Annotated in this window: 48 protein-coding genes and 1 tRNA gene (1 of these 49 cut by a window edge); 23 read left to right on the top strand and 26 right to left on the bottom strand. The window is 43.8% G+C overall.

What is annotated here, in order from left to right:
• The 3 genes in view from mnmC2 to A3EU_RS34450 are tightly spaced (at most 37 nt apart) and all read right to left on the bottom strand, a layout consistent with a single transcriptional unit that may run on beyond the window.
• Positions 1 to 256 carry the 5' portion of a tRNA (5-methylaminomethyl-2-thiouridine)(34)-methyltransferase MnmC2 gene (gene mnmC2 / locus A3EU_RS0127835; RefSeq protein ID WP_020539469.1) on the bottom strand. The gene continues 419 nt to the left of window position 1, outside the view, so the window shows 256 of its 675 coding nt (coding positions 1-256); its start codon is at positions 254 to 256; its stop codon lies beyond the left edge, outside the window.
• A gap of 10 nt (positions 257 to 266) precedes the next feature.
• Positions 267 to 611 (bottom strand): bacillithiol system redox-active protein YtxJ, encoded by a 345-nt coding sequence (gene ytxJ / locus A3EU_RS0127830; RefSeq protein ID WP_020539468.1) that lies wholly within the window; start codon positions 609 to 611, stop codon positions 267 to 269.
• A 37-nt stretch (positions 612 to 648) separates the two neighbouring features.
• Complete coding sequence (locus tag A3EU_RS34450; RefSeq protein WP_020539467.1) at positions 649 to 807, bottom strand: hypothetical protein; 159 nt, start codon at positions 805 to 807, stop codon at positions 649 to 651.
• Between the two features lie 380 nt (positions 808 to 1,187).
• Here A3EU_RS34450 and A3EU_RS0127820 point away from each other — a divergent pair, with 380 nt between their 5' ends.
• On the top strand, positions 1,188 to 2,171 hold the full coding sequence (locus tag A3EU_RS0127820; RefSeq protein WP_020539466.1) for a pyruvate dehydrogenase complex E1 component subunit beta: 984 nt from the start codon (positions 1,188 to 1,190) through the stop codon (positions 2,169 to 2,171).
• 234 nt (positions 2,172 to 2,405) lie between these two features.
• On the opposite strand, the gene A3EU_RS0127815 is transcribed toward A3EU_RS0127820, so the two are convergent.
• The gene (locus A3EU_RS0127815; protein ID WP_020539465.1) at positions 2,406 to 5,792 is read right to left on the bottom strand and encodes a caspase family protein; all 3,387 of its coding nucleotides are present in this window, start codon (positions 5,790 to 5,792) and stop codon (positions 2,406 to 2,408) included.
• Positions 5,793 to 6,006: 214 nt separating this feature from the next.
• Here A3EU_RS0127815 and A3EU_RS32175 point away from each other — a divergent pair, with 214 nt between their 5' ends.
• The 4 genes from A3EU_RS32175 to galK all read left to right on the top strand — a co-directional run bounded on the left by A3EU_RS32175 (position 6,007) and on the right by galK (position 9,456).
• Positions 6,007 to 6,672, top strand: a complete 666-nt coding sequence (locus A3EU_RS32175) for a DUF2306 domain-containing protein (protein ID WP_020539464.1) — start codon at positions 6,007 to 6,009, stop codon at positions 6,670 to 6,672.
• 8 nt (positions 6,673 to 6,680) lie between these two features.
• Positions 6,681 to 7,487, top strand: coding sequence for a YARHG domain-containing protein (locus tag A3EU_RS0127805; RefSeq protein WP_020539463.1), 807 nt, complete (start codon positions 6,681 to 6,683; stop codon positions 7,485 to 7,487).
• Positions 7,488 to 7,579: 92 nt separating this feature from the next.
• A complete protein-coding gene (locus A3EU_RS0127800; protein WP_020539462.1) occupies positions 7,580 to 8,299 on the top strand; it encodes a YebC/PmpR family DNA-binding transcriptional regulator in 720 nt (239 codons plus the stop codon).
• A complete protein-coding gene (gene galK / locus A3EU_RS0127795; protein ID WP_020539461.1) occupies positions 8,299 to 9,456 on the top strand; it encodes a galactokinase in 1,158 nt (385 codons plus the stop codon). The genes A3EU_RS0127800 and galK overlap by 1 nt, the downstream gene beginning before the upstream one ends.
• 233 nt (positions 9,457 to 9,689) lie before the next feature.
• Here galK and A3EU_RS32170 read toward each other — a convergent pair whose 3' ends face one another.
• On the bottom strand, positions 9,690 to 10,472 hold the full coding sequence (locus A3EU_RS32170) for a tryptophan-rich sensory protein (protein WP_020539460.1): 783 nt from the start codon (positions 10,470 to 10,472) through the stop codon (positions 9,690 to 9,692).
• A gap of 143 nt (positions 10,473 to 10,615) precedes the next feature.
• A complete protein-coding gene (locus tag A3EU_RS0127785) occupies positions 10,616 to 11,740 on the bottom strand; it encodes a DUF819 family protein (RefSeq protein ID WP_020539459.1) in 1,125 nt (374 codons plus the stop codon).
• A 61-nt stretch (positions 11,741 to 11,801) separates the two neighbouring features.
• On the opposite strand from A3EU_RS0127785, the gene A3EU_RS0127780 reads away from it, so the two are divergent.
• The gene (locus tag A3EU_RS0127780; RefSeq protein ID WP_020539458.1) at positions 11,802 to 12,308 is read left to right on the top strand and encodes a GNAT family N-acetyltransferase; all 507 of its coding nucleotides are present in this window, start codon (positions 11,802 to 11,804) and stop codon (positions 12,306 to 12,308) included.
• A gap of 204 nt (positions 12,309 to 12,512) precedes the next feature.
• Positions 12,513 to 13,439, top strand: a complete 927-nt coding sequence (gene ctlX, locus A3EU_RS0127775) for a citrulline utilization hydrolase CtlX (RefSeq protein ID WP_020539457.1) — start codon at positions 12,513 to 12,515, stop codon at positions 13,437 to 13,439.
• A 183-nt stretch (positions 13,440 to 13,622) separates the two neighbouring features.
• Here ctlX and A3EU_RS0127770 read toward each other — a convergent pair whose 3' ends face one another.
• Entirely contained in the window at positions 13,623 to 15,107 is a 1,485-nt protein-coding gene (locus A3EU_RS0127770; protein WP_020539456.1) for a P-loop NTPase family protein, read from the bottom strand.
• Between the two features lie 267 nt (positions 15,108 to 15,374).
• On the opposite strand from A3EU_RS0127770, the gene A3EU_RS0127765 reads away from it, so the two are divergent.
• From A3EU_RS0127765 to lptE, 3 genes are all read left to right on the top strand, one after another.
• Positions 15,375 to 16,133, top strand: a complete 759-nt coding sequence (locus A3EU_RS0127765) for a hypothetical protein (protein ID WP_020539455.1) — start codon at positions 15,375 to 15,377, stop codon at positions 16,131 to 16,133.
• A 14-nt stretch (positions 16,134 to 16,147) separates the two neighbouring features.
• Positions 16,148 to 16,573 (top strand): hypothetical protein, encoded by a 426-nt coding sequence (locus A3EU_RS0127760; RefSeq protein ID WP_020539454.1) that lies wholly within the window; start codon positions 16,148 to 16,150, stop codon positions 16,571 to 16,573.
• A gap of 174 nt (positions 16,574 to 16,747) precedes the next feature.
• The gene (lptE, locus tag A3EU_RS0127755; protein WP_020539453.1) at positions 16,748 to 17,257 is read left to right on the top strand and encodes an LPS assembly lipoprotein LptE; all 510 of its coding nucleotides are present in this window, start codon (positions 16,748 to 16,750) and stop codon (positions 17,255 to 17,257) included.
• 41 nt (positions 17,258 to 17,298) lie between these two features.
• Here lptE and A3EU_RS0127750 read toward each other — a convergent pair.
• Positions 17,299 to 17,372 (bottom strand) — tRNA-His (locus A3EU_RS0127750).
• A 125-nt stretch (positions 17,373 to 17,497) separates the two neighbouring features.
• Between A3EU_RS0127750 and A3EU_RS0127745 the strand changes: the two genes are divergently transcribed.
• Positions 17,498 to 18,256 carry a hypothetical protein gene (locus tag A3EU_RS0127745; protein ID WP_156825929.1) on the top strand — a complete coding sequence of 253 codons (759 nt, stop codon included), beginning with the start codon at positions 17,498 to 17,500 and terminating at the stop codon, positions 18,254 to 18,256.
• A 70-nt stretch (positions 18,257 to 18,326) separates the two neighbouring features.
• Here A3EU_RS0127745 and A3EU_RS0127740 read toward each other — a convergent pair whose 3' ends face one another.
• The 4 genes from A3EU_RS0127740 to A3EU_RS0127725 all read right to left on the bottom strand — a co-directional run bounded on the left by A3EU_RS0127740 (position 18,327) and on the right by A3EU_RS0127725 (position 24,188).
• A complete protein-coding gene (locus tag A3EU_RS0127740; RefSeq protein WP_020539451.1) occupies positions 18,327 to 19,118 on the bottom strand; it encodes a Rossmann-like and DUF2520 domain-containing protein in 792 nt (263 codons plus the stop codon).
• 22 nt (positions 19,119 to 19,140) lie between these two features.
• Positions 19,141 to 22,002, bottom strand: a complete 2,862-nt coding sequence (ccsA, locus tag A3EU_RS32165) for a cytochrome c biogenesis protein CcsA (RefSeq protein WP_245569409.1) — start codon at positions 22,000 to 22,002, stop codon at positions 19,141 to 19,143.
• 42 nt (positions 22,003 to 22,044) lie between these two features.
• Positions 22,045 to 22,440 (bottom strand): cytochrome c maturation protein CcmE domain-containing protein, encoded by a 396-nt coding sequence (locus A3EU_RS0127730; protein WP_020539449.1) that lies wholly within the window; start codon positions 22,438 to 22,440, stop codon positions 22,045 to 22,047.
• Positions 22,441 to 22,646: 206 nt separating this feature from the next.
• A complete protein-coding gene (locus A3EU_RS0127725; RefSeq protein ID WP_020539448.1) occupies positions 22,647 to 24,188 on the bottom strand; it encodes a cryptochrome/photolyase family protein in 1,542 nt (513 codons plus the stop codon).
• A gap of 432 nt (positions 24,189 to 24,620) precedes the next feature.
• On the opposite strand from A3EU_RS0127725, the gene A3EU_RS0127720 reads away from it, so the two are divergent.
• A complete protein-coding gene (locus tag A3EU_RS0127720) occupies positions 24,621 to 27,569 on the top strand; it encodes an ATP-binding protein (protein WP_044087246.1) in 2,949 nt (982 codons plus the stop codon).
• A gap of 12 nt (positions 27,570 to 27,581) precedes the next feature.
• On the opposite strand, the gene A3EU_RS0127715 is transcribed toward A3EU_RS0127720, so the two are convergent.
• Positions 27,582 to 28,829, bottom strand: a complete 1,248-nt coding sequence (locus tag A3EU_RS0127715; RefSeq protein WP_020539446.1) for an ABC transporter permease — start codon at positions 28,827 to 28,829, stop codon at positions 27,582 to 27,584.
• A gap of 395 nt (positions 28,830 to 29,224) precedes the next feature.
• Here A3EU_RS0127715 and queA point away from each other — a divergent pair, with 395 nt between their 5' ends.
• The 5 genes from queA (at position 29,225) to cmk (ending at position 34,419) form a co-directional block, all read left to right on the top strand.
• A complete protein-coding gene (gene queA, locus A3EU_RS0127710; protein WP_020539445.1) occupies positions 29,225 to 30,292 on the top strand; it encodes a tRNA preQ1(34) S-adenosylmethionine ribosyltransferase-isomerase QueA in 1,068 nt (355 codons plus the stop codon).
• Between the two features lie 60 nt (positions 30,293 to 30,352).
• Positions 30,353 to 31,549, top strand: a complete 1,197-nt coding sequence (locus tag A3EU_RS0127705; protein WP_020539444.1) for a hypothetical protein — start codon at positions 30,353 to 30,355, stop codon at positions 31,547 to 31,549.
• Between the two features lie 179 nt (positions 31,550 to 31,728).
• Complete coding sequence (locus tag A3EU_RS0127700) at positions 31,729 to 31,950, top strand: DUF2795 domain-containing protein (RefSeq protein ID WP_020539443.1); 222 nt, start codon at positions 31,729 to 31,731, stop codon at positions 31,948 to 31,950.
• Between the two features lie 232 nt (positions 31,951 to 32,182).
• A complete protein-coding gene (locus A3EU_RS32160; RefSeq protein WP_020539442.1) occupies positions 32,183 to 33,694 on the top strand; it encodes a hypothetical protein in 1,512 nt (503 codons plus the stop codon).
• Positions 33,695 to 33,738: 44 nt separating this feature from the next.
• Positions 33,739 to 34,419, top strand: coding sequence for a (d)CMP kinase (cmk, locus tag A3EU_RS0127690; protein WP_020539441.1), 681 nt, complete (start codon positions 33,739 to 33,741; stop codon positions 34,417 to 34,419).
• A 77-nt stretch (positions 34,420 to 34,496) separates the two neighbouring features.
• On the opposite strand, the gene A3EU_RS0127685 is transcribed toward cmk, so the two are convergent.
• From A3EU_RS0127685 to A3EU_RS0127645, 10 genes are all read right to left on the bottom strand, one after another.
• Entirely contained in the window at positions 34,497 to 34,901 is a 405-nt protein-coding gene (locus A3EU_RS0127685) for a hypothetical protein (RefSeq protein WP_020539440.1), read from the bottom strand.
• Between the two features lie 102 nt (positions 34,902 to 35,003).
• A complete protein-coding gene (locus A3EU_RS0127680; protein ID WP_020539439.1) occupies positions 35,004 to 35,678 on the bottom strand; it encodes a hypothetical protein in 675 nt (224 codons plus the stop codon).
• 61 nt (positions 35,679 to 35,739) lie between these two features.
• Positions 35,740 to 36,855 carry a hypothetical protein gene (locus A3EU_RS0127675; RefSeq protein ID WP_020539438.1) on the bottom strand — a complete coding sequence of 372 codons (1,116 nt, stop codon included), beginning with the start codon at positions 36,853 to 36,855 and terminating at the stop codon, positions 35,740 to 35,742.
• A 13-nt stretch (positions 36,856 to 36,868) separates the two neighbouring features.
• Positions 36,869 to 37,507, bottom strand: coding sequence for a cytochrome c oxidase subunit 3 (locus A3EU_RS0127670; RefSeq protein ID WP_020539437.1), 639 nt, complete (start codon positions 37,505 to 37,507; stop codon positions 36,869 to 36,871).
• Positions 37,482 to 37,661, bottom strand: coding sequence for a DUF2256 domain-containing protein (locus A3EU_RS33755; protein ID WP_071596876.1), 180 nt, complete (start codon positions 37,659 to 37,661; stop codon positions 37,482 to 37,484). Before A3EU_RS33755 ends, A3EU_RS0127670 begins: the two co-directional genes overlap by 26 nt.
• Positions 37,662 to 37,699: 38 nt before the next feature.
• Positions 37,700 to 39,421, bottom strand: a complete 1,722-nt coding sequence (locus tag A3EU_RS0127665) for a dynamin family protein (protein ID WP_020539436.1) — start codon at positions 39,419 to 39,421, stop codon at positions 37,700 to 37,702.
• Between the two features lie 35 nt (positions 39,422 to 39,456).
• Positions 39,457 to 40,095 carry a WbqC family protein gene (locus A3EU_RS0127660; RefSeq protein WP_020539435.1) on the bottom strand — a complete coding sequence of 213 codons (639 nt, stop codon included), beginning with the start codon at positions 40,093 to 40,095 and terminating at the stop codon, positions 39,457 to 39,459.
• 196 nt (positions 40,096 to 40,291) lie between these two features.
• On the bottom strand, positions 40,292 to 41,950 hold the full coding sequence (locus A3EU_RS0127655; RefSeq protein ID WP_020539434.1) for a S8 family peptidase: 1,659 nt from the start codon (positions 41,948 to 41,950) through the stop codon (positions 40,292 to 40,294).
• A gap of 255 nt (positions 41,951 to 42,205) precedes the next feature.
• On the bottom strand, positions 42,206 to 43,009 hold the full coding sequence (locus A3EU_RS0127650; protein ID WP_020539433.1) for an ABC transporter ATP-binding protein: 804 nt from the start codon (positions 43,007 to 43,009) through the stop codon (positions 42,206 to 42,208).
• Between the two features lie 3 nt (positions 43,010 to 43,012).
• On the bottom strand, positions 43,013 to 44,131 hold the full coding sequence (locus tag A3EU_RS0127645) for an ABC transporter permease (RefSeq protein ID WP_020539432.1): 1,119 nt from the start codon (positions 44,129 to 44,131) through the stop codon (positions 43,013 to 43,015).
• 237 nt (positions 44,132 to 44,368) lie between these two features.
• On the opposite strand from A3EU_RS0127645, the gene A3EU_RS0127640 reads away from it, so the two are divergent.
• Positions 44,369 to 45,211 carry an O-methyltransferase gene (locus tag A3EU_RS0127640; protein WP_020539431.1) on the top strand — a complete coding sequence of 281 codons (843 nt, stop codon included), beginning with the start codon at positions 44,369 to 44,371 and terminating at the stop codon, positions 45,209 to 45,211.
• Positions 45,212 to 45,324: 113 nt separating this feature from the next.
• Here A3EU_RS0127640 and A3EU_RS0127635 read toward each other — a convergent pair whose 3' ends face one another.
• Positions 45,325 to 48,513 carry a TonB-dependent receptor gene (locus A3EU_RS0127635; protein ID WP_026211617.1) on the bottom strand — a complete coding sequence of 1,063 codons (3,189 nt, stop codon included), beginning with the start codon at positions 48,511 to 48,513 and terminating at the stop codon, positions 45,325 to 45,327.
• A 306-nt stretch (positions 48,514 to 48,819) separates the two neighbouring features.
• Between A3EU_RS0127635 and A3EU_RS0127630 the strand changes: the two genes are divergently transcribed.
• Together A3EU_RS0127630 and A3EU_RS32155 are read left to right on the top strand one after the other, a co-directional pair.
• Positions 48,820 to 51,108 carry a lamin tail domain-containing protein gene (locus A3EU_RS0127630; protein WP_020539428.1) on the top strand — a complete coding sequence of 763 codons (2,289 nt, stop codon included), beginning with the start codon at positions 48,820 to 48,822 and terminating at the stop codon, positions 51,106 to 51,108.
• Between the two features lie 94 nt (positions 51,109 to 51,202).
• Positions 51,203 to 52,009, top strand: a complete 807-nt coding sequence (locus A3EU_RS32155) for a patatin-like phospholipase family protein (protein ID WP_020539427.1) — start codon at positions 51,203 to 51,205, stop codon at positions 52,007 to 52,009.
• Positions 52,010 to 52,012: 3 nt separating this feature from the next.
• On the opposite strand, the gene A3EU_RS0127620 is transcribed toward A3EU_RS32155, so the two are convergent.
• Complete coding sequence (locus A3EU_RS0127620; protein WP_020539426.1) at positions 52,013 to 52,531, bottom strand: phosphoribosyltransferase family protein; 519 nt, start codon at positions 52,529 to 52,531, stop codon at positions 52,013 to 52,015.
• A 141-nt stretch (positions 52,532 to 52,672) separates the two neighbouring features.
• On the opposite strand from A3EU_RS0127620, the gene A3EU_RS0127615 reads away from it, so the two are divergent.
• The 3 genes from A3EU_RS0127615 (at position 52,673) to A3EU_RS0127600 (ending at position 56,107) form a co-directional block, all read left to right on the top strand.
• Complete coding sequence (locus A3EU_RS0127615) at positions 52,673 to 54,016, top strand: 4Fe-4S dicluster domain-containing protein (RefSeq protein WP_020539425.1); 1,344 nt, start codon at positions 52,673 to 52,675, stop codon at positions 54,014 to 54,016.
• Between the two features lie 103 nt (positions 54,017 to 54,119).
• Positions 54,120 to 54,902, top strand: coding sequence for a heterodisulfide reductase-related iron-sulfur binding cluster (locus A3EU_RS0127610; RefSeq protein WP_020539424.1), 783 nt, complete (start codon positions 54,120 to 54,122; stop codon positions 54,900 to 54,902).
• A 740-nt stretch (positions 54,903 to 55,642) separates the two neighbouring features.
• Complete coding sequence (locus A3EU_RS0127600; protein ID WP_020539422.1) at positions 55,643 to 56,107, top strand: sporulation protein; 465 nt, start codon at positions 55,643 to 55,645, stop codon at positions 56,105 to 56,107.
• Between the two features lie 88 nt (positions 56,108 to 56,195).
• Here A3EU_RS0127600 and ffh read toward each other — a convergent pair whose 3' ends face one another.
• Positions 56,196 to 57,557, bottom strand: coding sequence for a signal recognition particle protein (ffh, locus tag A3EU_RS0127595; protein ID WP_020539421.1), 1,362 nt, complete (start codon positions 57,555 to 57,557; stop codon positions 56,196 to 56,198).
• Between the last annotated feature and the right edge of the window lie 114 nt (positions 57,558 to 57,671).

Here is a 57,671-nt window from a genome sequence, read left to right as displayed (position 1 = left end):
ATTCAAAAAAGATGGCCTTTTCCTGCTCTTTTGCAAATAACAAACTCAAATAGGCATTAAGACCAGAACCAAAGCCCATCTCTAGAATTCGAACAGATGATTTGACTGCCATCGCTGGCACTAGGCCTGCCTGAATAAAAACATGTTCAGATTCCTGAATAGCGCCGTACTTGGAATGGTAAGCTACGTCAAATTGCTCGCTAAACAAGCTGTGTGACCCATCTTCTGTTTCAATAACTCGGGCAATGTTTTCCATTCCTCCTCATTTAAGCTGCCGCTAATTTTTCCTGGATACCGTTTACGGAAATATCGAGATGAGAAGTGTCATAAACGCAAATCCCATTTTTTATCAGAAGCACTTGGGGTGATTCGTGGTCAATACCAAAATGATCAGCAACGTAGTTAGAAATAGCACGGTTGTCGATCAAGTCGAGATAAAACGGTTGGATATCTTTATCGGAAAGATTCCAATCATTTTCCAGCCGACTTTTTGCAAAACTGCTAATGCTACATCGGGTACTGTGCTTGAAAATAAGACAAGCTTGCTGATGAGATTGCATTACAAGGTCATTGACCTCGACGACACTCGTCAAAGCATTCCACTTAATCATAGTTCTAATTGAAGGTTGTTAGTACTGAAAAGTCAGCCTAAAACAAGAAAGTAACAAGTGTGTTTGCAGCTTCGATAACTGTTTCACCTAAGTCAAAGTTAGAAGGGCAGCCATAACCACGATTGCAAGAAGAAAGCAATACGGTAGCAAAGAAAAACAAAGAAGCTTGGCTGATACGCTGGCGTGAAATTTTCATGGAGGTTTAGTTTAGTGCTCTGCCGTTATTTTTAGGCAAAGCCTTGTTAGAAACAGCACAAAAATAAATTGAGCCGACGTTTTTCAAAAAGCAGACTAAGCGGTTCATTTCAAGCGTGTCAGCTTTTTGGAAAACCTAAAAGAAGGCTCAATTTATTTTTTGCGCAATAATTGTGTTCAAGGGATAAATATCCTACTCATGCAAACCAACGAGCCCACTGAATAGTTTATTTTTAAATCGCGCCGCAAAAATACGCTAAATTGCGCTTTAGAGCAATATTATGACCTTCTTTTAGAAACCTTGGGTCTGTTTGGCTTGCAACAAAGCATTGATTTATTATTTTTGTGCCACTAAATAGAAAAAAACAAACATTTTAAAATATGTCCAGAAAGTTAGCCTTACGGGATGCCCTACGGGAAGCCATGATTGAAGAGATGCGCCGTGATGAGAATGTATTCCTCATGGGAGAAGAAGTTGCCGAGTACAATGGTGCTTACAAGGTAAGTAAAGGCATGCTGGATGAGTTTGGCCCTAAAAGGGTTATCGATACGCCAATTGCAGAACTAGGTTTTGCTGGTATTGGAGTAGGAGCTGCTATGAACGGCTTACGTCCTATTATTGAATTCATGACTTGGAACTTCGCTGTTCTGGCTTTCGATCAGATTGTGAACAATGCGGCTAAGACATTGTCACAGTCAGCTGGGCAGTTTAATTGCCCGATTGTATTCAGAGGCCCGTCTGGTTCTGCCGGACAGTTGGCACAGCAACACTCACAGACTTTCGAAAGCTGGATGGCCAATACGCCAGGTTTAAAGGTCATTTCTTGTGTTGATCCTGCCGATGCTAAAGGTTTGTTGAAATCCGCCATTCGAGACAATGATCCTGTTTGTGTGATGGAATCAGAGATGCTTTATGGTTTCGAAGGAGAAGTACCAGAAGGAGAGTACCTCGTACCTATTGGTAAAGCCGCTGTACGCCGCGAAGGTACCGACGTCACTTTGGTATCTTACAATAAGATGATGCTCCCAACGCTGGAAGCAGCCGAAGAATTAGCGAAAGAAGGCATCAGTGCCGAGGTTATCGACCTACGTACCATTCGCCCGCTGGATTATCATACCATCGTAGCATCGGTTAAGAAAACCAATCGCCTCATCGTCGTAGACGAAGCTTGGCCATTTGCTGGTGTTTCTAGCGAGGTGGCTTACGAAGTACAGAAATTCGCCTTCGACTATCTGGATGCGCCAGTTATTCGCGTAAACTCTGCGGATGTGTCCCTTCCCTATGCTGCTCCTTTTGTTGAAGCTTACCTGCCAAATGCAGAAAAGATTATCAAGGCAGTAAAAGAAGTATCTTACGTGAAGTAAGGCAAATTACGCTGGATACTTCTTGACGAGGAAGGGGATAAGAAACACAATGTTGACGGTGTTAAAAGCCGCCAAGACGAATGCATCGACAAAGTCTCTATTGTTGAGGCTTGTTGTCTTAAATAGAAAAGGGCAGACACTTGTAAAGTGTCTGCCCTTTTTATTAAAAAAAATCTATGTGGCTATGTAAAAAGCCTATGTGTCTATGTGATGAAAAATCCACATATCACTTTCTTAATCCTCACCCAGCATCAGCTGCGCCATGCTGTCTATTCCAGCCGGATTGCCAAAATAGCTGATATGATCACAGGCGCACTCCAAAACTACTGGTGGAAACTGCCGTTCGGTACCTCCAGGGATCACCTTGATTTTCTCCGTGCTCACCGCAATGTCATTGGGAGACTTGAATAGAAGTAAATCTAGCGCATCATAGTGCCCACGGCTCTTGAAGCGGGCCATTACTTTTTGTAATAACTTCGCCTGTGGCCCGGCAACAGCAGGTGGAATCAACTGTGTGTTACCCGCAATAATGGTATACGGAATACCAGGATCACTGCCATCATTGAGCGCCTTGAGGAAGTCACTATCAGAATTCATCTGCTTGAGGGTGAAGAATAGTTTATCCAAAAATTTGCCCACCACCCGCAATGGAATAACATAAGGCTGCACAAAGGCTGCTCCGTTAACAGCATTCGCCAGTAGCGGCGTCGCCATTTCATACAGTGACCCGTAAGGCGAACCTTGGTTAGGAGTACCCAGCTGGTAAAGATGATTGACAACCTGGTTGCCCTCTAGTTTTTCAATGAACCAACGACTCACGAGGCCACCCATAGAGTGTGCTACAATATGGAACGTTTTACCGTGATCTGCAACGAGGCCAGCGGCCGTTAATCTGTCCTTCAATGCTTGGGCGGTATCCTCAATTGGTGTATTGAGGTTTTCGTAATCAAAGGTAAGGACTAGGTCATACTCGTCTTCCAGCGTATGGCCAGCAGCATCTTTGACCAGTCGAATGCTCTTCGGCATCTCCAGCGTATCGCCAATAATGCCGTGAATGTACATCACAATACGGTCAGCTCCAGCTACGGCTGCTTTTACAGCAGCAGCATCGGTGTTATAATCAATTTTTATTCCAACAGCTGCTTTCTCTTGCGGATCAGCGTCTACAAAAGTGCCTATAGCTAACTGTGGGTGCTGGTATACGAAAGGCAGGTATTTGCCCACCGTTTTCTGGAAGAAAATCTTGATGGAACCTCCCAGGCTACGCGTGCCACTAGGGGTCGGGTCGGGCAAGTCTTCTATCAGTACCATACCGTCTTCATCCATCATTCCTATCGGGTAGTACAGCCCCGTTTCGGGGTCAAAACCGACGGGAACGACAAACTCATCTTCGGTGGGCATCAGGTTGAGTTTCACCTTGATGGGGTTATCTGCATTCACCTTGTCGGCACCCTCCGAGTTGTAAAACTCCAGGACATTTACTGGTGGCTTTTGGCTCAGACCTTCAGCCAAATCATGGTTCGACCAGCCAGCGGGGAAATCGGGTAGGGGAGTGCTACCTGATAAATTACGAGCGGCCTCCGGTTGGCAATTTAACGTCGCTAAGCTACTTACGCCAGCTGGCATTTCTATGGTGATGGCGTTGGCTACTTCTTTCTGTTCGCCGCCACCAACTTGCACTTCACGGGTTGGCCGGACTGTTTTTAAAATAATATCTTCTACCGTCCAATCGTGCTTAGGAGACTGGTTGGCTGGGTTGCGACCTGCTTTCAAGGTAACATGGGTAGGATTATCCATTTCCAGGGCTTCCTGGTTGAAGCCATCAGTAGAGAGTTCCAAAGTGCTCACAAATACCTTCATGTACTCGGTGAGTTCGTTGACACCGTGGGCCAGAAATGCATCATCTACCCCTAGTGCGATACACTTGTAAGTATCTCCATTGTCCATGCGATCCAATAGCCAAGCTTCTTCGCCTTCTTCTAGTACTTCCAGTGCCATGAATTTGTTTTTCACAGCATAATCGGCTTGCATATTTACGACACTAAAGTAAAGTTTCCTTTTGCTTGTGTTCTTTACTCTCAGCCTAAAGGCAGGTTGTAGCCATTTCTCATCCCCTTCTTTAGAGGCATCGTAGTCATAGTTGAAAACGACTTCCTCTTGCCAATTTACAGCTGTTGCAGGACAATCGTCATCCTCCAGCCATGCACCGGGTTGGTCTACTCTTAAAAGCTCAATCTGGTAATCGTCGCGTTTAAGCGTAGTGCGAGGATTGTTGATGTTTTTGACGTGGTGCCAATGGGCAACACTCTCTGTATCATCCAGAAAAATCATTGCATTGTCAGAGGTGTAGCCCTTTAAACGGCGGAATACCGGACGATCTTCCCCTGGAAAGGTCAGGCGTAGGGTGTTATCAATGGCTCTTGCCCAATAATCTGCCTGATCTGGATCTTTGGTGAATTCGAAATAAATGGGTGTAGCCCGATCTTTGAGTGCTTGCTTGATGATTTTATTGCCTTCGGCTTCATTATCCTTGGCTAAGGCAATCTTGATTTGTCGAGCGGGCAGTTGTTCGAGTTTGGCGAGGTAGGATTTTGATTTGTCAAGCTTGGAACTGTCGGCCAACTCCGAGTGCATCATGTCAACCTTGGTGACCTTCATTTGGATATTGTCGACACTTAGTTGTATCTCTCCGGCACGGTCAGCGGGCCAGTTGTGGATAGCACCAGCGTTTACTACCCAGCTATCTGCTTTTTTATCAAAATTGACAGTATAGCTCGGTGCTTTTGTCTTAGGCAACTGGCCTAAGAAATAACGCTTTTTATCCTCTTCGACGGAAGCATCAATCTGAGGCGATTGTTTCTCAACGTAGTTAGATACGAGTACTTTTAAATTACTAATTAACTGGCTGTAAGTGAGCTGCCCGTTGTACTGTTCCAGTAAAGAAATAAGGTTGTACGTAAATGCACCTCTGGTCGTTTCGCCAATGCGTAGTTCTTTGGCTGTCTCACTGGCACTAGCTGCCGCAAGTGCTACATGACGGCCTCGGGGAGGTGTTAAATCAATACGCCCGGCAGTAGCTGCGCCTTTTTGGTAGCGCTCCTTGCCACAAAAGTCATTAACAGTTGGAATATTACGAGCCGTCTCTGCCATACGTGAAGTCACCCGTACATCGCGGGTGTTGGTACCAGAATGGCAACAGTCAAAAATGGCAACAAAGTGTTGATTATGCTGGTGAGTTGCCTCCCAAATTAGGTAAGACAATTCTTTGTCCATCAAGTCGTAGCCACCGGATGCAATACGGCTATCCCAGCAGACGAGTGTCTCAAGCTTGCCATCGGGGTCAATGTGATGGAATTCAGTGGGTGAGACGACTTGTGATCCGTGTCCACTATAATAAAGTAAGCAAGTATCTTCGGCTTTAGCCGCCTGGAAATGCTTGAAACCAGCGACAATGTTCGCTTTGGTAGCATCCTTGTCAAAAATGGTTTTGATCGATATTTCTTCACAGTCGTAGTTACCTTCCAGGTAAGCAACCAGTGATTTTGCATCATTGACACATCCGTTCAAGCGATGGTGTGCAATGGGATACTGGTCGATGGCAACGACTAGGGCGTAAATCATAATGGGTCAGGTTTGAGTTTTAGAACAAAAAAGAACAGCACAAAACTGATTTGAGCTTTCGTTTTTCAAAAATAGGAAAAACATTTTAATCTATTAGGTCTACAGGGTATCGTGTTCATTTTATACCCGGCACTAAGTAACGGGTATATAGCAAGGGAACGTTATTTTTGCTTTTAACACAGAAGAACGTTCGCAGAATAAACAATAGAGAAGCATGCCTTCAATTTGGCGTTTCGTAAAATATATGGCGGGTATAATTATCCTTTATTATGGTTACTTCCTGGTGATCAAAACTTGGTCTTATTCGGACTTTGCTCCAACAACGGGACTGCTCATTGCTAAGCAAAGTGTTATCCAGCAGTCACATTACCTCCTTGCATTTTATACGCATGTTTTTTCTAGCATTTTCGTGCTGCTGATAGGGGGCTTACAGTTTTCAAGCTCATTTTTTCGTTATTCGCCTCGATGGCATCAACTATTGGGGAAATTCTATGTAAGTATCGTTTTGCTCTTAAGTGCACCTTCCGGCTTTATTATTGCTTTATATGCTAATGGAGGCTTGCCTGCCAAGGTCGCTTTTGTTTTTCAAAGTGTATTATGGTGGTTGATGACAGTGCTTGCGCTAAAGTACGCCAGGGAAGGCAATTGGATGGAACACAGTAAATTTATGATACGCAGCTATGCGCTTGCCCTTGCAGCAATCAGCTTACGAATATACGCCTATGTATTGCCTGCTTTTTTTGGGACGTACCCTATTGAAACCTACATTACGAATGCTTGGGTGAGTTGGGTTGGTAACTTGTTACTGGCAGAATTATTCATTTATTTAGGCTTCTGCCAATATCTAATAAATACCTTTGGGGCTTCACAAGTAAAATGATGACGATAATGAATTTGAAGTTCTATTGGCTGGGAGGCTTAATGTTTTTCCTGTTTTCGTGTACCAATGATCAAGTGCAAGAAGAAGAGCAAACGGTAGACCAGCAAGCGCAGGCAGCAGAAACAGATATGGAGGAGGAAAAACTACCTGCTTATCGCTTTGATCACAAACAGCAGTTAGAGCTATCTGAGTTGGAAGACAAGACCAAAGAGGAATTGGCTATGTTACGCAACGAAATATATGCTTACCACGGGTATCGCTTCAAAAACGAGGAACTCAATGCTACTTTTGCAGCCCAAGGCTACGCTGTTAATAATGACAATGTTAGTGGTAAACTCACTAGTGTAGATGCTCATAACCTTGCCTTAATTCAATCGCTAGAAAGAGCACACGCTACGCAGAAAGCCGCCATTCAATTGGAGGATATTGAATTTTCAGGAGAAATAGCGAAAGAGTTTAAGGTGTTTTTGCAAAAATTACTTGTAGCAGCTAACCAAGGGGATACAGCCTTTGTCCGTAGTATCATTCATCCTGAATATTCTACCAGCCCTGGGTTTGTTGTGAATATGATTGGGCAGCGCGAGTACAGCAGCGAAAAAGAAAAGGTAATCTATGCAGCACATTTGTGTGAGGAGGAATATTGTCGGGGATGTAATGAAAAAGTAATCGCTGAACCAAATATGGAGTTCTATGTATTTGGTGTAACTTACGAATACGATGCAGCAGAAGCGGATCGAGATAGTAGCGCACTCTATTATTTTTTTGTAGAAACCCCGGACGGCTACCGTTTGTATTGTGAATTTGCAGCAGGTTAAATTATTGTTTTTTTTGCTGCTCATTTTATATTTTTGCAGAAGTATAAAAGCTTAAAATCAATAGAACAGTATTTTACTGATCAAATAAAACCATGGGAAGAGCATTTGAATATCGGAAAGCGAGGAAAATGAAGCGCTGGGCCTCTATGGCTAAAGTCTTCACTAAGATTGGCAGAGAGATCGCAATGGCGGTCAAGGACGGTGGCGGAGAGCCCGATTACAATCCACGCTTAAGGATTGCAGTCCAGAATGCCAAGACGGCCAACATGCCTAAGGCCAATGTAGACGCTGCCATTAAGCGGGCTCTGTCTAAAGATTCAGAAAACTACGATGAAGTTATTTACGAAGGTTATGGCCCCAACGGCATTGCCGTAATGGTGGAAACAGCTACGGATAACACCAATCGTACGGTCGCTAGTATGCGCCTGCAATTCTCTAAAGGAGGAGGTAGCCTTGGCAACTCTGGTGAAGTCGAGTATATGTTTACGCGCCGTGGGGTGTTCAAAGTGAAAGCAGAAGGCCTTGATCAGGAAGAGCTTGAACTAGAACTGATCGATCATGGACTGGAGGAACTAGGTACAGAAGATGACCTTTTTGTCCTCTATACCGCTTTCGAAGATTTCGGCGCGATGCAGCAGGCACTTGAAGAGCGTAAAATTGAAGTGGATACTGCAGAGCTAATCCGAGTGCCTTCGCATACCAAAAAATTGGACGATGATGGCGTTGAGGCGATGATCAAGCTTATCGAAAGATTAGAAGATGATGATGACGTCGTCAATGTCTTCCATAACATGGACATGGAGGACGAGTAATGATGCATAACAAGGAATCAATAAGTCGCCAATTTCAGGCGCTTACTACTTACGCCCCGGCACTACTTTTACGCGCGCCGGGGCGTATTAATATCATAGGAGAGCATACCGATTATAATCAGGGCTTGGTGCTGCCAGGAGCAATTGACCGGGCTTTGTATTTCGCCGTCAGACCCAATGGCACCCAACAATTGCGTTTTTGGGCTTTAGATATTGAAGAATCAGCGGTTGTTGATTTACTTGAGATTAAGCCGGGTAAGTCGCTGTGGCTTAATTATTTACTAGGTATTGCTCAGCAGTTTTCACAACGCAGCCACAAGTTGATCGGCCTGGACGTTGTTTTTGGTGGCAACCTTCCCGTTGGGGCAGGCGTAAGTTCTTCTGCTGCTTTGGAATGTGGAATGGCCATGAGCTGGAATCTATTACTCAAAGCAGGTTACAGTGGCCCGGAATTGGCACAATTGGCAAAGCAATCCTCTCACGAATTTGTAGGGATCCCCTGCGGCATCATGGATCAGTTTGCCAGTCTCAATGGCGTAAAAGACCATGCAATTATGCTGGACTGCCGAGACCTGTCGTTTCGCAAAGTACCAGTAGCTATCGAAGGTTGCGAGTGGGTGCTGCTCAACTCTAAAGTGAGCCACAACCTAGCCGAATCTGCCTATGTCAAGAGAGTGGAAGAATGTGCACAAGGCGTAGCGGTTTTGCAACAACATTTTCCTGAGATCAAATCCTTGCGCGATGCTACCCCTCCACAGGTCGAGCAGCTCAAAGAAGAGTTTCCGGGTAAGGTTTACCAGCGATGTCGCTATATCGTAGGCGAGCATTATCGAACCCTCGCCATGATTGATGCCCTGGCTGCAGGAGATGCTAAAAAAGTGGGGCAATTACTGAATCTTACCCAGTTGGGCCTGGCAATGGATTATGAAGTCAGTTGCCCTGAAATTGATTTTCTTTTCACACAAGCATTTCGCCACCCAGGCGTATATGGCGCTCGTATCATGGGCGGTGGCTTTGGTGGCTGCACCCTCAATTTGGTTCGTAAAGACGCCCGCGCGGCCTTCGTAAGCGAAGCTTTAGCGGCCTATGAAGCTGAGTTTGGAAAACAAGGAGAAGAACTGGTTGTCCGTCTGGTAGATGGAGTAGGGGAGGTTTAGCCATTCAATGCTTTGGGGCCATGCCTGCGTTCCTGGGCACCGGGCTGTCTGCTTCTCCGTAGGGTCGGGTTTTAAACCCGACCCTACGGAGAAGCTGCCCATCCCTTGTCCTGCTCCTCCCGTGCGCCGTGCTTCAGGCCTTGCCTTACGCACTGGCCCATGTATCCCGCTGGCGGGATCGGTTCGCATAACCGAGGGTGGTTGCTCCCGCCTAATGGCAGGGCTAAAATTCACTACACCGTCAACCATTTTTTGAACCTACTGGCCGCAGCTACAGCGAGTAAAGCCATTACTACTTTGGCCGCCAAAAGGATACTGTCAACATCAGCGGTCGTATTTCCAGATTGCTTGGCGTAGATACCATAGAAGGCCCAAATTAAGACCAACACAAAACCAATGTCGGCCCTTTTGACAAGAATAAGAATTCCGATTAATCCAGCAATAACGATCATTACAGCAGCCCAGCTGATGGGGCCAATCGCTCCACCTTGCCAGCCGTTATCGACAAGAAGGGTAGTGACATTGGCAATCGTCGCCACCGTAATCCAACCGAGATAAATACTGAAAGGAAGCCGTACTGTCCATTTGTTGGTAGGCGGAGTCGGTGATGATTCACCAATACCCAGCCTGAGGTAGATGATGATGAGACTGCCCAGTATAATCAGCATAATCAGTAAGCTAAGGGTAATCTGTAGATAATGCCAGGCAAGGATCCAACTGGCGTTGGCCAGACAAGAAATAAAAAACCACGGCCCGATCTTTTGTACGAAACTCAGATCTACATCTTGTTTTTTCCACCAGCTACGCAGTTGATAAATAATAAAAATGATCAGCAGTAAGTAGATAACTCCCCAGATGCTAAAGGTGAATCCAGCAGGTACAAAAAAGTTGGGGTATCGATCTGATAACTCGCCAGTATTGTAGCCGTTAAGCGGGAGCGCATTGGCCAGTGTGTTGAGTAACAACACCAGCAAAAAGCCAATCAGATTGAGGGTTTGTAAGGTTTTGGTACGCATAGCAAAGGTTTATTCGATAAAGTAGTGAAACGTATTTATAATTTCATTGTTCAGCTTAAAATTGGGTTGCTCACGAGCCACGGCTCGTCCATGTATCCCGCTGGCGGGATCGGTTCGCATAACCGAGGGTGGTTGCTCCATCGCTAAAACTGCGCCAACAACCACTTCGCCAGATAAGCAACCCCAATACCAAGGTAATTTCCAACGGCTAGCCCAAGTAAAGACAAGGCAATACCCGGTGCGAGTAAGCGGCGATTATTGATAGCGGTAGTTACCTGCGCTATGAATACAGGGCCGTATAGTGCTGCCGTCGAGCTAATCATCACGGTGTCTCGGTCGATTTTAAAGATTTTAGCCAACAACCAGTGGATCAGAATGGTGCTGATCAATGCTACTAGGGAAAAGGCAAGTAAAGGCAATCCTTCTCCCAGCAGTTTTTGGAAATTGGCCATCAGTCCTAGTGCCACACAAAAAACGAGAAGGAAGTATTCTCCTTGAAGATAAGCACCACGCAAGTTGCTGATCTTGGGAGAGAAAGAAAGCCCCAGGCTGAAAGTAGTAAGTAAGAGTATGAGCAAAGTCGTATTCTTGCCTATATCTCCAGTAAATAAATAAGTAAGCCCTGCCGCGGCAACACCCACACCTAAACTGATTATGGTAGGCAGGAAGCGAAAACCCTTACCTGTTTCTTCAACAAAATCTTCCTCTTGTTCGTCCGGCTGATTAGTGGAAAAGCTTGGTAGAAATCGCCCCAGAAAAGGGTGTATGAAAGTCATCAGCATCAATAAGTAAACACCACCACCCACGATATCTGCGGCCTGCAACAGCACGACATAATCCCCCGGGGCATCCACCGCAATACCAATCGCCTGCATATTAGGCGTACCGCCGGTATACAGCCCCGTCAGCATGCCTGCTACTTTCCAACCATCAGTTTGGCTTTCCTGAAAATAGTAAGCGGCCAGTGCAGTGCCTATAAGTCCAGCAACGGCACAAAGTCCATAAGCTGCTAAGCCAGGCCCCGCCAAACGCCAGTTTTCTTTGATGTTAGCCCCAAAAAGGAGCATAGGCAAGGCAATGATCATACCCGCCGCCGCGAGTTGCTCTGCTGTTGATTCATGGACAAGGTGAGGAACGATATTGCCGATGATGATGCCAAAAGCATAGCATAAAACCACGGCACTAAAGAAAGAGGGTAAACGGTCACTTTTTTCGAGGCGCAGCGCTAAAAAAGGGAAACCTACTGCTAGTATTATCGTCAGTACCATCTGTGTTTATTTGTTGGTCTTGTGTTTTGTATCCTATTTTGTAACCCACAATCTAGTGATTATGTCCGAATTCAAAATAACAACAGATCGACTCTTACTGCGAAAGTTCCAAAAGGAAGATGCTTTGGGCTTCTTCCGGATGAACAATGATCCCCTTGTTTTGCAATATACAGGCGATGTACCTTTTACGGATATGGCAGCTGCTGAAGCCTTTCTAACAAGCTACCAGCATTACCAAAAATGCGGCTATGGAAGATGGACGGTCTTGGATCGAACAACCGAAGAATATCTGGGGTTTTGCGGACTTAAGTATCACCCAAAATCCGGTGATGTGGACCTGGGGTTTCGTTTTCATAGAAAATTCTGGGGCCGTGGATATGCTACGGAAGCTGCAACCGCCTGTCTTCAGTATGGTTTTACAACACTAAATATCCCCTGTGTCATTGGCCGAGCTCAAACCGAAAATGTAGCTTCTATTCGCGTGCTGGAAAAAATAGGGATGCAATTCGTGGAAACCTTTGATTTTGAAGGTAAACCAGGGGTGTTATACAAAACATGTAGAGATTAATCAACTACGTTTTTGAACCATCAAAGATATCCAAAGAGAGGCTTTGGGTGGGTTTTTAAACGCTGATTTCAACCTTTACACTTTTACACTTGCCCAACTTTTACACCTTTTTTAAAACTTCCGATTTCCGACCTCCCACTTCCGACTTTTTTCACCCTGGTTACATAAATTCTCCCTTTCTTTGTCGCACCAAATTATTAGCCAATGCACACCACACAAATTACCGATACCATCTTGATGGTTCGTCCTGCAAACTTTGGGTACAATGCCGAAACTGCGGGTAACAATGCATTCCAGACCAATGATAAATCCCTTTCTGGAAAAGAAATAAATAACCGCGCTCAAGCCGAATTCGATGGTTTTGTCGCCACACTCAGAGAGGCTGGCGTAGTGGTAATTGTCGTTGAAGACACTAACAGTCCCTTGAAACACGATGCGGTCTTTCCCAACAATTGGTTTTCTACCCACGAGGATGGATCAGTGATCACCTATCCAATGTATGCTCCTATGCGTAGGCTGGAACGCCGAGAGGATGTGGTAACCCAGTTGATCAAGGATTTTGGCTTTGATAAGCATATTCGCCTCGAAAAGCGAGAGCTATCAGAGCGCTTTTTAGAAGGAACGGGGAGCATGATCCTGGATAGAGACAACAGGATAGTCTATGCTTGTCGTAGTATCCGTACCGACGAAGGTTTATTGGATGAGTTTGCTTTATGGATGGGCTTTGAAAAGGTGCTTTTCGAAAGCTATGATATGAACGGGTTACCGATTTATCATACCAATGTGATGATGGCCTTAGGAACAAATTTCTGTGTGATTTGCCTGGATACTATCACGGATGCTGTACAAAGAAGAGAGGTGACCGACATGCTAACCCAGACCGGCAAAGACATCGTCTCTATCACCCGAGAACAAATGAAGGCCTTTGCGGGCAATATGCTACAAGTGCAAGGGGCAAATGAGCAAACTTATCTTGCGATGTCTTCTCAGGCTTATAATTCGCTTACCAGTGAGCAAATTGAGCAGCTGGAATTACACACCAAGCTTCTTCACAGCCCGCTGGATACCATTGAGTCGTATGGAGGAGGAAGCGCCCGCTGTATGATGGCCGAAGTGTTTAAGAAAGCGTAGCCTTAAGAGAAGGAAAAAAGAAGGGAAAGAGTCGAAGTCGTCTCTTTCCCTTATGCTTTAGAGCTTGTTTGAGCCCGGTCAGATGGTGTAATACCTGCAGTAATCAAAGTCTTAATACCCCGTACTCAGTACCTTGTACTGTGAGTTCTGCCTTGGAGGACTATATAAAGGCACAACTCACCTTTAATTGTCATTGAATCCGTCAAACATATCGTTGTCATCCAGCATATTAGCGAGTAGATCACGGAAGGTAAGGCTGTTTTCCAGCGTATCCTTGTTGAGTACATCAAACTCTACCAGGCCATGAATTACCAATTCCATAAAGAGATAAGTCTCTGCTTCACTGAGGTTGTTGACGGTAGAAGTCACTAGCTTTTTCAAGCCGGCTACCTTGTCCAATGCCTGGCGGTAATCTTTGTCGCTGGAGTCATTGAATAAATCAAGGGTGTTTCCAGCCCCAAACCAAGTGCGAATGGTACCATAGGGGTCTTTGTCTTCCGCACGGCTAACCTCTTCAGGGTTAGGGAAATGGTCGAGAAAAGCGATTTGTACAGCCTCACCCAATAAGAGCATGGCGACATTATAAGAACCTTCTTGCTCCCCTTCATAAACCAGCTCCACTTTACCGGTAATAGCAGGAACAACGCCCCAAAAGTCAGTAATACGGGCTTGGGTGTTTGCTTCTCCATTGATAAGCATCCGACGTTCGGCAGTACTCACCAGGTTTTCGTAACCTGCAATGGTCAATCGAGCAGATACACCACTCTTATCATCAATGTATTCACTTTCGCGTGCATTGAAGGCAATTTGCTCCAGCATAATCTGAAGCAAATCCGCAACTTGAATATTGGATTTTTGGCTGTCTGCCAAGTCTGCTTCCAGGCTGGTAATTTGCCGGGCGATATCAATCGTTTTGGGATAATGCGTCAATATCTGACTTTCAATCCTATCCTTAAGGGGGGTAATGATACTACCACGATTGGTGTAATCCTCTGGGTTGGCGGTAAACACAAACTGAATATCCAACGGCAAACGCAGTTTAAATCCGCGAATCTGAATATCACCTTCCTGTAAGATGTTGAATAAAGACACTTGAATACGAGCCTGTAAGTCCGGTAATTCGTTGAGTACAAATAAAGAACGGTGTGCACGAGGTACAAGGCCAAAGTGAATAACTCGCTGGTCGGAATAAGGCAGTTTTAGCGTCGCAGCTTTGATGGGATCAACATCACCAATCAAATCGGCAACACTTACGTCAGGAGTTGCCAGCTTTTCTATGTAACGTTCATCTCTGTGTATCCATTCAACAGGGGTGTCGTCTCCTTTTTCTGCAATCAAATCGAGTGCATAACGGGAGAGGGGCTGAAGAGGATCATCATTTAATTCACTACCACCGACGATAGGCATGTATTCATCCAATAGATGAATTAGCAGACGGGCAATTCTCGTCTTTGCCTGTCCACGTAAACCCAGTAAAAGAATATTATGACGTGACAAAATTGCCCGCTCTACATCAGGAATGACGGTATCGTCAAAACCAATGACTCCTGGAAAGATGGGCTCTTTTGACTGTAGTTTCTTAATCAAATTTTCCCGCATCTCTTCTTTGATCGAGCGGGGCTGGTAACCAGTGGCTTTTAGTTCGCCTATAGTCTGGGGTAACTTCATAGCTAATCGTCAGATTTATCAGTACAGGTATAAAAACGAACCAGCAGGCTTTTGGTTTTCAGAAAGGGGTGCTATTGCAAAATTAACTTCACGGCTTGTACTGCTTGGTCAAATCGTTGATCAAAATCGCCGCTAATAGATACGTAAGGGAGGTTCCTGCTTTCCAGTTCTTCGCACAATCGCTCCCTGTGTCGCTAAAATTAAGCATTTCGTCTTTCCTTGATTCCCTTTGCGCGCGCTTTTCCTTACCTTGGCAAAAAAAAGCGAATGAAGTATTTTTCTTACGTGGTTTGCCTTGTTTTGGCACTGGCCACATCTGGTTGTTTTGAAATGTTGGAAGACGTTTATCTTAACAATGACGGCACCGGCAAGTATCAGATAACCATCGACATGAGCGGCATGCTCAATGACCCTTTTATGGGAGAAATGATGAAGCAGGGTATGAAAGAGGAAACAGGCAGGGAAGTGCTTGAAATTGATTCCCTCATTTCTTTTTCTGATATGCAAGAAGGCGGTCTGCCTGCTACCTTAACGGACAAAGACCGTGCAATTCTTGACCGTACAGAGATGCGGATGAAGATGAGTGAATCAGAGAAGGTGGGGAAATTTGTCATCACCTTTCCTTTCCAGTCAATGAGTGAACTGAATGACTTCCAGAAAACCTTTTCTAAGTTAAACGAAGAAGGTGGTGAGCAAGGCGGTATGAGTGGCCTGATGGGCGGCGGTGCTATGGCCAATAGTAGCTCTACCTGGGACTTGTCCGGGCGTACCCTAAACAGGGTGGTAGACGCTGGTGATGCAGCAGGAATGCTCGGCGACATGGATGAGGAAACCATCGGTATGATGAAGATGATGATGGCTGATGCTTCTTTCACTACGACTTACCATCTACCGGGTAGAGTGAAGAAGACTACCATTGAGAATGCAGAAGTTGATGGTAAAACCGTTGTCGTTTCCTACAAATTTCTGGACATTCTGGAAGATCAACCGGATACAGGGGGAAGCATTAAGTTCAAGAAGAACTAAAAAACACCAAGGTTATGATTGATAAAATAGTCAAAACCCTGCAAGATGCCAGCGGTACCATCAGGGAACAGGCCAATAACCTGGGTACTGGAGCAAAAGAAAAGACTTACAGCCTGATTGAAGACTGGTTGCAGGTATTTCCTCAATTGGAAATCTATGGTCTTAAAGTCGAAAGTTTTGCGCTTGGTGTTGCGCTGAGTCCTTCTTTGGAAGTAGATTTAAAAGGTGCTCACGCAGATTTTTCTACTGAGCGCCTGGAAGAACTCTTGGCTAAGGAAGGCAACAGTGCTGCATTGCGTACTGTTTTGTCAACCATCAAAACGACTTACAGCTTGCATCGCCGTATTTATGCGGATATTCAGGAGCCTCTGATTGTTAAAATCAGAGTCAAAATTTCTCCTGAAGTCAAAGTGTTTATCGGCGAGCCTTTGATACAATAAGCAGGATGTAAAAAGAGTCATCCCGGATTTTGGTCTGAACCAGAATTCGGGATTGCTTTTATTATGCATGCTCAGATGCGCATCTCGCACCACCAAGACTCAACTTGTTTTTGCACAATGTCAAAGGTTGTTTTAACAAAGAATTTATAGAACCTAATCTGCGTTATCTCTTATATGAAAAAGTATTTTTTCCTCTTATTGGTATTTTTGAGCTTGCATTGCTGGCAATGCGGCAATAATGGTTACTCTTTTCGCGGAATCAGTATCCCCGCAGATGTGACCACCTATTACGTGGGGCAGTTTAAGAACAATGCCCTGAATGCACCTCCTACTTTGGCTATTGAAACCTCTGAAGCATTGAAAGAGAAGATTCGACGTGAAAGTAGATTGATCTTGAATGAAACTACACCTGATGTAGAGTTTCAGGGTTCAATTGTGGATTTTCGGGTTTCTGCCGAAGCGCCCCAACCTGGAGAAAGCAGCGCTATCAACCGGCTGACTATCGTTACCGCCGTAGAGTATATTAGTAATAAAAACGAGGAGGACGGTTTTAAGAAAAACTTTTCTTTCTTTTTCGATTTCCCATCCACCACAGAATTGGCCAGTGTGCAAACCCAGGCTATTGAAGATATTCTGGCGCAATTAACAGAAGATATCTTCAATGCGGCATTCACCAATTGGTAAATAAAAAAAGCCGACTCCAAAAGGAATCGGCTTTATGAGAGGGTGAATAACCGGATTTGAACCGGCGACCTCTGGAATCACAATCCAGCGCTCTAACCAACTGAGCTATACTCACCATGTTAATTTGCTTATCTTTAAGCAAAATTTCCAGCGTTTTGGAAACCCTTACTTTCAAAGCGATGCAAAGATAATTTTTGTTCCTAAAAATGTCAATTTTTTTAAGCAATTTCAGTAAAAAATATGCAAAATAATTTCCTACTCCTGCTAGTCTGCTGTTTATTAATGGGTTGTGGCCCCAAAGAAACAGATTTGGAAGCAGCTAAAAAGGCGTGGTCTCAAGTACAATTGAATTGTGAGTCGCTAAGTGACGATGAAGACTTGCCTCGCTATGCTGTTTATGCTATGTTGCAAGAGAATAAGGTAAAGCTTGCAGAAGTAAGTGCTTGTGATACTATTTTGCCAGAAGCTTATGCTGACAAAGGAATACCTTCCACAGCTATTACGGCAGTAGGAGGCTTTTGGGCGGGCTATGAGGAGTACATTTATGCTATTATTGAAGAAGAACAGTTGCGCTTGTTTATTGGAGGAATAGGAGAAGAAGGGGATCATGACAAGCCTCAGTACACCCCTCTGGCTAACTATGACCATGATCGGTTTAAGCTCTTGCGACCTTTGCATCCTGCTGACCTGGCCGGGTATTATATGCACCAGGGGGCAGATACCAGTTACGTCCTCTTTCTAGGGTTGAAAGGGCCGAACCTCGTAAGTAAACTATTCGCTACTGCCGACCCGATGCCCGCTCAGAAGGTATTACAGCGGGCCTTGCCTGAATTTGCGGCCAGCCCCGATTTGGATTTTAACTGCAACCTTAATGGACTCGATTTTCTCTCCGGCCTTGGGAATGGCCATATTTATTGGCAGCCGGACTCTGCATCTGTTACGTTCCATCAGTTTATGGGGCGGGACGAAACGGTAGTTTTTGAGCTGATGACGTATTAGGAACAGCACAAGTTGAGTCAGCTTTTTAAGAAATGACAGCCCAACTTATTTGTGCGCAATACTTAGAAGGTCATTTTTTACCCAAATCCTTGATTATCCCTGCACTAAGTTGCTTGTACAGCGTTGCCCACCGTGGATGGCCCTTTAGCATACTTAAGTGGCGATCAATTGTAGCAGTATCATTTCTAATAGCAGGACCAGTCTGAGCGACGGGAGGAGCTAAGTCATCTAGCTTTGCGATGGTTTCCTTGAGTAAAGGCTGTAGTAAGGTCGCAGGTAAGTGATTTTCCTGGGCAATCTCCTGTCCGATATACTGTAGATAATTGGTGAAGTTATTGACGAATACCGCAGCCAAGTGCAACTGAGCTCGCTGTACATCACCTACGGAGTAGACATTTTTCACCAATGTTTTTGCAAGTGATGCTACACGTTGATAATCTACTTCCTGAGCAGTATAAAGACACAAGGGTACTTTCGTAAAATCCAGCTCTCGCTCTCTAGAGAAGGTCTGAAGAGGGTAGAAAACACCATAATGCTCAAAGTAAGGAGCAAGTACATCAGCAGGCGTTGCCCCAGAGGCATGCATCACCAACGAGGTAGAGGCAATATACTTCTGTAGCGCGGAAGCCGTCTCTTCGATGGCTCCATCTGGAACAAGTAATAAATACAAATCTGCGTCAACAGGAACCTCTGCTAGCTTTGCAGAAGCAGGGCAGTTTAATTCTTTTCCCAGCACTTCGGCTTTTGCAGCGGTACGACTGTAGACAAAACTGATGTTGTGTCCACAAGCCATAAAACGATGCCCCATGTGCCAGGCTACATTGCCAGCCCCAATCAATACGATATGATGATTTTCTGACAAATTTATTGTTTAGGGATGAGGGTTAGGCCAGTGTGCGTATACGGTGATACATACTGATCGTTAGGCCAAACATCATCAATGAAGCTCCAAGCCAGAAATAGTTGATTCCCGGAAACTCGATAGCTTGTAGGGCTACCCAGTCGGTGCGGAATGAGCGTGTGGCGACGGAAAAAGACGCTTTGGGTGCTCTAGGTGCTTGGTGAGCCATAAATATAGTAGCCTTTCCATCTTTTGGGTTAATAGACACAAAGCGAGCATGTAAGCCTATTTCGGTCGCTTCATCCTTTAAGTTAAGGGGTTTACTATTCCTAATAAGGAAAACTGGTTCGATGTCGGCTGTTTTTCCGTCAGTAGTGGTCGCATTCAGCATAGCTGCAACTGCAATATCTCCTTCTTGTTTTTCGTAGCTAGGCAGGGTGACATCTTTGTTGAACCCTTGAAACTTTACCTTTATGTCACCAACCGTTACTTCATCTCCCTGCGAAATGACATACTCTTGGTAGTCGAGTTCTGCTTCCGCAGTATAGACGAGGTCAAAAACCTCTTCATTAAGCTTGACTCGTGTATTGAGAGGGTTGATCTGATCGGGGAAACTGTATAAAACCTGACCTCGCAGTACCAAGACAGGTTTGGCAATAAAGCTGGTATCTTTTTCCGAACTGGTTACCTTAATCCAGGCACTGATAGCGATATCCCCTGTTTCCGGAATATAGTCTTTGTGCTGGGCATTACGTTGAATATCAAGCACCTCCAAATCAAAAGATCGCACTAGAAAGGTATCCCGGTCCTTAACCGGCACGGTATCCAGGAAGGTGAGTTTTTCTTCAATACCCATTATGTAGGTCTTGTAGTCAAGGCTGTCTTCTTTGGCCTTCTTTTCCGTGATGTCCATCTCTTCCGGAGGCAGGGCAGCAATATGTGTAAAGACATCCCTGTTCCAATACTGCTTGGTACTGGGGTTGGAAGCAGCTACTTTGGTGAATTCTTTGTCGTAGAGGATATTAGGCTCTAATTGGAATTGCTCCACTACCTGGCCGGTTTCGTCTCGGCGTTTATAATCAATATAATAAGTCCGAGTCAGGTAATCAATGCTATCACCGGTAAGGGTCACCTCGTATTCATCCATAATCATGGGAGAATCCTTAATAAGGAGAACCGTATTACGCTTAGCTTCTTCATTGGCTGTCAATCCTTCCATGAGGAAAGGATTGCGGGAAATCACTTTTTGGTTAAGACCACTAAAGAGTACACCAACAATCATTAGCCCGAACCCAATGTGAGAAATGGCTGAACCACCAACTTTTAGGTTGCCACGTAGGAAAGAGATAATGTGATCTACATTGGTCACTACAGCAAACCAGCCACTGAACATCAGCAGTTGGTATTGCCATGCACTTAAGTTAATGGCCAAGGTAGAGAGATAAGTGAATACCATCGCTAGTAGAACACCTATTCCAGTGTGCAGCAGGAATTTTTTCCAATAGGAAGAGAAATTCTTTTCGCGAAAGCGTAAAAATTGACTGAAGCCGGTAAGCAGGCCAATAAAAACACCGATCCAAAGCTGGTACTTGTTGAAGTGTGGAACGGGGTCCGTAATTACCCGACCAACAAAACCTGGATCAAAAAATGTTCGGATTTTATTATAAACCGGCAGAGAAGTAGAAGCCGTAATCAAGACGGCAGAAAACAATAACACCAGGCTACCAATAAACATCCAAAACTCCTTGCTACTTGTCGACTCTTCTTTTTCTGGTGCAGGGATGCCCTTGACTCTGGAGAAGAACAGGTAAGCAGCCAACAGCACATATACTACAATAAAAGTGACAAGCTGCCACTCTAGTCCCATTTCTGTAAATGCGTGTACAGAGGTTTCCCCCAAGACCCCACTACGGGTAAGGAAGGTAGAATAAACAATCATGATAAAACTCAGCGCATAGAAAATGTAAGTAGCGCGAATGCTTTGATCAGTTGTTCTGGCAATAAGGTTGGTGTGAATACCTGCGATAAGCACGATCCATGGCACCAATGACATGTTTTCTACCGGGTCCCATGCCCAGTAACCGCCAAAACTTAGTGCTTCGTAGGCCCATGCGCCACCCATGAGTATTCCTGTACCTAGAATAGCGCCACTGAACAACGCCCACGGCAAGACCGGAGCCAGCCAGCCGCGATGGTCACGAATCCATAAGCCAGCCATTGCAAAAGCAAAGGGTACGACGGTTGACGCAAAACCAAGGAAAAGGGTAGGAGGGTGGATGGTCATCCACCAGTTCTGCAACAAGGGGTTTAGTCCTGTTCCGTCCAGCAGGCTCACGTATTCGGCATTGGCAAAAATGGGTGCTTCCATCACATCCCTGAGTAGCAGCGCGGGATTACTGCCCAGGCGGAAAGCTTCAGGGCCAAAGCCAATATAAATCCCCAGTAGCATAGAGCCAATAATGATCTCTACCGAGGCTATAATGGCCATTACCGGAGATTCCCATTTCTTGGCAGAGAGCATTAGTAAGCCGCCCAATATAACATGCCAGAACATCCATAGCAGGAAGCTTCCTTCTTGTCCTTCCCAAAATGCAGAGAAAATATAACGGAAAGCCAGATCATCGTTGACGTGAGCTTGTACATACTGGTACTCGTAGTAGTTGTTAAGCATCACATAAAACAGCATACCAATAATGGTGAACACTGCTAAGCCATGAATGCCGAAACCGACACGGCCAATTTTTCGCCAGCTATGAGACAATTCAACATCCTCCCGCTTCTGGGTGGCAAAAAAGTAAGCAATACTACTAAGGATAGCAGCACTAAAGGCGATAAATACGGCAGCCTGGCCGATACGGCCAGGCCACAGGTGTTCGCCTATATATTGGATTTCTTCAATCATCATAATTTCCTGCAAATACTGGTGAGCGCGATGCGTTCGTGTTTCTTAACCTTGCTGTTCTTTCAGGTAAATCTCTTCGTCTTTGTATTTCGAAGGGCACTTCATGAGTACATCGGTAGCCACAAAGGCATCTTCTTGCATACGCCCGGTAAGTACTACCTGCTCTGAAAGCTCAAAATCCTGAGGTTTAGGTTGCAAAAGAACGACTTTTTGGGTAGCTCCTTCGTCATCACGGATATAAAATGTAAAAAGATTGGGATCTTCTACGGGATCGTAGATCATCTCCATGTCTTTGGCCAATTGCCCGGCAATTTTCACACGGCTACCAGTTTTCACGGCCTGAGAAATTGTTGCATAAGTACTGAGGTCATCCTGTGCCATTACAAACAAGGAAACAGCAACAGCAATCATGATCCCGGCAATGATATATACCTTTTTCATCTTGAAGGGGTTTTACTTTACAAACAGCACAAAAATAAATCGAACTGACGTTTTTTAAAGAGCTAATGGAGCGCTTTATGTCAAGCGTATTAGCTCTTAAAAAAGCATAGAAAGAGGTTCAATTTATTTTTTGCGCAATAACTTGTGGTACAAAGGTACAGTAAGCTGTGAGATGTTGGGTAAGCTTGTTGTCAAAAAACAGCAGACTATAAAGTTTCTATATTTCTCTTTACCCAGTCGGCTTTTTTTAGAATTGCCTCTTTTTGTTCACTTTCGTAACGATCCCAGGTGCGGTAAGCCATGCCAATACGGGGATTCTTCTCTAGCCGAGAACGATGACGATCCATGAAATCCCAGTATAAACTATTGAACGGGCAAGCATTTTCTCCAAGTTTTTCTTTGTGATTGTAGGCGCAGCCCTTGCAATAATCACTCATCTTGTTCATATAATTAGCACTGGCTACGTAGGGCTTGGTGGCCAGCAGCCCTCCGTCGGCGTATTGACTCATGCCACGGGTATTGGTGATTTCTACCCACTGGATGGCGTCAATATAAATTCCTAGATACCAGGCATCGACTTCGTCGGGATGTACGCCCAATAAGAGGGCAAAATTGCCAGTGATCATAAGTCGTTGAATATGATGAGCATAGGCTTGTTCGAGCGACTGGTTAATGGCATGACTCAGGCATTTCATTTTTGTGTCTCCCGTCCAATACCATGCAGGAAGTTTAGCCTCGTGCTGGAAATAATTCTTCTCTGCGTAGGCTGGCATCTGTGCCCAGTAAACGCCACGCATGTATTCGCGCCAGCCAATAATCTGCCGCAAGAAGCCCTCAATTTGTGCAATGTCTATCTCTTCCTGGTGTTGCTGCCAATAGCTGATAGCTGTCTCGCACACCTCCAAAGGGGAGAGTATCTTGGTATTTAGTACAAAAGAAAGTTTTGAATGAAAAAGCAAATAATGTCGATCCGTCATGGCGTCTTGGTAGGTGCCAAAATGAGCAAGGCGATGCTGGCAGAAATGATCGAGTAAGTGGAGTGCTTCGTCTCTTGTCAGCGGCCAATCGAAGTCCGTGGCCTGCATACTGCCGATGGTCTTTACTTTTTCCTTTCGTAACAATGCTGCAATTTCGCTAGCATCACGACTAAAGGAAGGTACTTCAGGTAAGGGAACGTCTTTGGGAAGTCGGTTACGGTTGCTCTTGTCGTAATTCCACTGGCCGGTAAGGGGTGTCACGCCATCTCCCTCCATGAGGAATTGGTACTTGGTTCTGACCTTACGGTAGAAGGTCTCCATCAGATAGGTCTTCTTGTTTTTGAAGAGTTCTTCTACAAAAGAGCGCTCAACGAGAAAGTGTTCGGAATCTACACATTCACAATTAATGTCCAAGGTTGCGCAGCAATTTTTTAGTGCTTCGTCGAGCCGGTATTCATCAGGAGCCTGGTAGGAAAAAGTAGTGAAATTACCATCCGCAAGCACCTTTTCTATATTGGCTGTAATGGACTTTGCATTTTCAGGATCATCAAGTTTTAAGTAGTGTACTCGGTGCCCTTGTTCTTTTAGGGAGCTAGCAAATGCCCGCATTGCCAGAAAGAATCCGGTTATTTTTTGAATGTGGTGTTTTACATAGTCGGTTTCCGACCTGGATTCACATAAAAGGTAGATGACATCGTCGCTAGGCTGTTTAAACCAAGAATGTTGTGTGTTTAGTTGATCACCAAGAATAAGACGTAAAGTACTAGGCATAGGAATGAAATTTGCGCTAGTGTAACAGTAGTTTTTTCAACAGGTTTTCACAAAAGCATTAGCATTGTCAATTTTGTCCAGCTTTTTGAGAGAATAGTGCTAATGTTTTGGGCTAAGGAATACGACCTTTAACGTAATAAGATGTTTTTTTAGTCAAAAGTGAAATCACGAAAATTCTAGATTTTACTTGGGCAGAAGAATAAGCTCTTTTTTAGCTCTAAAAGCAAAAATATTAAAGAAGGAACGGTCAGGCGCCTAAAACCTGTTCAATCACGACCACTAAAAGCACCATTATGTTACGCATCAGTTGAGTAACATATAACTGTTAACCTGCAAAATTAGCGTTCTGACCGCCTTCCTTCTTTCTTTTGGGAATTCTGCATGCTTTATTTTCCTTACCTTGTCGATAGACACAAGTCTGGGTAAGAGAAAATGCACACAGTTTTTAATAGAGAAACCCCGTTGCCACCAGTGTTAGGAGCCTGGCAGCAACAGTTAAAGCGTAGTGTATTCCTGTTGACAGGGATACTCTTTCTGTTTTATTCCTCCCTACAAGCTAATTCCGCGATACTTGAACTTAAAGATGGTAAATCAACAACGATTCCTTCTTCGCAGCTTTATTATGCGCCAGATTTACTAGAAGGGGAATATTCTCCCGAAGTACTTGAGATGGCAGATTTTATTCCTCTTCCTCAGGAGGAAGGCTTTTTAGAAGCCGAAAGGAATTATTGGTTTCACCTTCAAATAAAAAACGATCTTCCTAATGCTTACGAGCAAGTCGAGTGGGTTCTTAAATTTCCTTTGCTATTAACGGATGTTTCTTATTTAGCGATAGACGAAGATGGTATCATTCAAAAGGGTAAAACAGGCTTTTTTACCCGAGTATCTGAACGTACTTTTTATCCTAGCTTAAAGGGGAATTTTGCAAAGCTGCACCTCCCAGCCCAGCAGGAAGTCGATGTCTATTTATTATTGCGTAGTGACCGCAAACTCATGGCTCCTGTTTATGATATACAAGTTACAAGTACAGCTGTGTTTTTTGATCAGCTAAAGCAGAAGAAGTTATTTAATGGTATGTTTTTTGGCTTCATCTTTCTGATCTTGCTATATAATTTATTTCTCTTCTTCCTCGCTCGTGATGAGGCATTTATATTTTACTCCCTTTATTTATTAGCGCTATCCGTTTTTACGGTATATAACAGTGGTGATCTTGCTGACTGGTTAATGGAGAGCCTTTTTCCCAATCAGCCGCAACTGATTTATACGTTTAAGCTGAGCGTCTATTTTATAGTCATTGGCTACCTGACTTTCTTGCGCTCTTTTCTTGATCTTAGCAAGTTATTGCCTGCATGGGATCGGTTTTTCAGGTGGTTTAGCTATCTGGCTTATGTATTCTTGCTATTGGATGGAGTGGTCATGCTGGTCACTACTTTTAATTACGATATCGCTGATGCGGTTGGGGTAACCTATCTGATCTCGTTCTTGTTTTTATTAAGCTTCTTTTTGTGGGTTTTAATGAAAACAGATGACCCTAAACGGTATTTCATCATTGCTGGGGTAATTGCTATGGGAGTTGGGATTACGTTGACTTTGATTGATCGGATGAGGACAATTGAATTTTCTACCCTCGCTTATAAGATCGGGACGATTATCGAAGTCGTTATTTTTTCATTAGGCTTGGTTTATCGGCAAAAGCAAGCGGTACAGCAAAAGCAAGAGGCCCAATTTGCGCTCGAAAAAGCGACAATTCTACGAGAGCAGCAGGAGAGAGAAACGGTGCGATTGGCAGAGTTACATGCCGCTAAAGAATGGTTTTTCACGAACATTACTCACGAGCTGCGAACACCACTGACGGTTATTCTTGGAATAGCAGATCACTTGAAAAACTTGTTAAGCACGACACCGTTTCCGGATACTCAACAAGAGGACTGGGAAAGTAGCGTCAGCCTTATTGATCGTAATAGTAGCCATTTGCTTCGGCAGGTTAATCAGTTGCTGGAACTTGCAAAATTGGAGGCTGGTGCGGTAGAACTGCAATTGATAAAAGACGACATTATAGCCTACTTGGGCTACCTCATGGAGTCTTTTTATTCCCTCGCTAAGGAGCGGAACATAAAGCTATCCTTTAAAGCGAGTGTTTCTCAATTAATTATCCCTTTTGATGAGTTGAAGCTACAGCAGGTAATCTATAACCTTTTGTCTAATGCCATTAAATTTAGCGACGAAGGAGGCGAAGTAACCCTTGTGGTAGAGGTTACGAAAAATGATGATCAGCCCTTTTTGTCTATAGAGGTTGTTGATGCAGGAATGGGGATTCCAGAGAAAGACTTGAAAAGCTTGTTTGACCCTTTTTATCAGGCTGGTAATCGGGATGTCTCAATGCTGGGCACAGGGATTGGGTTGGCCTTGACGCAGCAATTAGTTACCCTTATGTCAGGTACTATTAATGTGAGTAGTAGGGTAGGGGAAGGCAGTTGTTTCTCCATATTGCTGCCATTTTCAGAGGAGTCTTCTGTAGCGCAGAGAGGAGCATTAGAAAAGCAAGCCTATGTAAACGAGCCTGTTTCTGCTGGCATGCAACCTTTAAAAGAGGCGGTTACAGATAGTGACCTGCCATTGTTGTTGATTGTTGAAGACAATAACGATGTAGTTACTTACTTAGAAAAAATTCTAAGGTCAAATTATCAAATTCGGGTTGCAAATAATGGACGTGTTGGCGTAACAGAAGCGATTAAGCATTTACCTGATCTGATTATCAGCGATGTCATGATGCCTGAATTGGATGGCTATGGACTCTGCGAAGCTATAAAGTCTGACTACAGGACTTCTCATATTCCTATTGTTTTGCTGACCGCCCGTGCCAGTGAAAAGGACAAACTTGTAGGTTTGACTTATGGTGCAGATGCCTATTTGGTTAAACCCTTCAATCGGGAAGAATTGCTGTTGCGATTGAAAAATTTACATGGACTAAAGCAGAAATTACAAGAGCATTATAGATTGGTAAGTCAATCGGATGCGCTAGCTCAAGCGGAGACAACGGATGGATTGAATAGTCGAGAATTAATTTTTCTCAAAGAATTGAAGACTAAAGTAATTGAACGACTTAGTGATGAGACACTATCTGCAAATACACTGGCAGAAGCCATGTTGTTGAGTTCTTCTCAATTTTATCGTAAACTAAAAGCCCTGACGGGACAGACCCCCACTCAATATATTCGAGATCTTCGCATCTCAAAAGCACAGGTTTTACTTAAAGAATCGATGTTGCCAATCGCAGAAATTGCCTATCAAACCGGATTCACCGATCCCAACTACTTTTCACGTACTTTTCATCAATATTCAGGTAAGTCTCCTCGGGAGTATCGAAAAGAAGAAGAGTAATCTTCATTCTACCTACTGCCGCATAGCCTCCACCGGATCAAGCTTACTGGCTTGTACTGCTGGGATAAAACCAGCTACTACGCCGATAATGATCGACATGCCAGCGCCTAGCAAAACATTACCCAGGTCGATATAGATTGGGAAATCCAGTGCTGCTGTGAGTATTTTAGTAATGAGAAACACTAGGCCAAGCCCCATCGCGCCCCCTAAGAGACAGAGGATGATCGCTTCGATCAAAAATTCAGATAGAATGATGTGACGTTTGGCTCCAAGAGCTTTCTTTACGCCGATTTGACTGGTTCGTTCTTTGACAGAAACAAACATGATGTTGGCAACTGATACGCCACCAACGAGGATAGAAAAGAACCCAATTACACCGCCTAGTAGGTTGAGGACTCCAAAAAATGAATCAAACTGTTCTGAAACGACGGTCAATTCATTGAACGCAAAAGTGTCCTCTTCTCTTGGGTTCAGTCTGCGCTGTGATCGGACGAGTATCCTTAGTTCGCCTTTCAGTTTTTCGAGACTAACGCCTGGGCGTGCTTTTACGGCAATGAATGAATCTGTGTTTTTTCCTTTTACATTGACCAAGCGGCTTACTTTATTGTAAGTAACGATTACTGCTTCATCAAAATCCAGAGGATTGATTAACTCATCTCCTGAGCTTTCTAAAACACCAATGACTTCGTAAGTACCTCCTTGAAGTTTGATGGATTTACCGACGGGCTCAACCGACCCAAAAAGCTCTTCGGCCACAGTAAAACCGAGGACGACCTTGTTGCTGGCGTAAAAAGACTCTGAGGCTGAAAAAAAGCGGCCTCTGTGAAAACCCATTCCGAATACCGATACAAATTCTGGGGTGACCCCACATAGGAAAGAACGCTCAACACTATTGTTTTTCCACTTAAGTGTTCGGGAACCGGCACCGAGAAAAAAAGTGCTCATTTGTGCAGAGCGTGCTTTGTCATTGATTACTTCATATTCTTCATAGCGTGGGGTAGGGCGTTTCATAAGGTCCCACCAATTGCTACTGTTATCTCCCCATGGCCATTTTTGTACATAGAGTACATCGTTCCCTAGTTTTTCCATGCTGCCCCGGATGTTGTCCTCTAGCGAGTCAACGGCAGAAAGCACACCGATGATACAGAAAATACCTATGGAAATGCCGAGTAAGGACAGGAAACTTCTGAGCTTATTACCACTTAGTTGTTGGCTAGCTTGCCGGATACTTTCCGTGAAGATTTTAAAAAATATTCTCATGGTACGGGTGTTGAGTTCACGAAGCTAATGAACGTGACTGAATCAGCCGTGTTTTATAGATGAAGAAAAAGGAAAAATCTGCCAACCCTGCTTATTTCACGTTCAATCGTTGATGATTATCGGTTATTGGCCTTGGGTTTGAACTAGATACAGGTTTGTTTTGCCTGTAAAAGGAATAATCAATGCATATTGATATGGTGTTTACAGAAGGCAAATAGCTTTGTTGTTGGTATATTTATAATTTAGGCACTCTAAGCTTGTCTTTTGGATAAATAAATTGCTATTTTTGCGCTCTTATTTAAGTAGTGAGCACGTTTAGCGTTTACCTGAATTATCTCTGATGAAGCTCTTTAGCTATAAGGTAAACTTTGAACTAGCATCTGAAAAAAATGTAAATGAGGACCAAACTTTCTCAGTTTAACTATGAGCTTCCTGAATCACTGATTGCTAAGTATCCGACCAAAGAACGGCATGACTCCCGATTGATGGTTGTACACCGTGAAACCGGTGAAATCGAGCACCGTGTCTTTAAGGATGTTCTTGAATACTTTGACGAAGAAGATGTACTCATTTTCAATAATACCAAAGTTTTCCCTGCCCGTATGTATGGCCGTAAGGAGAAAACGGGTGCCCGTATTGAAGTCTTTTTGCTGCGGGAATTGAACACGGAAGCACGCCTTTGGGATGTACTTGTTGATCCTGCACGGAAGATCAGAGTAGGTAATAAACTTTACTTCAGTGATGAACATGATAATGATCGTTTAGTCGCCGAGGTTGTGGATAATACGACTTCTCGTGGCCGCACCATTCGTTTTCTTTACGATGGCCCTGATGATGAGTTCCGTGAAGAACTCAGTTATCTTGGCACTACGCCTTTACCTAAGATGATGGACAGGGAAGCTGAAGAAAGTGATAAAGAACGTTTTCAAACAGTATTCGCTAAAAATATAGGAGCTGTTGCTGCTCCAACGGCTGGGCTACACTTTAGCCGAGAGTTGATGAAGCGCTTTGAGATCAAAGGTGTTGATTTTGCTGAGCTTACCCTCCATATTGGGCTAGGCACTTTTCGCAGTATCGATGTTGAAGATTTGTCCAAGCATAAAATGGATGCGGAATATTACCAAATCCTTGAAGAAGCGGTTGAACAGGTCAATAAAGCTAAAGCAGCGGGTAACCGGAAGGTTTGTGCAGTAGGTACAACTTCAATGAGAGCTATTGAAAGTTCTGTTTCCGCAGAGCTGATGCTGAAAGCTTCTGAAGGGTGGACAAATAAATTTATCTACCCTCCTTTTGATTTCAAGATCGCCAATGCAATGATCTCTAACTTCCATTTGCCAAAATCAAGCTTACTGATAATGGTGAGTGCGTTTGGAGGTTCTGATTTGATTAAACATGCTTATCAAGAAGCCGTTAAGGAAAAGTACCGTTTCTTTTCTTACGGTGATGCTATGTTGATTTTATAGCAAATGCGAACAATACAAGTCCTTTGGAAAGCGTACCTTAATAAAAAAGGTACGCTTTCTATGTTTTACACCTTTCCGTTGCGGAATCTTTTACTAGGTTTACTACTAGTAGGCATGAGTGCCCCTCTTTCAGCGACAGAGCTGGTTGCTTTTGATTTCTACGATCAGAAGTTGGAACTTTATGTCCCTGATAATTTCGTTTACCCTTACCAGCTTAGAATCGAAGAGATGGCGTTGAGGTCGCTGTATCAGGAGTTTGAACGACGCCCCTATCAGTCGCTACTTACTGATTTGCAGGAAAAAGCTTCTCTTCTTCAATTGAATGACTGGCTGTTTTCTCAGTTGATTAGGCAGGGGCTCCAAGCGATTTATAAAAAGCAGGCTGGTGACCCAATCGTTGAGTATGCGACTTATTTCCTTTTGGCCAAAAGTGGGTACGATGTTCGGTTAACTTACCGTGATAAGCTGCTACAAGTAAATGTATATACGACGGATGTATTGTATGAAATTCCTTTGATTCAGGATGGAAATCGTCAATATGCAAACATTTCGAGCGGTGTTCGTGCCACAAATATGGGGCGGTCGATGTACCTGTTGGACCAGGCACCTCAATCTCGTGGCCGGGTATTTTCTTTTTTAATGAAAAGGTGGCCTGCCGTTTTAAACAGTAGCGAGGCAAGAAGTGCTGTTTTTCAATATCGTGGACATAGCCAGGAGATCAACTTCCGATATAATCCAGGGCTAGCTGGACTTCTGAAAAATTACCCGCTAGTTGATGAGCACTGGTATATGGAAGCTCCGCTATCCGAAGCATTGCAAGCTACACTGATTCCGCAGTTGAGACAACTTCTTAAAGGAAAGACCCAGCGGGAGAGCCTAGAGTATTTGGTAGCATTTACACGCTCTGCCTTTGTTTATAAGGATGACAAAATTGTTTTTGGAACGAATAAACCAATGGTCGCTGATGAGTTGTTTTTTTATCCATTTTCTGACTGCGAAGATCGGTCTGCATTGTTTTATGCCTTGGTAAAAACGTTACTTGAACTGCCAATGATCGTCATAGCTTATGAAGATCATTTGAGTATTGCTGTAGCGGCGCCCGGATTAATCGGGGATGCTGTTACTTACAATGGTCAGGTTTATGTGTTTTGTGATCCGACAGGCCCACAAAATTCCTCAGAAATAGGGAGGATTCCCCCTGGGTATGAAGACCAAACCTTTGAAATTCTCGGATCATTTACTGGGCGCAAGGAATAGTATTTTAACGATTGTTGAACTTCTGTTACTACTTACCCGTTCAGTTTATTACATTTGCCTGAATTTTAGCCTACGGTATATACTGTGGTTAATTTGATATAGGATTATTTTTGACCAAAATAAAGCAAGGGCTTTTTTACTCTTGCGGAAAATTTGCAAACAGAACAAACTGTCTAAGTATGTATTGGACATTGGAATTAGCCTCTCATTTAGAGGATGCACCTTGGCCTGCAACGCGCGATGAACTCATTGATTATGCTGTTCGTTCCGGGTCTCCACTTGAGGTGATTGAAAACCTTCAAGCAATGGAGGACGAGGGAGAAATGTATGAGACCATCGAAGATGTATGGCCTGATTATCCCCGTAAGGATGACTTTCTTTTCAACGAAGATGAGTATTAAAGAACGTACGGTGTAAGTTTACAAACTCCGTTTTTAACGCAAAAAAAGGTTTTACTCTCAGGAGTGAAACCTTTTTTTATTTTTGGAGTAAACCCTGTTACATTTAGTTCTTTATTTTAGCTATTTTGTGACAAGGCAGTCTGTGTGTAAAGAGAGCGTTGTTCAAAAGTGTAGATCGTCTCTTTTGATTGCTATTTTGCTTTGTATGTGAACCTACCCAAACAGAGAAACGATGAAAAACCTTCTGGAGATCGCCGGAGTGGTAACCAAAAAGAAAGTCAAGAAAATTGAAATTTTTGATGAATACTCGCTTCGTAATAAAGGCAGTAAATTCAACGAATTCTATGAAGACCTGACTTCTGGAGAATACAAGAATGACCGTGATGCTTCTAGTAAGCTTTATGGTTGTACACCTAAAGATGCCCGTTATCGCCAGCTAAAATCACGGTTTCGCAAACGGCTTTTGAATACCCTCTTTTTCCTGGATGTCAATAAGCCTTCTGCTTCTAATTATGATCGCGCTCATTTCACTTGCCATAAAGAATGGACACTGGTCAAAATTCTATTGGATAATGACGCACATAGTTCGGCAATGGGGTTGGCCAGGAGCATCCTGACGACCGCCCAGAAGTTTAGAATTTCGGAAATAATTGTCAATTGTAGCCGAATTCTCAGAGAGGATGCTGCCCTAAATGGTAACAATAAAGATTTTGAACTTTATGATAACCTGTTGAAAAACTATAGTGTCATCCTTTCGGCAGAGATGCGCTCAGAGGAGTTGTACCAGCGTGTTGTAATGGATTATTATCAGCCGGTACACAAAGACAATGACCTGGAAGAACGTATTGATACTTACAGTACAACATTACTAAGTTTGTCTGAAATCAATGATTCGCCATTGGTTTTTTACAATATGTTTTTGGTGTGGTCTATGCGTTTTGAAATGAAAAGAGAATACACCGCTTTATTGGAGGTGTGTGAACGAGCAGGGAATTATATCAAGGACCACCCCAAATTTTACCAAGAAGAACGCCTGATCGAATTTTATACCAAAGAGATGTCTGCTTATTTGCACCTCGGGAATTATACCAAGGGGCAGATAAATGCAGAGAAGTGTCTCAAGCAATTTCCCGAGGGTAGTAGACCATGGTTTACCTTCATGGAGTATTACCTATTACTGGCGTTACATACCAATCATCATATTCAGGCTTTGGCCATTTATAATCAAACGGTTGCGAATAAGAAGTTTGTTAAACAAGACGCTAATACCCGTGAGCGTTGGAAATTATTTGAAGCGGTTATCTATTTTTTACTTCAACGAAGTGGTTTATCTAAGCGTATCATTGCTCCTAAACGTCAAGCGACCTTCCAGCCTGAAAAATTTGTAGAGAAAGACCATAATTATGGTTCCGATCAAAAAATATTGACGGTCTTTATGTTGATCATGCAGGTGTTCTTCCTGGTGGTGAAAAAGCAGTACAACCGGAGTGACGAACTGATTAACCAACTGCAGAATATGGCTAATCGCAACCTTCATAAGGATGAATATTACCGGCCTATCCAGTTTATTCGATTGCTATTACAAATCCGTAAAGCGAGCTACCAGTTAGAAGAATTACGCAATACTGAAAAGTACTTAGAGAATCTCGTGAAACATCCTTTTTCTTATCGTGGAATTGCTTCTCAATTTGAGCCCTTGCCTTTAGAAAAACTTTGGCAGGAATTTCTGGATCATTTGGATTAGTCCTGGCTTGGAGAGGCCGAAACTAGGGCTTATCTTCACCGCTAATGAATAAAGAAGGAATAATTATAGCTGTTGATGGCTTTTCGGCGTGTGGCAAAAGCACCCTCGCTAAGCAACTCGCCTTGGCTCTAGGGTATACTTACATTGATACAGGCGCAATGTATCGTGCTGTTACTTATTTTTTCCTCAGAGAGCAACTCGACTGGAATGATGAGAAATCAGTACAGGAGGCATTGACGAGTATCCAGATTGACTTTCGCAGAGAAGAGGATGGAAGTTTACATACCTACCTGAACGGAGAGGATGTTGAAAAATATATTCGTACTATGGAGGTGTCTGAATCGGTAAGTCCAGTAGCTACTATTTCAGCAGTCCGGCGTTTTTTGGTTAAGCAGCAACAAGCGCTTGGAGAGAAAAAATCATGTATTCTGGATGGACGAGATATAGGCACTATTGTTTTTCCGAAAGCAGGCTTGAAGATTTTCCTTACGGCAGACCCTGAAGAACGGGCTCGCCGGCGATTGAAGGAGTTATTGGAGAAAGGCCAATCCGTTAGCTTAGCTGAGGTGGCAAAAAACCTTACAGAGCGCGACCATATCGACAGCACAAGAGAAGATAGCCCTCTGCGACAGGCTGAAGATGCAGTTATTATTGATAACACCGTATTGAGCCCAGAAGAACAGTTGGCAATGATTAAGACTTTGGCCGAGATGCGTGGAGCATAGTCTAATGATTTTACAGCATTAAAAAGCCTCTATTTTCATCAATTGGAAATAGAGGCTTTTTAATAAAAAAGAACTGATTACAAGTCACGCAAAGAATTGCGATCGCGTAAAATGTCTTTTAGTTCCTTGAGGAAGGCATATTGATGGGGAAGCGCATCTTTGAGAGCATCTTTAATGCTAACAAAGGCACCTAGCTCCATATCCTTTAGTTTATCTTTCAGTTGTTTGGCGTCTTGGTACAACATGGTTTTCAAACTAGGGATTTCATGCCAATCACCCTCTACTGCAAAGGCTTCTTCCTGTTCTCCGCTTGCTTCTTCCCTTACAGGATCGAGCGTAATATAATCTTCAGGAGACTGTTCGGCGAGCTCTCCTTGAGGGAAGTTCAAGGTGTTTGCTTTTTGATTATTTACAAAAAACACCTCCAGCCCGCTTTCGCGAAAGCGATAAATGATAAGGTTGACTTTCTTCCTGAGGCTCATAGCCTGAAATTTCGTGAATAATTAATCTTACAACAGAGGCTTACAACAAATGTTCATTCCTCGTTGTGAAGAGATTGCAAAGTTACGGCTTCTTGGTCAAATTTAGGAACCTACAGCTCTTTTTACCAGCTCTTCCAAAGCGAGGGCAAGGAACAACTGCTCTTCCTTGTCACTAATGTCGGGGCGAATGAAGCTAAAAGCCCGTTCGTGGAGTCCTTTTTCTGCTTTAACGATACTGGTTGTGAGGTTGCCTACTTCCTTGCCACCGATTTCTACAGGTTGCATCGCTTCTTTACCTGGCTTCAGTTGAGCAATTACTTTTCCTGTGCGTTTGCCTTTCAAAATGCCGTCACGAGAAAGTGTACCTACTTCCTGGCTATCAATGAAAAGGGTGGCTGTGCCTTTCTTGATCCAGAAAATATATTCGTGTTCGGCGGTACGAGCATAGAGTAAGGCATTGGGCTTTTCCGCTTTGCCAAGGTATTGGCGATAGCTATAAGCGAGGACTGGCTCGTGATAGATAGTTGTGAAAATCCCTTTAGCAGTAGTCGTCACACCTTTCCTTAAAACTTGCTTATCCTGGCCTAGGCTAAATAGCTCAAGTTCTTCTTTGTCAATAGGAACCAGCTTGGTTACCCAAGTATCCATATCTTCTTTCAGGCGCTCGGTTTCCATGGCTAACCGCTTGTTCCCAGGAGCCATGTTTTTTGCAATGAGGCTGGTTAGTACCAAGCCTCCAATCACCAAGGTGCCAGCAAGTATTGCTAAGTAAATCATATATTGATCGACAACTATTTATTAGTATGCAAAGATAATGTTTTGCGAGAACAAGTAAGACTTACTTGTTTCGTTTGCTGAGATAAAGGTCCTGGATGTTAGGTAGGCTCAGGGTTTGCCGTCTATGCTTGATCGCTGCAAGGTCTTCCTTACTAAGAATGTTCCAGGTCGACTTAAGTAGAATAGTATCCAGCTCGTTTTGAATTGTTGGCCATTCTTCCCAGTAGGTATTTTCGGAAGTACATATATCAGATACCAGTTTGGTTTTTATTTCCAAACACTCGGCTTGTAAGAAAGCGTATTCCTGGGCAAGTTGATCCAATCCAAGTAGCAATTTGTAATGGATGTTACGGCCTAGTAGACTGTGCTTCTGGTGTAGCGTAACTGGAAATTCCCAGCTGTAAAAATGATACTCAATCCCGTCTGGAGGATAAACTTCTGTTTGGTAAAACTGAAATATGGCTATTTCGGCTTCCGTTTCTGCTACTTGTGAACAGCGGTCTACCCATTGGTTGAAGTCTATCCACCATCCTGGGCCTGCGTCTGTTTGATAAGCCAATGCCGCAGGAAACAAGCCTTCGTACTGATAGGCAGGCAATAAAGGGTAATTCTGCAATGAGGTCTCCAGTTGATCACGGAGAACACGCATGGCCTGAAAGGTGAGTAATAGAACACCAGCTTGGTTGGCATTGTTCCACTGATCCCAAATTTGTTCGTACTGTAAAAGTGCTGTGGTATTAAAAATACTACTTAACCTATTGTGCCATTGCCATGCTAAAACATCCTCATTTCCCAAGTTGAAATTTGTGGGATTGGCATATACCCAAGCAGGTTCCTGGTTGGGCAAGATCACTTTTAGGAAAGGCTCCAGCAAGGTGTCTTTACGCGTAGTTTGGGGGTAAAGTCGTGGCGAAATTTCTCCAGTGAGGAGAAGTTTTTCGCCCTTTTTTAACGCGATTATGGGCTGGCCATCAGGTTGATCATAAGCGGTAAGGTCTTGTTGTAACACCAGCTGCTTTTCGGTAGTCGTGTTCCCAGTTTCTTCTTCTTTAGCATCGTGGGACGGCTGACAAGAGAGACAGGAAAAAAGCAAAGCGATTACTGCGGGAAAAACAATAAGCTTGTTTCCCCATTGGAGGTTCTCCTCTTTTCGTTTTGAGTATTTGTGCGGAAACACAAGTCTTGCTTTATTAGTAAATAAGGTAATTGATGAAGAAGAATAAAACGAGATAAATCCAGAGGATATCGAGGAAGTGCCAGTAAATGGTGAGTAAACGAAGTTTTAGCCTTTTTTCCGGATCACTGAAATAGACAAGGACACTTACAGGGTCTTGCATTTTTGTAAAAGCTTGCCACATGAAATAGCCCAGAAAAGGAATACCCCCAATAACGTGTGCAAAGTGTAAACCGGAAATCAAGTAAAGATAACCAGCAGAGTTGTTACTGTTAATGAAAATTTCTTGCTTAAAGAGCTCCATCCAACCTACGGTTTGCAAGGCAAGAAACAAAAAGGAAAGCCCCATCGTAATCCCGAGGGCTACTTTGTATCGATCTGTATTGTCTGCCAAGTATGCTTTTTTTGCAATAAGCATGGTGCCACTACTCGCTAGTAGGATGAAGGTGTTGAAAAGAAAAATCGAGGGGAGCTTGATAGGTGGAACAGAACTCTGAACCCTGGAATATACAAACGAAATACTGAGCGATAAGAAAAGGATCGATAGGCTGAAGATGATCAGCATCAACAAAACATTGTAGGGGTGGAAAGCGAAAGACCCGTATTCATCGCCATCTACATGGTACTGATCACGAAGCGGTTTGTTTTCGTTCATTTTTTCTGTCTTGACGATTTTCCTTGCCGCAACGATTGCTACAGTATTTTACTTCATCCCACACTTTTTCCCATTTTTTACGCCAATAAAATGGACGTTGGCAGTGTAGGCATAGCTTTTGCGGAAAATCAGCTTTTTTTCTTGTTTTCGGCATTGGGTTTTCAACAGAAAATACAACTAAAGGTTGTCGAATCAAGCCAGCGATTTAGTTATAGCGGACAATCGCTCGTTGATAGAGGACTGTTGCAACGAGATTTCTTCCAGTTGTAGGCCCTCCCGTTTCAAGTGATCGTCGAAGCGGAGGAAGTTATCATCAATACGCTTCTTGAGGTGAACAATGTAGCGTTTGAGTGTACTATTGACTTCCTCTGTGAGGCGCTCACGGCCTTGGTCTATTTCTAAACGGAAGCCATCAATAATCTTTTTACGCTTGGAACGGGTGCTGAAGCCCGCAAATAATAGCCCAATGGCAGTAAGTAGACCTCCTGTGATATCAAGCATCCCGATTTGACTGACGGTCATTAAAATAACACCAATGGCAGCAATCCCGGATCCGGCAGCGAGGTTAGGGGAGAGGTTACTCTTTTCAGGGAATAAGGATTCGTCTGTAAAGTTTTCAGTTTTATTGATGAATCGCGAAAACTGGTCTTGCAAATCGCGGAGCACATTTTCACGCCGTTCTGCGATGTCGCTGAAAATCTCATGGTCGTTACTAAGGATAGTTTTACTAGATCTGATCTTTAGATCAATGATCTTTGCCATTTGCTGGATACTGTCAGCCAGGTCAATCATACCTTCGTTAAGTCGTTGTTGGAGCGCGCCATTGAGTTCGCCTTCCATTTCCTTGGCAAGCCCCTCAAGCCATTGCTGGGCAGAAGGTGTTTTTGAGAAAATGCTGCTCACTGATCGGCGCAGCAGTCCGAATAAACTAAGACCACCTTCCAACTCATAGGCCTTCTTGGTAGTAATCCTATCGTATGCTCCGACCAGGGCATCATTGAGTAAATCAACCTGCTTATAGCTTTTTGTTTCTTGGTCACTGAGGGTTTCACGAATGTCTTCGCGGAATTCTTGATCCGCCTTGTACTGTTGTTGACGCAAATCAAGCCCGGTTGCAATCCGGTCATTGATATTGCTTGCCGTTTCAACACTGTTGATGAGCTTTAAGGCTGGAGCCTGACCACCCGTAATATGATTTTGGATATAAGTTCGCAATTCAGCAAAACCAGATTCCTCTGTTTGCCCTTCTTGTTCCTGCTTGGCGGAAACGGCAAAAACATTAGGTGCGGTCATTCCTTTCTTTAGCGCATTATCCCTGACACCCTGTATGTTTACGGCTAAATCATCAGCAGGCATCAAGTCTTTTTGTTGTAAAACAAAGATGACCTTCTTGCGCCATTCTCCCTGGATGAAGTCGAAAAATTCCCAAGCAGATTGCCGATAGGGGTTTTTGGCCTCAAAAACAAAAACGATCAAGTCTGAAGCGGGAATAAAACGTTCGGTAATCTCCTGGTGGTGCTCAACGATGGTATTGGTACCCGGCGTGTCTACAATTGCTATGTCTTGCAGGATATCAACGGGCAGCATGATTTTCTTGAGGTAATCATTGACCATCACTTCTGCTTTTTCTTCTCCGTAGAGAATTTGCTGGATGGTATCCGTCATAGGTTGTGGTGCTACCTTGGTGATCTCCTCCCCAGTAGCGAGCAAGGCATTGACGAAGCTGCTTTTGCCGGCCTTTACCTCTCCTACAATAACAAACATGAAGGGCTCGTGGAGCCGATTACGCAAATCACTGACCGTATGGCTCATCTCTTCATGGCCAATCCTGATCGTTAACTCGTGCAAATCCTTAGTTATTTCTTCTAATTGAGCCCGATGGGTTTGCAGTTGCTGATTGAGCAATTTCGTCACAGTAAAATGGTTTTATGCGCAGAACAAGTCTGATCTTAAGACGAGGAATTTTCGCTAAGATACAGATTGGCCTGAGGTCCTTGGCAAAAAAGTAAATCCAAGATACTGAGATTGGCCATAAAACCATGACGTTCACGGAATACCTGGGGGTAAGCGGTGAAGTTTTCCTGATAAGTACCGTTGGGAGGGTAGGACTTGGGGCTTATTTGCTGGCGGATATCATGAATATCCTCTTCATATTGGGTGCGAAATTCTTTGGTCGTATGAATAGGCTTATCCCATTGTAGTAAACGGAAGATTGTTTTCAGTAAAGCTAGATTGAAATCCCAAAGTAATGCAGGAGGATCGGTGAAAATCGGCATTAACTCATCAGCATAGTAGGGGAAAAAAGGAGCATTCCCATAGGCTGAACGTATACTTTGCCAGTGCTGACGAGGCCAATCTTGGTGGAAATTAAGTACTACTTCCCGAATGAGTAGTTGATTGTTTTTGCCTTTTTCTAGCGGTATGCTCAAGCGTTGCAAGCCATTAGCACCCACGATATAGCAGCGGTTGCGGTAGGACCCTTTCTGGTAATTCTCACAAGCCTCCAAAAGGATTTTATCAGCAGCTTTGAAATGGCGAAAGCTAGCTATCGAAGGAAGGAAGTGGAGTTCTGAAAGGACGGTGTTCAAAATCGTAAGTTAGTAACCGGAAAAGTAATCGCAAGACGGATTGCGCGGGGCAAAATTGTAGAGGGATACGAGGCGGTTGGCACCGCCCCTATGGTAGAGGGTAAAGAGATTAGAGGTGCCCAAATGAGCCGTTGCTAAATCTCTCTACCCTCTACTAAAAGGGTGCGAAGCTTATATAGCTAAACCTCACGTTATATTAAGCTCTTGGAATCAAAGCCGTATCGCGGGTAGCGGCGGGCTTTTTCTTATCGCCCTGGGTGTTCATCGCCATCTGTACTGCACGTAGTGTATTCGCTACACCACCGGTGACAGATAGCTTGTTGAGCATTACTTGCTTATCATCTTCTCCTGGAACGTTAACCAGGAAAGAAGGCTGGATAGAAGAATCCATGATGATTTGCTTCACCTGTTGAGCCGTTAGGTCAGGGAAGTAAGAACGCAAGGTAGCTGCCAAACCAGCAACCATTGGAGCTGCCATACTGGTACCCTGTAGGTCTTGATAGTTATCATCAGGAACAGTAGCGTAGATTTCTACACCTGGTGCAAAAACGTCTACTTTGTCAGCACTCCAGTTAGAGAAGCCAGCCGTAAGGTTTTCGTCATTGCTAGCCGCCATAGCGCCTACTTCAATCCAAGTTTCTGCATACTTAGGGCGGAACAGTCCACGACGGTCAAACTTGTCATGTGGGAAGTTGTTTTCAAAGTCGTTTTCTTTTCCGTCGTTACCGGCAGCGTGGACCAAAATGACATCTTTTGAAACGGCGTAACGAACAGCAGCGTCAACGGCATCTTTGTAAGGAGAGTATCCTTTACCAAAGCTCATGTTGATCACGGTAGCACCATTGTCTACGGCATAACGGATAGCGTTTGCAACATCTTTGTCTCTCTCATCACCGTTAGGAACAGCACGTACAGACATGATGCGTACATTGCTGGCTACTCCGTCCATGCCAATATCGTTGCCGCGAATAGCGCCAACAATACCTGCAACGTGAGTGCCGTGGAGGGCGTCAGGGCCTTCAACGTCATTGTTGCCATAGTTGCGGTCGTCTAAATCAGAAGGATCATCACCTACGATATCACGAGCGTCAAATTCTGGATTCCAGTTGTAGTTGTAGGAGTCGTTGAAATAGTTAGCAGCGCCTTCAACTTGACCATATACGTCTTCGAAATTGTCGCCTTTCTCTAGGATGCCGCTCATGAACTGAGCTGCTTTTCCTACGTTACCTTCCGCGTCGGTGTGTTTTTGTACGTCATCAAGCTTGATGTCAGCAGGTTCTTTACCAATAGCCTCAATCAACTCGTTCATCATGTCAAAGGTGCGGCTATACAGCATTACATTAGGCTGCATTCCTTCACGCTTTTCATTGATAATGGTTTCGTACTCTTTGTAAAGCTCATAGTCACGACGAGCTTTTTTTGACAATTTGGAAACATCAGCACCATCAAAACGCTCGTGAAGCTTACGGTAAAGTCTCACGATCTCGAGGTTCTCAGCATTGACGCTTTTGCCATCTTTGCCTCCGATAAAGTTCCAACCGTGGATGTCGTCGATATAACCATTGTTGTCATCATCGATACCATTGCCAGGAATTTCATCCTCGTTTACCCACATGATATCCGCTAAATCTTCATGCTCGGCATCTACACCTGAGTCGATAATTGCGACAATTACTGTTTGGCTGGCTTTGCCATTGAGTATTTCCCGGTAAGTTTTGGTAGTACTCATACCAGGATAGCCATCTTCAGCCATATCCATGTGTGGCCAATCTTTTGGTGTTGGCTTTTCGTCCTGGGCATTAAGAAGGGTGCATCCGAAAACGAGGAGCATCCCTAAAATGAGATTAAATTTCATGTAAAAGTTAATGTTTGTGCATAATTCAACGTACCGAACGGTGAAAAAAACAAAGAGGAATCTATCCGCCGGGACGTGAGTAAAATATTGCTGTTTACGGAATAAAACCCGTTGGGGTTTTCTATATCTTCTACTTTTTGGTAAAAATTTCTCAAAAGTAGAAAATGAACGTATAATTCTGACTTTTATGTTGGGAATAAGTCACAAGTGGATCGCAAAAGGAAGTGAATAGGCATTAATGACGAATGAATGACTTTAAACTTGTTGATCAATAGCAATCATTCGATCTTCTACTTCACGTACCAAGTCGGTGAATTTTGGATCGCGCTTCATTTCTCTGTCTCTATGAAGCGGTAAGTCCACTTGTATATGGTCTATAAATCGAGAAGGGGCTTTTTTCATAATATAAATATCATCCGCAAGATAAACGGCTTCAGATATATCATGGGTGACGAAAATTACTGTTGGATGAATCTCTCGCCACAGGTCTGCCAGCAAATCTTGCATTTGCAGTCGTGTATTGATATCAAGTGCTCCAAAAGGTTCGTCCATCAATAGGATTTCCTGATTGGCCATCAAGCTTCGAGCAATTGCAACACGTTGTAACTGGCCGCCAGATAAGGTAGGATATTGGGCGAATTTGTTTTCGTGGCCGGCGAGACCCACTTTGGAAATCATCTCCATAGCCCGTTGCCGTCGTTCCTTTTCACTGACTCCTTGGTAGGCTAGTGCCAGTGATACATTGTCGAGAACCGTTAGCCAGGGTAGACTTGAATACTGTTGAAAAACCATCCCTACGCGGTTGTCCGCATCAATGGGTTTGTCATGTAACAGCACTTGACCAGAGGTGGGTTGCTGCAATCCGGCAATGTAACGGAGTACGGTTGACTTACCACAGCCGCTAGGTCCCAAGATGACAACGAACTGCCCTTGTGCAGGCTTGTCTTCTACCAAGAAGTCAAGGTTTTGCAGGACGAAATTTTCGCCACCATCGTAAGAATGCGAAACTTGCCGCAGTTCAATAATATTCTTTTGATTACTATCAGTAAATAAGGACATAGCTTATTTCGTGTATGAACGTTGAAAACGGAACTCTCCGTAAAGAATCATAATGAGCCCTGTAATCACGGTGATGTACATCAGGTTAGATAAAATGCTCGCAAGCGATGGAATGAACGCACCGAGTAACAGGAACAGCATAACACTGCCCAGAATGACGAGAAAGCCAATCTTTACTTCCTTGAGCCCACCAAAAACGGTTTTGTAATATTTATGAGGAAATAGCCGCTTGTCCAGATAGATAAACAAACGATCCTGGAGGAAGCCAACAAGGATAATGATGATTAACCAAGCAAAAACCTTGTCTACTTTACCGTATTTGCCATTCACCCAAATCATTGCTCCAACACCACCGTCCCGGTTTAGTAATTCAGCAATGATAATATAGGTCCAGCTGATTGCTGTTAAAACGCGGATATCATCCATCAGCTTACTGAGAACAGAAGGCAGGTAAACCGAACGAATCATTTGCCAGTTGGTAGCGCTGAGGGTGAAAACGGTTTTTAAATAAACTTCTTCTACTTCATTTATTCGCTGAATAACCACAGGAAGCAAGTAAACCAAAATACCAAAAGCGAGGAAGGCAACCTTCATATTGTCGCCTACTCCAAACCAGAGAATAAAAAGGCCCGTTATTGCAGTGATTGGCAGATAACGCAAAGCATCGACTTGTTTGCTAAACAAAGCCCTGACTGCGGGTACCAAGCCAAGCGGAAAGCCTATCGCCAATGCAATAAAAATAGCCCAAAAGTAACCGCGAAGATTACGCCAGATCGAAATCCAGGTATTCAGAAATAACTCATCTTTTTCCTTGAGCACTGGAAAGGCTGCTACAACATGATGAGGGGGGGGGAGGAGGGGGTAAACCTTTTCGAATTCTGTTGCGTTGGCCAAGTTGATAGAGTCAACCGTAAAAAGGCTGTCAATATTAATGGCAAAGTCGTCGGCGTTTTGTTCTTCTATGGTAGGGATTTCGGTGCTGTATTCTACCAAAGGCCGCTCTATAGCTAGTGTTTCGGCCATTCCCCACCAAATTAATATAACAATGATAAAACCGGCCAAGGCCCAAATCCATTGTTGTTTTCCGTCGTAGCGATTACGCAAATGAAGCAATGACGCCATGCAATAGGTATATTTTTGCGGAATTTAGGGTAATTTTAGGAGTCCACAAAATTTCATTTCCAACAGCAACTTTTACACCTTTACAGCTATTTTATTGCGCATAAAATAAAGTGCGATTTTTCTTAAGTTTTTCAAATAGTTAAAACACTTGAAATGAAGCGTTTATTCAACTATTATGAAAAACAAAATCGCTTTTTATTTTCGTGCTGTTTCTTATAACTTTTACACCCGAATTAGATGTCTGTCCCTTTTTCTACCCACTGGCATTGGATACGAGCTGCAGGCCGATATTATTGGCGGGCGCAAACGCGCTATGATGTTCATTCGCCCTTTTTAGCGGCGTGGCTGAAAGCGGTTATGGAAGATGATCGGGAGTACTATGCTTTTGATGAAATCGAAATCATTCGCAATTATTGGTTGCGCACCCCCCAGATAGTAGACTACTCTTCTGATTTAGGGGCTGGTAGCCGTGCTGGGCAAGGTGCAAAAAGAGCAGTTAAAGAGATGGCACGTTGGAGTAGCGTTGATCAACAAACGGGCCAACGCTTATTTCGAATGATGCAATTTTCAAAGCCAAGTACGATTCTTGAATTAGGCACCAACCTTGGTGTTTCAGCGATGTATCTACAGCGAGGAGCGGTAGCCGCCAAGCTTTATTCTATAGAAGGACAGGAAGCAGTGGCTCGGTTGGCCAAGGAGTCTTTCCGCCGCTTAGGGGCGCAGTATCAACCAGAAATTATTACGGGTAGCTTTACGGAGGTTTTACCTAATCTGTTGTCTCAAATGAAACAGGTGGACGCCGTTTGGTTGGATGGTGATCACCGTAAGGAAGCGACACTGGCTTATTTTGAAGAAATTTTACCTTTTCTTCATCCAGGAAGCATCGTCGCTATTGGAGATATCCATTGGTCAGAGGGGATGGAAGCTGCCTGGGAGTTGTTGAAAAACCACCCTTCCGTCACGTTGAGCGTAGACCTTTTTGAATTTGGGGTACTCTTCTTTCGGGAAGAACAACAAGAAAAAGAGCATTTTACGCTGATTCCCTATCAGTATAAACCTTGGCGATTAGGCTTTTTCTGAGCCTGCCCCAAGTACTTAAAAGAAGACGGCCCGCTGAAATTATCAGCAGGCCGTCTCTTATATTGAAAGGATGTATTGTGAAAATCCTTTTACCTTATTTTTAGTACAAAGTACTAGTTAAAGGTGTAACGGATACCAATACGTCCACGCCAGCGAGAACCACGGTCAAAGATATTGAAGCGGTCATCACCTAAGCGCTCGTCATCGAAGCTAAACTGAGGGGTTGTGCCATCAGCCTCGTAACCTTCGAAGTTGATCAATTGATAGTCGAATGGATTGGTGTAGATAACACCCCAATCAGAGTTTAGCAAGTTCGCAAAGTTGAAGATATCCAAAGAAATCTCCAGCTTATTGGTTTTTGTACCTGTCTTAACACCGAAAGACTGTGCAATACGAAGGTCAAACTGGCTGAAGAAAGGCGTACGAGCACCATTCTTCTCAGCATAACCACCACGGTTTTCACTCAGGTAGTCATCTTGCTCGATGAAAGTGTTCAATGCTTCCCACTGTTGTGCAGCAGTAGCACCGTCAATATCAACCAAGTTGATTTGAGAAGCATCCGCAGGAATCCAGATCAAAGAACGGTTACGGCTAGTACTTCCGGTCTCGTTATTGATGTTGCGAGCAGAACTTTGAGCGTAAACGTAAGAGTAAGGATCACCAGATTGTCCGTTGTAGAAGATAGAGATGCCAGTGTTAAACAAACCATTGGTACCCCAAGAGTTGTCATAACCCACAGCTGCGATAATCCGCGAACCGATAGAGAAGTCAGAACGACCAACCAATGGCGCGTTACGACCATCTACGTTGAAAATACCACGCCACTGCGAAGAGTTCTGTGAAGAAGTTCCTTCCATCAATGAGTTGGCATCACCATAGGTGTAAGCAACATAAGTGTTTAGACCGAAGTCAAAGTCCTTAGCCAAAGAAGCAGATACGTTGTAGGTGTTACCTTCATTGGTGTTAGAACCAAGGTAGATAGACTCGTAAGTAGGATCAAGGCTAGTACGTGTGTATACAGGACGATCGTCAGGACCACCGGTCCAGTTGAAGCCAACTGTTGGGTCAGAGTTTACGTTCTTGTAGATTACATCGTTCAAGGTCTTGGTGTAGATACCCTCCAAAGTAGCAGTAATGCCACCAGGAAGAATCTGGTCAATCGCTAAACTGGCACGGAATACCTGTGGGTAACGGAAGTCCTGTGTAAACAGGTCAATCTGACCAGAAGGAACCGTAAAGTCAGGGTTAGTTGGCTGCTTGTTAATATCAGCTTCGAAAGCCTGATCCAAGATGAATGCACTACCAACAGTCAAACCGTTGTTGTTGTAAGCACCACCTGGCCATACAAAAGGAATACGGCTAGTGAAGATACCAATACCACCACGAAGGTTGGTCTTGTCAGATGCAACATACTGCAAACCGATACGAGGAGAAACCATCAACTGACCTTCAGGCATTGCACCACCTTCTGCTCCCTCTATGTCGTAAGCAGCTGAAATTGCAGGAAGAGTAGTTGTGTTGAAATCACTTGCGATATTAGGATCGTCCAAAAGGATTGGAACGTCCAAACGAATACCAGCAGTAAGCGTCAACTTGTCGTTAGGAGTCCACTCATCTTGTATATAAACACCTAATTGTAGGGCATTGAAGGAAGCAGCTGCAGATGTTTCGTCACCAGTAACATCATCAACGAGTGAGTAAGAACGGTAGAATTCGTCTGCATTGTCGCCGTTCAAGAAAGCGTCAATAGACGAGAATTCATATACGCCAAAGTTCTGGCGAACAAATACGTTATTGAAGCTACTGAATTCGTTGTGCGTACCAATGGTAATGGTATGCGCATTCTTGTACAACTTGAAGTTGTTCGTTACTGTAACGATATCTTGATCCAACAAGTTGGCCGTAGAGAACTGCTCAGAACCCAAACGAATTTGCCCGTCACCATCAAAAATAATTAGGTATGGGAAGTCATTACCGATTGGATCACGGTCATCACGTACAGATGTGATACCCAATACGAAGTTGTTAGAAGCTTTAGTACCGAACATAGAGTTCAATTCTGCAGCAAAAGAGTTGGTCGTACTAGGGAAGTAAACACCATTGTTTTCGTAGTTGATGGTGAACTGGTTAGAACCATTCACGTTGAACTGCTCTGCTTTGGTGTACTGGTGGCGTACCGTCAGCTTGTTAGATTCGTTTAGGTTGAAATCCAACTTACCGAACAAACGCAAACCTTCAAGTGCGTCAATCTTACTACCAAAACCACCTGGGTTGTAACCATAATCGCTGATTAAGCGGTTAGACAGGTTGTTAAGATCAGCTTCGGAAGCATCGCCACGGTAGGTGTCGAACAAGAATGGAACTGGTGTTTCGTCACGCTGAATTTCTCCGTTGAAGAAGAAAAATACTTTGTCCTTAACAATAGGGCCACCTAAAGATAGGCCGTAAAGGTTTTGAGCAAAGTCATCCAAAGCCTCAGCTTCGCCACCGGTACGTTCGATCAATGAACCGTTGGTGTTACCTGCCAGACTTTCGTTCTGAGTAAAGTAGTAAGCAGAACCTTCCAGGTTGTTGGTACCTGATTTGGTTACAGCACTAATACCACCACCAGAGAAACCACCAAGGGTTACATCGTAAGGAGATACTACTACCTGAATCTGCTCAATTGCATCAATACTGATAGGAGCGATACCGGTTTGTCCACCGTTCGTACCGTTTGCTGCCAGACCGAATACATCGTTGTTGACAGCACCATCAATGTAGATAGCGTTGTAGCGGTTGTTCACACCAGCAATCGAAGTACCTCCACCAAAAGTGGCTTTAGATTGTGGTGTCAAACGTGTAAAATCACCCAAATCCCGGCTCAAGGTCGGCATACGGTTGATGTCGTCAGACTTAATAATGGTAGAAGAGCCAATGTTGCCACCAGCAGGGCCACCCTGAGCAGTCACCATAACGGTACCCAACTCAATAGCCGTTTCCTGGATCGTTACATCTAGACGGTAAGGCTGTCCTAGAGACAGATAAACACCATCATAGCTAGCGTCTTCAAAACCAGTGTAAGAAATCGTGATCTTGTACGGACCTCCAACCCTCATTCCAGGGATACGGAAGTTACCATTCAAGTCAGTAGATCCGCCGTAGGTCGTACCAGATGGTCCGTGTACGGCAAATACGTTGGCTCCAATCAGTTCTTCCGAACCGTCAGTGACCTTACCTTGCATGGATGAGGTTGTGGAACCTTGGCCGAATGCAAAAGATGCTGTAAGTAGCATCGCGCAAATCGTAAAAAACTTCTTCATAGTAAGTGTAAAATTTAATGAAGTATGTACGCTGCAAAATTACGTTGAGTAAAAGTAGTCAATCTTCCTTTAGTGTTAACTTTGTGTTAACTTTTTCCAAGTGCTTTGTTTCCAATAAGTTGTAAGAATTATGTTTGGTGGTACTTGAGGGGGTGCCAAAGAATTAATGGGAAACAAATAAGGAGCATTAGGAAAATATGGAGGTGCCAATTAGTTTGTTTTTTGCTTTTTTGTACTCTTATTTTTTTCGTAGTTTCAAGGCTTCAAAGCTAAATTTTCATCTTTGTTTACCCAAAACCATTTTTAATGCGAATATTTACCTTTTTCTTGTTTGCTTGTTGTTTAAGTGTAGTGGCACTTAATGCGCAAACCCCTGACTTGGTCATCTCTGAAATTATGTATAACCCACCTGAATCTGGACAGGATACTTATGAGTACCTGGAGATTTATAACAACAGTGCTGATGCTGTTGATCTTTCAGGGTACAGCCTTACAGGAGTTACTTATACTTTTACCAGCGCTACTAACCTTGGAGCTGGGGAGTATATCCTTCTTGCTGGTGACAGTATCGCCTTCGAAGCTGGATTCGGTTTAACTGCTTTACAGTGGACTGGCGGAAGCCTCAGTAATGGTGGCGAATTATTGAAACTCTTTGACGCTACTGGCGCGATAGTTGACTCTGTCGACTACGATGACAGCTTCCCTTGGGCAACTGCGGCTGATGAAGGTGGTGCCAGTTTGGTGCTTTGTGATTTCAATAGCGATAATAACGATGGAGCCAACTGGGCTGCTGCTAATACTGGAACAGGCGTATTTTCTGCCGGTGTAGAAATGTTTGGTAACCCAGGAGCTGCATCTGAATGCCCTACTGGGCCTATTGTACGTTTCCTTACGGATGAAATAGAAGTAGCAGAAGATGCGGGAACGATAACACTTGGTGTCGAAATCCGTGATGTCCAAGCTGGATCTTATTCCATTGATATTGCTGCTGATGGCGTCTTTACCGCAACCATCGGAACAGATATTACTTTTATGCCTGCTAGCTTGACTTTCTCAAGCGGAGCTGAAGTTGATACCATGGACGTTTCCATTACCATCATTGATGATATGGACCCAGAGGCATTGGAATCATTAATTCTCAATTTGTCAAATCCTTCAGTAGGACTAACAATTGAAGGTGTTTCCAGTACATCAACGGTGCTGATTACGGATAACGATACGAATATTTCAGACATTGTTATCAACGAAATCATGTATAATCCTCCTGGGACCGACTCCCAGTACGAATACCTCGAATTGTACAATAACGATGATGTTACCGTCAACGTAGGAGGCTATTATTTTTCTTTAGGTATTGAAGCTACGCTTCCAGATGTAGACCTATTACCTGGCGACTTCCTTTTACTAGCGGTAGATAGTGTTAGCTTCGAAGCTGATTATGGCCTAACAGCTTACCAATGGACAAGCGGTGCCCTTGGTAACGGAGGTGAAACACTGGAGTTACGGGATGCCTCAGGCAACGTAGTTGATGTGGTAGAATATGATGACACTGGTGATTGGCCAGAAGCTGCTGATGGTACTGGGGCTGCACTGGTTTTGTGTGATCCGTCTTCCGATAATAGTTTAGCAGCCAGCTGGATTGCTGGTGTACAGTCTACAGGTATTTTCATTAGTGGTACTGAAATTCTTGGTAGTCCTGGTACTGCTAACGATTGTACACCTGTTGCTCCACAAGAGTATACTATTTATACTATAGGTGAAGTTACTGGTGAAGACGACATGGGTAATGCAGATTCTTTAGGTGTACGTGCTGAATTGACAGGGGTTGTATATGGTGTTAATATGCGCCCTGGTGGTGCTCAGTTCACTATTATTGATGCTGCTGGAGATGGTATTGGGCTTTTTAATTTTGATAATGATTATGGCTATACCATTACTGAAGGAGATGAAGTGACGGTACAAGGTGTGATCGGCCAATTTAATGGTCTTACTCAATTGAACCTGGATACGATCATCATGAATAGCATGGATAATACCTTGTTGTCAGCACCGACTGTGACTGCCTTGGATGAGGATACCGAATCACAACTGGTAAAAGTTGAAGGAGTGAGCATCGTAGATATTACTCCTGCCGGTGGATTGAATATCAATGTTACGGATGGTGTGAATACCTTTCTAGTTCGTATCGATTTTGATACAGGCATTACAGAAGAAGACATCAATAGTCTTCAAGGACTTTCTTTAAGAGTAACAGGCCTGGGAGGACAATTCGATAACAGTGAGCCTTATGATGGAGGTTATCAGTTGTTACCCCGTTACCTTGATGATATTGAAGTAATCATCTCGACTAGTGAGCCAACATGGGCGCAAGGAGTGGAGTTGTTCCCTAATCCGGTTGCTGATCAGCTTACTATCAGGGGAGAGGTAGAACTCGAAACTCTGAGTTTGAAAAATGAACTTGGACAAACGCTTCGTACCTGGAAGGTTTCTGGTACGCAAGCCAGTGTCGATATTTCTTCTTTGCCAGCAGGAATGTACTTCCTGGAGCTACAAGCTACTGGTGAAAAAGTTACTCGTCGCATCATAAAGCAATAAGCACGCAATTTTATTGCTGTTAATGTTTTGTCAAACATGGGCTATCTCGAACTACGGGATAGCCCATGTGCTTTGTATGTCGTAATTTTGTGGTATGTATAAAGATAAGTTGAAAGTAGGGTTGAGCCTTTCAGGAGGCGGTGCAAGAGGCTTCGCACATATTGGTGCATTGCAGGCTTTACTGGAGGCAGGTGTCGAACCTGATTTAGTGAGTGGTGCTAGCGCTGGTTCCGTGGTTGGAGCACTTTATGCAGCGGGTTATTCACCAGAGGAAATGCTGCATTTTATTAAAAAAAGTAACTTCCTTCGATTGGTGAAAATAGGCTTGCCCAATGGCGGCTTGACAAAGTTGACTTACCTACAGGAACGCCTGGCAGATATTATAGAAATCGATGATTTTAGCGCCCTGAAATATCCGCTTTGTGTGGCAATAACCAACCTTAATACTGGAGAGTTGGAGTTGCGAAAAGAAGGGCCATTATTTGATGTAGTGATGGCTTCTTGTAGTATTCCGTTGGTGTTTCAGCCAGTGGAGATGGAAGGACATTTATTTGTTGATGGAGGATTGCTCTGTAATTTGCCGGTAAGCCCACTTAAAGAAGAAGCAGATTTTGTGATTGGAATAAACTTAGTGCCTCGGATAAATACAGACAAAAAGGCATTAAATGGTGTGGTAGGCATTGCTTATCGGTGTTTCGACTTGTCAGTGCTTACGAATACACAACCACAGATTGCCTTGTGTGATTTCCTTTTGGAGCCAGCGGAGATCACGAAGTTTAGCATCTTTCAATTCAATAAATACCAAGCAATCTATCAGCTGGGGTATGACACGACCAAAGCACAAATCCCTAATATTATAAAAGCCTTAGAGGCCGCACAAGCAGTGGGAGCAACTTTTTAAAGCCTATTTTAGAACAGCCCGGTAATTTTCTTCATCTTCAAAGTATACTTCAATACTTTCTTTAAGTGTTGTCGCTAAAGACATGCCATGGTAATCTACCTGGATAGGGAAAGATTTATGAGTACGATCAACCAAAACCGCAGTCTCCAACTGTTTGGGGAGAATATCTAATAAAGGCTTGCAGGCATAGAAAAGGGTTCGACCTGTATTAGCAACATCATCCACGACCAGAATAGGTTTGCCGTCAAGATCTGAAAGGTCCAAACCTATGGTAACTTCTTCTGAAACAGGATTGGCAGGATTAACTTGAATATTCGTCAAACGGATAGGTGCATCTGATAACTCACGGATATGATTTACCAACAGTGTGGCAAAGTGCATCCCACGGTTGTTGACTCCCGCCACAATGAGCTCATGCTCTTTGGTATTGCGTTCCATAATCTCAATAGCCAAGCGCCTAACTTTTTGCAGAATTTGGCGATGGTTGAGAATTTCTATGGTATTTGCATCGATGCTATTCATGCTGTAAAGTTAGGGATAATTTACAGAATGAATAGCCGCTTATTTAGACTTTATTCAAATCAGCGAATTTTCGCTACTTGTTCTTTTTAGATTGCAAATTCTTTTGTTTACTTTGCAAATCAAGCGTACTAAAATAGGCAGATGATACAGCAAATTTTATTCTTAATTATAGCGGGAGGAGCGTCCTTCTACGCTTTTCGCCAGTTTATGGCCATTCGGCAAACAATCCTACTCGGGCAGGACGAAGAAATCTCAGGAGATGCTGCTGAACGCTGGCGCAATGTCTTATTGATTGCCTTTGGACAAAAGAAAATGTTTAAGCGGTGGATACCAGCTGTTTTCCATTTGTTCATTTATGTTGCCTTTCTGTTTACCCAAATCGAACTTATTGAGATTTTTATTGATGGCGCTTTTGGTGTACATCGTTTTTTCGCTGATAAAATAGGGGGGCTTTACAACCTTATTCTCAATACCATCGAGGTATTATCTGTGCTGGCATTCGTGGCTACGTTCATCTTTTTAGCTCGGCGTAACCTTTTGAAGGTTCCGCGGTTGTATAGTCTCAATGGTTGGCCTAAATTGGATGGAAATCTCATCCTGATCTTTGAGGTGGTTCTTCTGGTCGCGATTTTTACCATGAACGGAACAGATGTTGTATTGCAGGGTATTGACCCCGATCATTATCCCGATACGGGGACTCTTGCTGTGAGTTCCTGGCTGGGGCCTGCCTTATTTGGCGGTCTCGGGGAAGGCACCTTGGTTGTGCTGGAACGAGTGGGTTGGTGGCTTCACTTGGGGATGGTACTTCTTTTTCTTAACTATCTCCCAAAATCGAAACACCTGCATATTATGCTGGCGTTTCCGAATACTTTTTTCTCAAGGCTGAAACCTCGTGGCGAGATGGAGAACATGCCCGAGATCATGAATGAAGTGAAGGGTATGATGGGCCTCACGGAAGATACCGGTGAAGTAAATATGGAAGAGGAATTGCCCGATTTTGGTGCTAATGACGTAACAGGACTGAGCTGGATTGATATTTTGGGAGCCTACACCTGTACCGAATGTGGCCGGTGTACTTCCGAGTGTCCTGCTAATCAGACGGGCAAAAAACTTTCTCCCCGTAAAGTCATGATGGATATCCGTGATCGGGCGGAAGAAGTTTATACCAAGATTGAGTCTGGCAAGGAAGAGTATGCCGCTAACCCGGAGCAACCAGTAAGTAAGGATAACTTCGATGATGGGAAATCCTTGTTTGATTACATCACAAGAGAAGAGATACATGCTTGCACGACCTGTAATGCTTGTGTAGAGGCCTGTCCGGTATTGATCAACCCGCTGGAGCCTATCCTTAAAATGCGGCGTTATGAAATTTTGACGGAATCTGCCGGTCCGGGGGATTGGTTACCTATGTTTAATGCGATTGAAAACAGTGGTGCTGCCTGGAGTATGACTATAGACCGGGAAGAGTGGACGAAGGCAGAATAATATAAAAAAAAGAAAAGCGCAAGACGCAAATCTACCTCGCTTAAGCCGAGGTAAAGGATAAATCAATGGCTTGATTAAGCGTCCTGCTAAAGAGGGAAATATGATGAATGTAAAAACCATGGCGCAGTATGCCGCCGAAGGGAAGGAACCGGAAATTTTATTCTGGGTAGGTTGTGCAGGTAGTTTTGATGACCGTGCCCAAAAAGTGACCCGTGCTTTTACGGAGATTTTGAATGCTGCGGGTATCGAATTTGCCATCCTCGGCAATGAAGAACAGTGTACGGGGGATCCTGCTCGCCGTGCCGGTAATGAATTCCTTTTTCAGATGACGGCCCTGCAAAATATTGAGACCCTCAATATGTACAAGGTGCAAAAGATCGTAACGGCTTGCCCTCATTGTTTCAATACATTGAAGAACGAGTACCCTGCCTTGGGTGGAAATTATGATTTGGTTCATCATACCCAATTGTTACAAGAGCTGATTGATGATGGCCGCATTAAGCTGACAGAAGGAGGAACCTTTAAGGGGAAGCGGATCACTTACCATGACAGTTGCTACTTGGGGCGGATCAATGGCGTTTATGAAGCACCTCGCGCTACCCTTGAATCCCTTGATAGTCAATTGGTAGAAATGAAACGCAGTAAGCAGAATGGCTTATGCTGCGGTGCAGGTGGCGCCCAAATGTGGAAAGAAGACGAAGCTGGCGAGAAGAGAATTAATATCGAACGTTCAGAAGAAGCAATGGCTACCGGAGCTTCCGTCATTGCGGTTAATTGCCCGTTTTGTTTGACCATGATGAGTGATGGCGTCAAAGCCAAGGAAAAACAGGACGAAGTAATGGTGCTCGACTTGAGCGAATTGGTGGTGCAAAACTTAGTGCGCTAAGAAACGTTTAGGAGCAGCACAAAAATAAGTTAGCCGTCGTTTTTTTTAAAGCTGGCTAAGCGATTCATTTTAAGCGTGTCAGCTTTTAAAAAAAACTCAAAGACGGCTTAACTTATTTTTTGCGCAATATTTATGACTATGAAAAGCATTGATGTCTTAAATTCTCAGGCCCGCGTGTGGATATACCAGGCCAACGAACCTTTTGCCAATCAAGAAGTTGCAGAGGTAGAACATAATCTACAGCAATTTGCGGAGCAATGGGTAAGTCACAACAATCAACTCAAAGCAGGCGCTGCCATCTTACATGATCGTTTCTTGGTACTCGCTGTTGATGAAACCCAGGCTGGTGCCAGTGGTTGCAGTATTGATAGTTCCGTGAATTTCCTTAAAAAATTGGGTGCTCACTACCAGCGCGATTTGTTTGATCGCTTGCGGTTTTCTTACGTCCAAGATGGAACTGTTCATACGGTTAGTAAAGATGATTTTGCCCAATTGTACCAAGATGGAACCATTAATGACGAAACCNTGGTGTTTGACCCCTTGGTCAAAACAGTAGAGGAACTTTCTTCTGGTTTTCAGAAACCTCTTAAAGACAGTTGGCATTCTCGTTTTGTGTGAAATCAGTCTTGATTTTCCGATAGTTGATAGAAATTAGTCTCCAGAATAAGTGGACTACCCCTAATTTTGATTCGAAGCTAAACAAGCTCTACAGTTTCCAACCAACAAACCAAAAAGAAACAATGATCGGAAAAGTAAAACAGTGGCTCGGCATTGAAGGCGTGAAATTGGTAGTGGATATTCCAGAAGGCCAAGCACTGGCCAATGAAACCCTTCATGGTACCTTACACCTCCAGTCTATGAATCCACAAACCGTCACTGGTATTCGAGTGGTATTGATAGAACGGTACAGTCGGGGCAGGGGAGAAGAACGCCTAGTGGATGAATATGAACTAGGACGGACAGAGCTGAATGAAGTCTTTGAGGTAGAACCAGATACGGTTGTGGAACGATCTTTTAAATTATCCTTTGAGCCATTACGTTCTGAGGTTGACAACTGGGGAGACCGCAATATCTTTAATCGCCAATTTGCCAAAGCAGCACGCTGGATGCGTAATGCAGATTCTCAGTACAGGGTAGAAGCTGAGGCTAAAGTAAAAGGCGTAGCGCTTAATCCTTTCGATAAAAAGGTCGTAGAATTGAGCTGATTATTGATGCTTCTCCAAGTTAGAGCTGATAAACAACGTCCTGACTTTTCCAACCTTACACCCTTACACCTGTAATAACCTTAATTACCTACCTTCTCCCTCTCCGGAATCCACCTTTTTTACCACCGCCAGCTCCGGGCATTCCTCCCATCATACCTGGGTTCTTACTCATTTTGTGCATGAGCTTACGCATCTGATCAAACTGCTTGATAAAACGGTTGATCTCGTCCATGTTCTGGCCACAGCCAGCAGCAATACGACGCTTGCGACTCAGGTCTAATGTTTCAGGATTTTCTCTTTCGTAGGGAGTCATCGAGAAAATGATAGCCTCTACTTTATTAAAAGCACTATCATCAATATTTAGATCACGGGTCATTTTGCCGATACCCGGAATCATACCGAGGAGACTTTTAAGGTCACCCATTCTGCGAAGCTGGGCTATTTGGCTGAGGAAGTCATTAAAATCAAATTTGTTCTTTTTGATTTTCTTCTCTAGCCGCTTAGCTTCTTCTTCGTCGAATTGCGATTGTGCTTTTTCTACAAAGGAAACGATGTCACCCATGCCTAGGATACGCTGCGCCATCCGTTCGGGGTGGAAAACATCAAGGGTATCCATTGTTTCGCCGGTAGAGACGAATTTGATAGGTTTTCCTACGGTGTATTTTACGGAAAGAGCAGCACCACCACGGGTGTCACCATCAAGTTTGGTCAAGACAACACCGTCGTAGTCGATACGATCATTAAAGGCTTTCGCTGTATTGACGGCATCTTGCCCAGTCATCGAGTCAACAACAAAGAGCGTTTCGTTAGGAGAGATAGCACCTTTGACAGCGGCAATCTCGTTCATCATCTCTTCATCTACAGACAAGCGTCCGGCAGTATCCACAATGACGACGTCATGCTTTTGCTGCTGTGCATGAGCAATAGCGCTCAAAGCAATCTGCACCGGGTTTTTATTGTCGGGCTCCTTGTAAATCTCTGCACCTACTTGTTCAGAAATCACGGTGAGCTGATCGATAGCAGCCGGACGGTAAACGTCACAGGCTGTTACTAATACTTTCTTTTTGTGCTTTTCTTTGAGGAAGAGTGCTAGCTTACCGGTAAAGGTTGTTTTACCTGACCCTTGTAATCCTGCAATTAGAATGACCGCCGGTTTACCTTTGATATCGAATTCAGCAGCTTCGCCGCCCATGAGTTCCGTGAGGCCATCCTGGACAAGTTTTACCATCAGCTCACCAGGCTTTACATTCTTGAGAATGTTTTCCTGTCCAAGTGCTTTTTCCTTAATGTTATCGGTAAACGATTTGGCAATCTTATAGTTAACGTCAGCGGCAACCAGTGCTCGGCGAATTTCTTTCACCGATTGGGCAATATTGATTTCCGTTAGTTTGGCATCACCACTGAGGGTCTTGAAAACCGAATCCAGACGATCACTTAAGCTATTGAACATATCTTCCGTTCTTATTTAGGGGCGCAAATATACGTATTTCTTCCGGGATACGAAGGGAGAAATGTGGACTTCCTGTGGTAATTATTACGCACTAATTCGCAGTGGAGTTTTGCA

The organism is Lewinella cohaerens DSM 23179 (assembly GCF_000379805.1).
GTDB lineage: Bacteria > Bacteroidota > Bacteroidia > Chitinophagales > Saprospiraceae > Lewinella > Lewinella cohaerens.
Note: the sequence above shows the minus strand (reverse complement) of the source record. Positions and strands in the feature narration are given on the sequence as shown.

What these genes read in the sequence shown, in the direction of transcription:
- A3EU_RS0127645 (WP_020539432.1), bottom strand. Translation starts at nt 44,131, where the DNA reads ATGGCGTCATTGCTTCATTTGCGTAATCGCTACGACGGAAAACAACAA.
- A3EU_RS0127705 (WP_020539444.1), top strand. Translation starts at nt 30,353, where the DNA reads ATGTTTTACACCTTTCCGTTGCGGAATCTTTTACTAGGTTTACTACTA.
- A3EU_RS0127770 (WP_020539456.1), bottom strand. Translation starts at nt 15,107, where the DNA reads ATGAAGTTACCCCAGACTATAGGCGAACTAAAAGCCACTGGTTACCAG.
- A3EU_RS0127765 (WP_020539455.1), top strand. Translation starts at nt 15,375, where the DNA reads ATGAAGTATTTTTCTTACGTGGTTTGCCTTGTTTTGGCACTGGCCACA.
- lptE (WP_020539453.1), top strand. Translation starts at nt 16,748, where the DNA reads ATGAAAAAGTATTTTTTCCTCTTATTGGTATTTTTGAGCTTGCATTGC.
- A3EU_RS0127820 (WP_020539466.1), top strand. Translation starts at nt 1,188, where the DNA reads ATGTCCAGAAAGTTAGCCTTACGGGATGCCCTACGGGAAGCCATGATT.
- A3EU_RS0127670 (WP_020539437.1), bottom strand. Translation starts at nt 37,507, where the DNA reads ATGAACGAAAACAAACCGCTTCGTGATCAGTACCATGTAGATGGCGAT.
- A3EU_RS33755 (WP_071596876.1), bottom strand. Translation starts at nt 37,661, where the DNA reads ATGCCGAAAACAAGAAAAAAAGCTGATTTTCCGCAAAAGCTATGCCTA.
- A3EU_RS0127745 (WP_156825929.1), top strand. Translation starts at nt 17,498, where the DNA reads ATGCAAAATAATTTCCTACTCCTGCTAGTCTGCTGTTTATTAATGGGT.
- queA (WP_020539445.1), top strand. Translation starts at nt 29,225, where the DNA reads ATGAGGACCAAACTTTCTCAGTTTAACTATGAGCTTCCTGAATCACTG.
- A3EU_RS0127720 (WP_044087246.1), top strand. Translation starts at nt 24,621, where the DNA reads ATGCACACAGTTTTTAATAGAGAAACCCCGTTGCCACCAGTGTTAGGA.
- A3EU_RS0127655 (WP_020539434.1), bottom strand. Translation starts at nt 41,950, where the DNA reads ATGAAATTTAATCTCATTTTAGGGATGCTCCTCGTTTTCGGATGCACC.
- A3EU_RS0127715 (WP_020539446.1), bottom strand. Translation starts at nt 28,829, where the DNA reads ATGAGAATATTTTTTAAAATCTTCACGGAAAGTATCCGGCAAGCTAGC.
- A3EU_RS0127725 (WP_020539448.1), bottom strand. Translation starts at nt 24,188, where the DNA reads ATGCCTAGTACTTTACGTCTTATTCTTGGTGATCAACTAAACACACAA.
- A3EU_RS32170 (WP_020539460.1), bottom strand. Translation starts at nt 10,472, where the DNA reads ATGCGTACCAAAACCTTACAAACCCTCAATCTGATTGGCTTTTTGCTG.
- A3EU_RS0127635 (WP_026211617.1), bottom strand. Translation starts at nt 48,513, where the DNA reads ATGAAGAAGTTTTTTACGATTTGCGCGATGCTACTTACAGCATCTTTT.
- A3EU_RS0127615 (WP_020539425.1), top strand. Translation starts at nt 52,673, where the DNA reads ATGATACAGCAAATTTTATTCTTAATTATAGCGGGAGGAGCGTCCTTC.
- ccsA (WP_245569409.1), bottom strand. Translation starts at nt 22,002, where the DNA reads ATGATGATTGAAGAAATCCAATATATAGGCGAACACCTGTGGCCTGGC.
- ytxJ (WP_020539468.1), bottom strand. Translation starts at nt 611, where the DNA reads ATGATTAAGTGGAATGCTTTGACGAGTGTCGTCGAGGTCAATGACCTT.
- A3EU_RS0127680 (WP_020539439.1), bottom strand. Translation starts at nt 35,678, where the DNA reads ATGATTTACTTAGCAATACTTGCTGGCACCTTGGTGATTGGAGGCTTG.
- A3EU_RS0127600 (WP_020539422.1), top strand. Translation starts at nt 55,643, where the DNA reads ATGATCGGAAAAGTAAAACAGTGGCTCGGCATTGAAGGCGTGAAATTG.
- ctlX (WP_020539457.1), top strand. Translation starts at nt 12,513, where the DNA reads ATGCACACCACACAAATTACCGATACCATCTTGATGGTTCGTCCTGCA.
- A3EU_RS0127760 (WP_020539454.1), top strand. Translation starts at nt 16,148, where the DNA reads ATGATTGATAAAATAGTCAAAACCCTGCAAGATGCCAGCGGTACCATC.
- A3EU_RS0127620 (WP_020539426.1), bottom strand. Translation starts at nt 52,531, where the DNA reads ATGAATAGCATCGATGCAAATACCATAGAAATTCTCAACCATCGCCAA.
- A3EU_RS32175 (WP_020539464.1), top strand. Translation starts at nt 6,007, where the DNA reads ATGCCTTCAATTTGGCGTTTCGTAAAATATATGGCGGGTATAATTATC.
- A3EU_RS0127700 (WP_020539443.1), top strand. Translation starts at nt 31,729, where the DNA reads ATGTATTGGACATTGGAATTAGCCTCTCATTTAGAGGATGCACCTTGG.
- galK (WP_020539461.1), top strand. Translation starts at nt 8,299, where the DNA reads ATGATGCATAACAAGGAATCAATAAGTCGCCAATTTCAGGCGCTTACT.
- A3EU_RS0127800 (WP_020539462.1), top strand. Translation starts at nt 7,580, where the DNA reads ATGGGAAGAGCATTTGAATATCGGAAAGCGAGGAAAATGAAGCGCTGG.
- cmk (WP_020539441.1), top strand. Translation starts at nt 33,739, where the DNA reads ATGAATAAAGAAGGAATAATTATAGCTGTTGATGGCTTTTCGGCGTGT.
- ffh (WP_020539421.1), bottom strand. Translation starts at nt 57,557, where the DNA reads ATGTTCAATAGCTTAAGTGATCGTCTGGATTCGGTTTTCAAGACCCTC.
- A3EU_RS0127730 (WP_020539449.1), bottom strand. Translation starts at nt 22,440, where the DNA reads ATGAAAAAGGTATATATCATTGCCGGGATCATGATTGCTGTTGCTGTT.
- A3EU_RS0127650 (WP_020539433.1), bottom strand. Translation starts at nt 43,009, where the DNA reads ATGTCCTTATTTACTGATAGTAATCAAAAGAATATTATTGAACTGCGG.
- A3EU_RS0127685 (WP_020539440.1), bottom strand. Translation starts at nt 34,901, where the DNA reads ATGAGCCTCAGGAAGAAAGTCAACCTTATCATTTATCGCTTTCGCGAA.
- A3EU_RS0127610 (WP_020539424.1), top strand. Translation starts at nt 54,120, where the DNA reads ATGAATGTAAAAACCATGGCGCAGTATGCCGCCGAAGGGAAGGAACCG.
- A3EU_RS34450 (WP_020539467.1), bottom strand. Translation starts at nt 807, where the DNA reads ATGAAAATTTCACGCCAGCGTATCAGCCAAGCTTCTTTGTTTTTCTTT.
- A3EU_RS32160 (WP_020539442.1), top strand. Translation starts at nt 32,183, where the DNA reads ATGAAAAACCTTCTGGAGATCGCCGGAGTGGTAACCAAAAAGAAAGTC.
- A3EU_RS0127805 (WP_020539463.1), top strand. Translation starts at nt 6,681, where the DNA reads ATGAATTTGAAGTTCTATTGGCTGGGAGGCTTAATGTTTTTCCTGTTT.
- A3EU_RS0127630 (WP_020539428.1), top strand. Translation starts at nt 48,820, where the DNA reads ATGCGAATATTTACCTTTTTCTTGTTTGCTTGTTGTTTAAGTGTAGTG.
- A3EU_RS0127640 (WP_020539431.1), top strand. Translation starts at nt 44,369, where the DNA reads ATGTCTGTCCCTTTTTCTACCCACTGGCATTGGATACGAGCTGCAGGC.
- A3EU_RS0127780 (WP_020539458.1), top strand. Translation starts at nt 11,802, where the DNA reads ATGTCCGAATTCAAAATAACAACAGATCGACTCTTACTGCGAAAGTTC.
- A3EU_RS0127785 (WP_020539459.1), bottom strand. Translation starts at nt 11,740, where the DNA reads ATGGTACTGACGATAATACTAGCAGTAGGTTTCCCTTTTTTAGCGCTG.
- A3EU_RS0127815 (WP_020539465.1), bottom strand. Translation starts at nt 5,792, where the DNA reads ATGATTTACGCCCTAGTCGTTGCCATCGACCAGTATCCCATTGCACAC.
- A3EU_RS32155 (WP_020539427.1), top strand. Translation starts at nt 51,203, where the DNA reads ATGTATAAAGATAAGTTGAAAGTAGGGTTGAGCCTTTCAGGAGGCGGT.